Here is a 57,671-nt window from a genome sequence, read left to right on the forward strand (position 1 = left end):
TGCTCGGCCTGAACGTTGACCTGATAGGTGCGACCAAAGCGGTTGAAGTCGTTGGCATACAACGAACCCAGGTAGATCTGCAGGGTGTCGAAGATGTCGCTGACGGCCACGCCGTGGGTCTTGGCTTTTTCGCGGTCGATGGCGGCATCGACCTGTGGCACGTTCACGGTGTAGCTGGTGAACAGCCCGGCCAGTTCCGGCACGCTGCGGCTCTTGGTGATGATGTTCATGGTTTCTTTGTACAGCTCGTCATACCCCAGGTTGCCCCGGTCTTCGATCTGCAGGCGGAAACCACCGATGGTGCCCAGGCCTTGTACCGGCGGCGGCGGGAAGATCGCCATGTAGGCTTCCTGAATCCCGGCGTACTGGCCGTTCAAGGCTCCGGCAATGGCACCAGCCGATTGGCTTGGGTCTTTGCGTTGGTCGAACGGTTTCAGGGTGACGAACACGATGCCGGCGTTAGGGCTGTTGGTGAAGCCGTTGATCGACAGGCCAGGGAAGGCCACCGCGCTTTCCACGCCAGGCTGTTTCAGGGCCAGGTCGGACATGCGCTTGATCACATCTTCAGTGCGGTCCAGGCTCGCCGCGTCCGGCAGTTGGGCGAAGGCCACCAAGTATTGCTTGTCCTGGCCGGGCACGAAACCGGTTGGCGTGTTCGAGAAGCCGAGGAACGTCAGCGCCATCAGGCCGGCGTACAGCAGCAGGGCGATGCCGCTGCTGCGGATCACACGAGCCACAGTGCCGACATAACCATGGCTGGCACGATCAAAGAAACGGTTGAACGGACGGAACAGCCAGCCACCGAAAATACCGTCGAGGACCTTCGAGAAACGGTCCTTGGGCGCATCATGACTTTTGAGCAACACGGCAGCCAACGCTGGCGAAAGGGTCAGCGAGTTGAAGGCCGAGATCACCGTGGAGATCGCAATGGTCAACGCGAACTGCTTGTAGAACTGCCCGGTCAACCCGGAGATGAAGGCCGCCGGGATAAACACGGCACACAGCACCAGCGCGGTGGCGATGATCGGCCCGGTTACTTCACGCATGGCGCGCTTGGTCGCTTCGACCGGTGTCAGCCCGAGGCCGATATTCCGTTCGACGTTTTCCACCACCACGATGGCGTCGTCGACCACGATACCGATGGCCAATACCAATCCGAACAATGACAACGCGTTAAGCGAGAAGCCGAACAGGTGCATCACGGCGAACGTACCGATCAACGACACCGGCACCGCCACCAACGGAATAATCGAGGCACGCCAGGTTTGCAGGAACAGGATCACCACCAGCACAACCAGAATCAGTGCTTCGAACAGTGTGTGCACCACCGCTTCGATGGAACCGCGAACGAAAATCGTCGGGTCATACACGATGCTGAAGTCCATGCCTTCGGGGAAGCTCTTCTTCAGCTCGGCCATTTTGGCGCGCACTTCGTTGGAGATCTCGATAGCGTTGGAGCCTGGACGCTGGAAGATCGGGATCGCCACGGCCGGTTGGTTGTTCAGCAAGGAACGCAAGGCGTACTGGCTGGAGCCGAGTTCGACGCGAGCAATGTCCTTGAGGCGAGTGATTTCACCGTTTTCACCAGAGCGAATAATGATGTTCTCGAACTCTTCCTCGGAGACCAGGCGACCTTGGGTGTTGACCGAGAGCTGGAACGCGGTGGCGTTCGGTGCAGGTGGCGCACCCAGGGCACCGGCGGCAACCTGGCGGTTCTGTTCGCGAATCGCGTTGACCACATCGGTCGCAGTCAGGTTGCGCGAAGCGGTCTTGTTCGGATCGAGCCAGACCCGCAGCGAATAGTCGCCCATACCAAACAGTTGCACGTCACCGACGCCGCCCAGCCGCGCCAGCTCATCCTTGATGTTGAGCAAGGCGTAGTTGGACAGGTAGAGCATGTCGTAGCGCTTGTCCGGCGAGGTCAAGTGCACAACCATGGTCAGGTCGGGCGAAGCCTTGTCCACCGTGATACCGATCCGGGTCACTTCGGCGGGCAGCTTGGGCTCGGAGCGGGTGACACGGTTCTGCACCTGAACCTGTGCGTTGTCCAGGTCGGTGCCCAGCGCAAAGGTGATGGTCAGGGTGATCTTGCCGTCAGCGGTGGACTGCGAGGACATGTACAGCATGTTCTCGACGCCGGTAATGGCTTGCTCCAGCGGAGCGGCCACGGTTTCACCGATGACTTTAGGGTTGGCACCCGGGAAGTTGGCGCGGACCACCACGGTCGGTGGCACGACTTCCGGGTATTCGCTGATCGGTAGCTGGAACAGCGAGATGCTGCCGGCGATCAGGATCAGCAGCGAGAGCACCGCTGCGAAGATCGGCCGTGAAATGAAGAATTGGGAAAAATTCATCGGAGTTGTCGTCCCTTAACCGCGTGGAGTCGCAGCGGCGAGTTTCACAGCCGTACCCGGCGCAACCTTGGCAGGTGCGACTTGGGGTAGGTTGCTGGCTTCAAGCGCTTGGCGTTGTTGAGCGAGGGCCGCGAGGGTTTCCTGGCTGGCCATCGGGATCACTTCAGGCGTCACCGGGGAACCCGGACGCACCCGTTGCAGACCCTTGACGATGATCGTGTCGTCCTTGTTCAGGCCGCTGCGTACAATGCGCAAACCTTCGATCTTCGGACCCAGTTCGACGGCGCGATAAGCCGACTTGTTGTCGGCGTCCATCACCAGTACAAACTTTTTACCCAGGTCGGTACCGACGGCTTCGTCGTTGATCAGTACAGCGGAATAGGTCCCGCTGCCCACCAGTTTCAGGCGAGCGTAGAGGCCGGGGGTGTATTCGCCCTTGCTGTTGTCAAACACGGCGCGACCGCGGATGGTGCCGGTTTTCGGGTTGACCTGGTTGTCGACGAAGTTCATCTGGCCCAGGTGTGGGTTGCCTTCTTCATTGGACAGACCAAGGTAAACCGGAGTGGTTTGACCGCGTTGGCCCTGGCGGGCGAGCTGGGTGTACTTGAGGTACACACGCTCATCGGCGTCGAAGTAGGCGTAAATCTTGTCGGTGGAGACCACGCTGGTCAGCGCGGTGACATCGGCGGTGACCAGGTTGCCGGCGGTGATTTCCGCACGGCTGACGCGGCCACTGATCGGTGCAGTGACGCGGGTAAAGCTGAGGTTCAGTTTGGCCAGGTCCAGTTGCGCCTGGAGGGCGCCGACAGCGGCTCGGGCCTCTTGGGCGGCGCTGCTGCGCGAGTCGGCCAGCTCGGCAGAAATCGCATTGCTGGTGCGCAGGCGCTCACCGCGTTGGGCTTCGTTTTCGCTGCGGGTAGCATTGGCGCGACCTTGGGCAACCAGGGCTTCAAGACGGCGGACCTCAGCCTGGAAGGGGCGAGGGTCGATCTGGAACAGCAAATCGCCCTTTTTCACAAGGGCGCCTTCGGTGAATGCGACTTCGTCGATCTGGCCTGACACCCGAGGACGAATCTCGACGGTTTCCGGTGCCTCGAGGCGGCCGGTGAAATCGTCCCACTCGTTGACCGGTTGTTCCAGCACCTTGGCCACGCTGACTTTGGCCGCAGGCATGGCGGCAGCGGTGCCCGGGGTCTTGCCGCAGGCGCTCATCACCAGCATGGCCAAAACGGCCAAGGGGAAGCGCAAATGTTTGAATGACTGTTCCATGGATACATCCGCCACTGTATTGAGATGGGCGGATGATGCTCGGCGGGGCTGTATCAAACGAATCGAATGAGGCAAAGGTAACTATCATTCGGAATGATATAAGCGCCGAGTTAGCCCCCTAGCATGGGGCTTTCGTTAGGCGGCTATCAATGTGCCTGATGACAATTCAGTGTTGCGGGGAGTGCAAAGGTCAGGTTGAAAACCGAGTCGCGGTCATCGTGAGCAAGCTCGCTTCTTGCTGTGCCCGAACTGCCTGGGCCGTTACCAGCTTTTGGCCTTTTCGGTGATCGACCTTGCGCTTGGTCAATCTGGCCAATAGTGGGCTTACAGGTCCGTTGTATGACGGGTCTTCATGTGCGGAATTGATGATATGAAGTTGTTTAGACCGTTGCTTCAGCGGCCTGTGGCGTTGCTGTGGGGAGGGCTGGCGCTATCCTCGATCGGCGACGAATTGTTCGCGATCGCTGTCGCCTGGATGGCGGTGCAGATCGCCGGCACCGATGCGAGTTGGCTTAGTGCGTTGCGCGGCGGGGCGGCGCTGGCGGGCGCGTTGCTGGGAGGGATCTGGGCCGAGCGCTGGGACCATCGACGCACGATGATCGGCGCTGACCTTGCGCGGGCCGGGCTCGCGCTGATTCCGATGCTGGCTTGGGCGTTGGGCATCCTGAGCCTGTGGATGCTGGCGGTGCCGGTCATGCTCATGATGATCGTCAACTCTTTGTTCGAACCGGCCTTGCGCGCCAGCCTGCCACGTATTGTCGCGGCGCCGGACCAGTTGCAGGCCGTCAACGCGCTGTTCGACGCAATTATCCGGGTGGCCCGGGTGATCGGGCCGATGCTGGCCGCGGCCATTACCTTGCTGATTCCGCTTGAACATCTGTTTACCCTCAATAGCCTGACGTTCCTGATCTCGGCCTGGGCGGTGATGAAGCTGAGCACGGCATTGCCTCGCCAACCGGTCAAGGTGACGAGCCGGCGTGCCGCCTTCACCGCCGGTTGGCGCAGCCTGATCGGTCGTCGGCAGATGCAGGTGGTGTATGTGTGTGCGGGGTTGGGCAACGTCGCCTGGAGCCTGGGCATTTCCATCGGCATGGCGCTGGCCGTGGTCAAGTACGACATCCAGGGTTTCGGTGTACGGGGCTTTGCCGCCTACGGCCTGATCATGGGCGCCTATGGTTGCGGCAACCTGATCTCTATTTTTGTCGTCGGCAACCTGCATATCCGACGCTTGTACGGTGGTTTTACCTTCGGCTCGGTGGTCAACGGCCTGGGCATTGCGACCATCGGTGCGGCGGTGATGTACCTGCCAGCGGAGTACGTCCTGGTCGGGATGATGTTCGGCGCAGGCCTGGCCGCGCTCGGCGGGCCGCTGATCGACATCTCGTTCATTCTGCTGATTCAAACCACGTTCAGGCAAAGCGAGATTGCCGGGCTGGCAAGGTTACGCTATGCCGCGCTGGGGGCCTCCATTCTCATTGCCGGGGCCTGCGGTGCGGCACTTTATGCCCGGTTCGAAACCGGCATGGTCATCGTCGGCAGCGGGATGTTTGAAGTCATCGTCGGTGCGATTGTGTTGCTCGTCCCCAAGGACAATGAAGCGGTCTACGCGAACACGGGGGAAGAGCCTCTGTTGGATGGCAATGAGGTCACCCGATGAGCGCTTTTCATGAGCATGTGAAAGACCACGCCGAACGTACGCCACACTGAGTCATTAATGCCCGGGCATTGGGCTGCTTGGGCGTTTTACATCGCGTTTTCGCCTTGCCGAGTCAGGGCTCGCAATGCGGCTCGATTGAGGCAATCGGGGCGTACGCAGTAACAGGCTGATTTCCTCTGCACTGACCGCTCTGCTGAAAAAGTGGCCCTGAATTTCATCGCAGCCGTTTTCATGCAAGAAGGTTTGCTGCTCCTGGGTTTCGACACCTTCGGCAATGACCCTGAGGTTCAGTGTGTGCCCCAACGAAATCACCGCAGTGGCGATGGCTTTGTCGTTCTCGTTGTCGGGCAGATCGCGCACGAAAGACTGATCGATCTTGAGTCTCGCAATCGGGAAGCTTTTCAAGGCTGCAAGGCTGGAGTAGCCGGTGCCGAAGTCGTCGATCGAGAGGCTGATCCCCATTGATTGCAGTTCTTTCATTTTGTTGATGGCTTGCTGAAGGTCTTGCATGATCAGGCTTTCGGTCAGCTCCAGCTCAAGGTACATCGGGTCCAGTCCGGTTTCTTTCAAGGCATGCCTCACTCGGTCGATCAGGTCCCTTTCGATGAACTGGCGTGCTGAAATATTCACCGACATGGTGATCGGCGGCCAGCCCGCATCCTGCCAGTCCTTGTTCTGTCTGCACGCGGTATGAATCACCCAGTCGCCGATGGGCACGATCAACCCGGTTTCTTCGGCCTGCGGAATGAATTTGATTGGAGACACCATGCCGAGCTCGGGGTGCTGCCAGCGGATCAGTGCTTCTACGCCGATAATCTGACCTGACTGCAAATCCACCTGTGGCTGGTACAGCAGCAGGAACTCGTCATGGTTGAGTGCATTTCGAAGCCCGTCTTGCATGGCGAGCTTGCCCTGAACCTTGTTATTCATCTCGCTCGTATAGAACTGGTAACTGTTGCGACCCAGCTCCTTGGCCCGGTACATCGCGGCGTCTGCGTTGCTGAGCAACGTGTCGGTATCGCTGCCGTCGGCAGGGTAAGTGGCCAACCCCATGCTGCAGGTGACGTGGAGTGTATGTCCGCTTAGCTGAATCGGCCGCAGGATGGCTTCCTGGATTTTGTGCAGGGCAGGGGTAACGCCGTCGAGGTCTGAGGGCTGGTCGAACAGGATGATCACAAACTCGTCGCCACCCAGTCGCACGACGGTGTCGGTGCGGCGTACACATTCCAGCATGCGCTGGGCGACGGTTTTCAGCAGTTCGTCTCCAGCACTGTGCCCAAGGCTGTCATTCACCAGTTTGAATTTGTCCAGATCGAGAAACGCCACCGTCACCTGGCGGTTGTAGCGCTGAGCATAAAGTATTGCCTGCTTGAGGCGGTCTTCGAGCAGTGTGCGATTCGGCAGCCCGGTCAGTGCGTCATGGTCGCCCATAAAGCGAATGCGCTGCTCGGTAAGTTGGCGTTCTATTGCAATGCCGGCAAGCGGTGTCGCCATGTCGATCAGTCGCGTCTCGGTCGAGCCAGGGCTGCGTACAGTGTTGGAATACAAGGCAAACGTACCCAATACCTTTCGCTCATGGGACAGGATCGGCGTCGACCAGCAGGCGCGAAACCCATAGGGCGCAGCAATTGAACGGTAATCCTCCCATAGCGGATCCAGCTCGATATTCGTGACGATGACCGGTTCTCGTCGATACACAGCGGTGCCGCATGAACCGACGTTCGGACCGATTGCAATCCCGTCAATGAGCTGGTTATAGGCTTTCGGCAAACTGGGCGCAGCCCCGTGCAGCAGGTGCTTGCCGTCCTCATCCAGCACCAGGATGGACACCATCATCCCCTCCAGTTGGGACTCGACCAGGTGAGCCAGGCTGTCGAGGACTTCTGCAAGCTCGGTACTCCTGGCGATCAGCTCCAGGACATGACCTTGTCCGGTACGGATGATGGCTTCTTGCTCCAATCGACTGTTTTGCACGGCGAGTCGCTCTGTGGCGATACTCAATTGAACCGATTTTTTTTCCAGCTGAAGTCGGTCTTTGAGGAATTGATTCACTGCACGAGCCATGTTGGCGATCTCGTCCTTCCCATGCTCCGCCATCATCAAATGTGTTTTGTCAGTGTGTTCCTGACGCAATTGCCGGCTTATTGCATTCAGGCGCACGAGCACATGACGGCCCATGAAGACCCGGGTCACAAACCAGGCGAACACCAGGCTGGCGCCCAACATGATCAACACCCATTGCTGGCTACGGTTTGAGGCCTCCACCAGGCGCTGTACGGCTTCGCGATAGTCTTCGGTGTAAGCACTGGATTGCGCACGGGCCAACGCGACCAGAACCCCGGCCTCATTCTTCAGCTCCTCATTGAACCGCTGTATGACGTTGTGCTGATTGATGAGCTTCAGGCGTAGGGAGAAGAGCTTGGGTATCTCGACATCAGCGTCGGGTAACTTGCCTGTGGTGCGTGACAGGTGCTCATACCGGATCTGCAGGCGTTGCACGGCATCACTGTCAACAGCCTGCGGCAGATCGAAAAGTAACACCGCCAGCTCCAGGCTGGCCCGGGTCTGGGCCGCGGTTAACCGGGCGGTGTGATCCTCCAGGGTTTGCTCGAAGGTGACCTCGGTTTGCAGCAGGCTTTCGCGCAATTGCGCAACGATGTTGGCGGTATTGCGGAACATCTGACTCGACTGATACATGTCGAGTATCGCCACGCCACTGTTCGCGGCAGTCAGCTGCTGCACCAGCTGATCAAGGGCTTCAAGCTGTTCGACAGTCGCTGCATAGCTTGAACGCAGGGTGTCGGGGGAGCGGGTTGTCAGAAGCTGATCGGTCTGGCGTTCGATCAGCAAGGTACGATGCAGCATGTCTTGCCCATTTTGCATGCGGACCAGTCGTTCATCCGTCAGCTGGCGGGTGGCGCTGTTTGATGTGCGCAACGCGTAGACCGCAGTTGCACCACCCGCCAGGATCAGCAGCGCCAGTGTCAGAAACGCCAGTGTGAACTGTGCGCGTAGCGATTGCGGCAACAGCTGGCGTCCGAGCCGGGAAATGACGTCCAATGTCAGGGGTTCCATTGGTGGCGATAGATGTCTCGATAACCATTGTCAGGGTCGTACTGGAATTTCTTCCCGCCGTCGAAGGCGATATTGTCGGCATTGACCAGGTGAATCGGTGCTACGAAGCCGCTCACCGGCTGACCTGCAAACAGCCGGTTCAACTCATCCATCACTTGCCAGCCATGCAGGTTGAGCGGCTCGGCCACGGTGACGGTCTGGTAGGTTTTTGCCTGTATGCGCAAGAAAGCCGAAGCGCTGCCATCACCGGCGGACAACAGACTGATGCTGTCACTGGGTATTGCAGCGTTGGTCAATGAGGCAATCGAGTAGTCGAAATAGATATCGTTGATGGCCAGCGTGTGGGTCCAGCGCTTGCCATAGCGCTGAAGCAGCTCGTTGGTGATCGCCGGCATCTTCTCGCCACTTTCGGAGATCGCGACATCGCGCACTTCCAGCAATGTACATTCCCGGCAGGCCCGAATGACGTTTTCCATGGCGTTGGCTTTCGCCATGGCGATGCTGTATTTGGAGTCGGTCAGGATGACCACGCCGGCGTGTCCGTTTGACTGTGCCACTGCCGCCATGGCCGTGAGGCGAGCCACTTCGAGCGGATCGGTCGTGACGTTCATGGCCACCGGCGTGCCGTCAATCGGCCCGGGGCGTGCCCCTGCGTGCCAGCCGACCACCGGCACATCCCTGTTGGCGAAGAGGATCAGCGCCGCATTGTTCTCAAGGGCATCGGAACCGCACAGAATGAGGCCGTCGGGTTTCGCTGCCAGGGCATCGGAAAAGGCCTTTGCGCGCCCGACCGATGACCCAGCGCCATCGAATATTTTCAGCGTCCAGCCCATCGCCCTGGCTGCCTCGCGAGCGCCCTGCGCGACACCGACAATTCCACCGTTACGCAAATCTTCTGCGACAAGGGCGATGCTCTTGCCCCGCAGGGCTTGCGGGCCGGATTCAGGGCCGCTCCAGCGAACGGCTTCGAGGGTGGCCCTGGAAACGATTTCCTGCGCTTGAATCACCGTAACCGTGGCGTTTTCGACACCCGCTGCAGTTGGCAGGTTCTGGCCGTATCCGGGAGTTGCCGTGAAAAGACAGAAAACCGCAATTGAAGTCATCCAGGGTAACCAAGGCCTGATCAGGCAGGTTCGATCACCGCATGTGATGCCGGGTCTGGAGCCGATGGCGCGATCATAGTCTGGCATGGCGTCCCTTTTTGCCGAGAGTGCAGCGTTCACTATCCGCAAGGATAGTCGGTTCTGCTGTCATCAGGTCTTTTGTGGGTAAAGCCTGTGAACTTTAGTCCTGAACATTCAGGAAAAGGGGCAGGGCGCCTCTCTCTGGCGCCCTTTCAGAACCATAAACTCGGAAACGTCTACACAGTAGACCTGGTCATACGCTCATCTATGGGCTTATGCGGTATTTCGGTCGGAATAGGTTTCTTGCCAGTGCAGAATCTGCTGTTGGATATTCCAATGAATAATGTGCTTGTAGAGTTTCTCGACGAAGGCCACTTCGAACCCGGCGGCGACTGCCCACTCGCGACGGTCTTCGAGCATCGCCGCGACCCGCTCTGGAGCGGGGATAGCCCGCTCATTGGCTTTGAATTGCGCAGCGGCTTTTACATAACCCAGGCGTAGTTTCAAGGACTCAAGGATCTGGCGATCATAAAAATCGATGCCTGCCCGAATATCATTGAGGTTTTCGCAGGCTTCAGGTGTTTTAAGTGGCGACATGGTGCTTGTCTCAAGGTGTGTTGAAAATAGCCAGTTTCAGATGACGTCGAATCGGGGGCACGTTTCCCTGATGGAGTTTGAAGGCCGTCGCTCATTCCCCCCTTGTTTGACATGCGCGCCCCCGAATTGCCAGGCATCCGTCTCAAGCTCGGTAATGACCTCATCGATCAATGCGTCGATCATTACGTTGTCATGATGATGGGGTGTCGTTATCAAGTGCGCTGTATCGCCAGATACCGCCAGGCAATATTTCTTCGCAATCCTCTGCGATGGACAAGGGAACACTACGGTGATGGAGTTCTCGTTGCGCCAGGCATCAATCCCCGCAGCCTGGAATCGATCCACTGCATACTGGGCTTTTTCCAGGCTGTGGTGGACACGCTGGCGCCAGTCAGCGAACGAGTGGCTGCGTAGCGCCGCCCACATCATCAAGGGTGTATGGCCATTGCGCGAGCCGCTGATGGTCTTGTCATGGGCCAGGATGTAGTCCACTTCCACCGAGATGCGCGCAACGTCCTTGCGTTTGGCCACGACGATTCCGCAAGGAATGGGTGAACCGATCATCTTGTGGCCGGAGACGCAAATCGAGTCGATGCCATCGGCGAACGAGAAGGGTTGTGGGTGATCGACGAAAGGCAGGATCATCCCGCTCAGCGCTGCGTCTGCGTGCAGGTAGTAGTCATGACGGGCAATGCCCGCCTGCTGCAGACGCTGTTGAATGGTGGCGATATTGTCGACGGCTCCGCGCAGGGTGGTGCCGATGTTGGCGAAGATGATGGGGTGGCGTTCCTGGTCGGCGGTTATTTTTGCCATCAGGTCGTCGTAGTCGATTTCGCCATTGGCCAATGACTCGACTGCACGACATTTGATCCGTAGCAACTTGACGATCTTCGCAACGGAGTAATGGGTGTCTTTCGAGTAGTACAGGGTGCCATTCGGGAACAGTTCGCGACCCAGGTAGCAGCCAAACATGTTGCCTTCGGTCCCCCCGTTCGTGACGTAGCCCCAGCTGTCTTCGAGCGCGATGTTGAACAGCTCGGAGAAGTACGTCATGACGTCCTTCTCAAAGTCGAATGAGTTCAACAGGTAGTTGCTGTATTCGTTCCAATCCCCGCAGTTGTTGATCGAGAAGCGCAGGAAACGATGCAGCTGGGAGTAATCGAAGTCCGCTGATTCGGGGTACCCGATATTGAAGTACTGATTCGTTACGCAGTGCTGCCAGAAGCGCTCAAGCCTGCTTTGGTCGGCGGTGGATAAAGTCATACCTAACTCCTTTTAGAGGCCGCCCGGTCAGGCGGCTTTTTGCTTGGTGTCTACCAGCGACCACCAACTGGCGAGCGTGGGCGAGGCCGCCAGCTCTTCGAAGCTCACAGCGATGCCGCGCTCTTTGAGCTCCGCAGCGAGCTTCATCACCCGCAAGGAATCGAGGCCGTAGAAAATCAGGTTTTCCTCCGGGTCCAGGTCTTCACAGTCCTCGACAAGTTGCAGTACGCGGGTGTGTAGCCAGGCGCGGGTGGTTTCCGCCGCCAGGAGTTGGCGTAGTTGTTTTTTGTCGATCTTGCCGACGGCCGTCAGGGGCATGGTCTCGATGAGCCGGATGCGATCGGGGAGTTTGTATTCGGCGATGCCGAGTTCCATCAAGTGGCGTCTCAAGGCCGGTGGTTTAAGAAGGGGGTTACGGGTGACGACGAAGGCGCAGCTCTTTTCCCCCAGTCGGTCGTCGGGCATGGCCACCAGACCGGCGTGGGTCACGTCCGGGTGGAGGACAATGAGGTTTTCGATTTCCTCCGAGGCGACTTTTTCGCCACCGCGGTTGATCTGATCCTTGACCCTGCCGACGACCCGCAAATCACCTGTCGGTGTGAGCTCAACGAGGTCGCCGGAATAGTAGTAACCCTCATGGTCAAACGCCTGGGCATTCTGCTCGGGGCTTCGGTAATAGCCGCAGAACGTGTAAGGACCGCGAGTGGCGAGCATGCCAGGCTCGCCGTGCGGGACGGGAATGCCTTGTTCGTCGACTATTTTGATTTCGTCATCCGGGCAGATCGGACGGCCTTGAGTGGTGAAGATCTGTTCATCAGAGTCGTCCAGGCGAGTGTAGTTGATCAGGCCCTCGGCCATGCCGAACACCTGCTGCAACTTGCAGCCGAGCACTTCGGGAACCTGGCGTGCCAGCGAGTCGGCGAAACAGGCGCCGCCGACCTGGAGGAATTCCAGCGATTGCAGTTGCTCTTTGTGCTCCGGCGCGGCTTGCAACCACAAGGCGACTGCACTTGGAACCAGGGCCACGGTATTCACTTCATGGCGCTGAATGATCGAAAAGCACGTCGACGGCTCCGGGCTCGGAGCCATGACGACAGTGCCGCCGGCATACAGGACGCCCAAGGCGCCGGGCGAGCTGAGCAAGAAGTTGTGCGCCGCAGGCAGGGCGCAGAGAAAGCGTGTTTGTGCAGTGAGCTCGCATACTTGCGCACTTGCCCGAGCGTTGTAGTGATAGTCGTTATGGGTGCGCGGGATGAGTTTGGGGGTGCCTGTGCTGCCGCCCGACAATTGGAATAGCGCCACTTCGCCCGGTTCGCTGGGGGAGAAGTCCACGGGGTGCTCACTTGGGGTTTTGATCCAGGCGGCGAGGTTGTTCTCGTGACCCGGGTCGCCCAGCAGCAGGGTGATTTCGGGGCTGGAACCCACTTCCTTGAGGTCTGTGATGTAGCTGTCGTCGCGAAAGACTTCATGCTCGCGAGAGGCGATCAGCAACCTTGGCGTGATTTGCTGGGCGTAGCTTTTGAGTTCGAGTTTTCGATGGCTGTAGAGCGCGTTGAGGGGCGCAATCCCGGCCTTGAGCAGCGCGAACAAGACAATGTAAAACTCTGCAATATTGGGCAATTGCACCAAGGCGGTGTCGCCTTTGCCAAGTCCGCTGGCCGCCAGGCGCGAAGCCAGGTTGGACGACAGCTGCTCCAGCTCGGCATAGCTGAAACGACGATCACCGCAAATGATCGCCGATGCGTGAGGTTGCGACTGGCTGCGTGCCTGGAGAATGTGTGTGAGTGGTTGGTCGATCCAGTAGCCTTTTTCCCGATAGCGCTGTGCTCTGTCGAGGGGCCAGTGATTGAATTCTATAGTCATGATTGTCACTACTGAAAAGTTCGTATTAGTGGGCCAAACCGCATGCGCGCAGCATGGTGCCGAGTTTGGTCTGGACTTCTGTCCATTCGGAGTCGGGGCTCGAGGCTTCGACGATGCCGGCGCCAGCAAACAGGCGAACCCTGTTGCGCTTGACGGTGCCGCAGCGAATGGTCACCACCCACTCGCCATTGCCTTGGGCGTCGCACCAGCCAACCATGCCGGTGAACAGGCCACGCTCGAAGGGTTCGACAAAGCGGATCAGGCGCCGGGCGCGCTCGGTGGGGAAGCCACAGACGGCCGGGGTTGGATGCAGGCGACAGGCAAGCTGCAAGGCCGAGACGGTCGGATCCGCCAAGGTGCCTTCGATACGGGTGGAGAGATGCCAGAGTGCGGGGGTGCTGATGAGGGAAGGGCGCTGGGGCACATTCAGCTGGGTGCACAGCTCCCCCAGTTGAGTGGCGATGTCCTCGGTCACGAGGCGATGCTCGTAGTGATCCTTTTCCGAGGCTGACAGCCAATCTGCGTTGCGCCGATCCGCTTGTGGATCGCTCATGCGTTTGGCCGAGCCTGCCAGCGGGTTGGAAACGAAGTTCAGACCGTCCTTGTGAACGAGCAGTTCGGGGCTGACGCCGATCAGCGTAGCGCCGTCCGGCATAGGTACACGGAAGTGATAGCCGCTTTGATTCTGGGCCCGCAGATTATTCTGCATGGCACCCACATCCACGTCCTGCGCAAACACCAACTCACGTTGCACCGAGAGCACGGCCTTGCGCACGTCACTGTGGCGGAAGTTGACGATCGCGTGCTCTACCGCACGTTTGAAACCTTGCTCGTCCGGTATGTTTTTTTGCTCGATCAGTTCAGGCAGTGCTGCGACGCCTGTCTGTACGGTGGCGCTTCGTGTTCGCCACTCGGCGTGTTCGGGAATATAGAGGCAGGAGGCTTCAGCAGGATCGAAGGGGATGGCGCCGACGATTATCGGGTTGCTCTGACCGGCCTTGCGCGCCCGGTCGAAGGCTTGCAGCACGGTTTTCTGGAACAGGCTATTGGCGTTTTCGCCGCCAATGGCAGGTGTTTCGATTCGCTGAAGCATCCCGGCGACTGTTAGTTCTCGATCGCCGGAGGTAAATGAAAAACTCTCTTTTTCATCAATAGCTTGCACCTCATCCGTGTCATTCGCTCTTAGGGTGCCCGATCTCATTGGGGGAAAGCCTCCGTGGCCTATGGGGAAAAATTAAGTCTTGAAATATAATCATTATCGTTTCTATTATGGGACGCTAATCATTTAGATTTGTCAATCACATGAGTGAGCCATGAGAGAGTTAACTTCAATGCAAGCCGCCTGTTGGATCGGGCGCGCTGCTCATGCGTCTTTAGGGAGAGTTTCGGCTCATCTTTATGCCGAGTTCGATGGTCGTTCCATTGACCTGGAACGGCTGCGCACGGCGCTTGAACGGGTATGCCGGCTGCATCCCATGCTGCGGGTCCGGCTGAATGCGGATGGCCTGCAATCCATTGCTTCGATGGACCAGTCACCGCAGCTGGAAGTCGAAGATCTACGCTCGATGATCGAGTCGGAAGTAGCGCGGCATCTGCTCTGCAAGCGCGAGGAATGGACTCATCAGCAGCTTGATCTTGGTCATTGCCCGGGCGTCCGTTTCTCGGTCAGCCTGCTGGCGGACGATGAGTTCCGCTTGCACGTCGATACGGACATGATCGCCATCGACCCATCGAGTTTTCGCACGTTAATCGAAGACCTCGCACGGTTTTATGACGACCCCGACGGACCGGTTCCACACACGCCTTCTTTCTTCGATTGGTATGACAAGGCGCGTACCGACACCTCGCTCAAAGTCGCCCGGGAACGAGACCGCATTTGGTGGCGTGAGCGCCTGGCTGAAATCGCTCCTGCGCCCACATTGCCGTTTCTCGAGGTTCAGCCTGATCAAGCCCGCAGCCATCGATTAAGCACATGGCTTGGCCCCGATGAGCGTCAGGCGCTGCAGCGTCTGGCCCGTGAGCGAAGAATGACCCTGTCGACCTTGATGATGGGGCTTTTCGCGGTGGTACTCGGGGCGCAGACAGGGGACCGGAAATTCCGCCTCAACGTGCCCTCGTTCTGGCGTCCGCCACTGGTGGATGACGTCGAGCGGGTAGTCGGTGATTTTGCCAATGTGCTGATTCTCGATGTGGATATCGAGTCGGCCCGCAGCCCCGCAGCCCTTTGCACGCAGATGGCGAAAAGAATGCTCGACTTGCTCGAACATAGCGCCTATCCCGGGGTGAATCTGATGCGCGATCTATCTCGTCATCATGGTTCGCCGCAACTGGCACCGGTGGTGTTTACCGCAGCGCTGGACATGCCGGGCGGCGATCTTCTCTCGGAGCGCGTCCGGCGGGTCTTCGGGCCGATGAACTGGGTGATCTCCCAAGGGCCTCAGGTTGCACTCGACGCGCAGATCGCGTGCGCCGACGGCGGCATATTGATCAATTGGGACATTCGCCTTGATGCTCTGCCAGAAGCCTGGGTGTCGAATCTGTTCGATCGCTTCGTGGCGATCGTGCGTGAGGCGTCAGTCTGCTCCGCGGTCCTGGATCTACCGTTCTCTCAGCGCGGGCTGCCGCTGAACGCTCTTCAGCAGGCCTATCTACTTGGGCGCAGCCCGCAGATGCCGCTGGGCGGCGTGGCCATGCAGGAGTTTCGCGAATACCGCGGCTCTTTGGATCCTGCTCTGCTGCGAAGCCGTTTGGCCGGGATGGTCCGGCGCCACGAAAGCCTGAGAACACGGATCGATGCGCAAAAACTCGTGCAGTTTGTCAGTGACGAGGTGCAGATAAACCTGCAGGAAATCGACCTCACGGCTCTGTCGCCAGACGATGCCCTTGGCTATGTTGAGGAGCGTCGTGAGGCTTATGCACATGCGCTGTTCGAACTGGATCGCTCGCCTTGGAATGTTACGGTTTTCCTGCTCCCGGAAGGTCATCTGAGCGTTTTTGTGCGCCTTGATGCATTGATTCTCGATGGGCGATCGATCGCAACCCTCATGGTTGAACTGTTCGACGGTGTGGTCGGCGAGGAACCGTTCACCGAGGTTACGCCCGAGCCAGAAGACCTCGCCCGCCAACGCAAGGCGGATGCCGTTTATTGGAAAGCCAAACTTGCCAGCGTGAGCGGCGCTCCACGTTTGCCGTGGATCACCCCGCTGGACCAGGTGGGCGCTTCTCGCTATGAGCGACAGAGCCTGTTGGTGCCCAAAGCGGCGTTCAGCGCGTTCTGCAAACTGGGCGCGCGGCAACGGCTGTTCAAGAACTCCGCCCTGATGGCGCTGGTACTGGAAGTGCTTTCCCACTGGGTCGATGAGGGGGGCGTGTGTGTTGCGGTGCCTGTTGCTCCGCAAACGAGTGGTGCCTTCGCCAATCGCTCAAGCTTTATCGCGGTCAATTGGAGCACCGATCCAGACGGTTTTGCGCAGCGGGCTACCCAGCTGCAAGTCGATGTGCTGGAGGGTTTGCAGCATCTGGCCTTTTCAGGGGTTGACCTTGCCCGGTTGCTGTTCGAATCCCACGGTCCAGGCCCCGTCCTGCCCGTGGTGATCACCAACGGTTTTTCCTGGCCGGTCTCGCCGGCGGACAGTCCCATGAGCCTGTGTGGCGGACTGACCCAGACACCTCAAGTGGGGATGGATATCCGCTTCTCGGCGAATGCTGAGGGTGCCTTGGTGTTCGACATCGACTATGCGCGCGAAGTGCTGGATCCGGCGGTGGTCAGCGATATCTTGAGTGCCTTCGAAAGGGCGATCGGTCAGATCACGGCAAACGGTGTTTTTGCCATTGATACCCCGGCGATTATCGACAGGTGCCACTACCGGCTGAATAGCCCGGTGACCGAGGCGTGCCACGCAGCGTTTCTCGGGCAGATCGCGAGCAATATCTTTGATCGTAGCAACGCCAGAATCGCCCTCATCAGCGGCGACCGACAAATCAGTTATGCCGAGCTTGGCGACGGCGTATGCCGGGTGATCGCTGCATTGAAAGCGCGCGGACTTTCTCGGCACGATGTGGTTGCCATATGCCTGCCCCGTAGCCCGGAGCACACGATGGTGACGTTGGCCTGTGCACTGACGGGCTTGATCTGGGTCCCCATCGATGCTTCAGCACCTGAGGAGCGACGGCTTTTCCTGCTGGAAAACTGTCGACCTGATCTGGTGGTGATCACCCAGGGCGAGTCTGTCGAGCGTCCTTGCGCGACACCCGATGAGCTGCTGGCAGCGCAAGCCGAGGTTCCACCGATGATGGAGGACCTGTCGTCAAGCGAAGCGCCGGCCTATTACCTCTATACCTCGGGCACCACCGGAAAGCCCAAATGCGTGGTGCTGAGCAATCTAGCCACCGCCAATGTCATTGGCAGCACCCTTGAGCGCTGGGCAGTGACCGAGCGCGATGTGTTCATGTCCGTAACCCCGCTTCACCATGACATGTCGGTTTTCGACGTGTTGGGCTGCCTGACAGCGGGGGCGACGCTGGTACTGCCTGGCCATGGCGAGGAAAAGGATGCGGTGCGCTGGAATCAGTTGATTGCCCGGCATCAGGTGACGTTGTGGTGTTCGGTGCCCGCCATCCTGGAGATGCTTCTTTCTTGCCGCGCCGCTCATGACTTGAAGAGCCTGCGCCTGATTGCACAGGGTGGTGACTACATCAAGCCCGCTGTGATCGCCGAGCTGCGCGCGCTGCTGCCGGATTCCCGGTTGATCTCCCTTGGGGGGCCGACGGAGACAACCATCTGGAGTATCTGGCACGAAATCACTGCCGATGACCAAGCGCTAATCCCATACGGCAGGCCCTTGCCCGGTAACCGTTATTTCACCCTTGATTCACAGGGTGAGCATTGCCCGGCGGGCGTTGTTGGCCGAATTCACACGGCCGGTGTCAATCTCGCATTGGGCTACCTGGAAAACGGTGAGCTGACACAGAGTGAGTTCGTGACCGTCAGGGATGAACATGGCCAGGCCGTTCGTGCGTTCCGCACCGGTGACTGTGGTCGCTACCGTCGCGATGGCACCTTGATCTTCGACAGTCGGGTCAACGGCTATGTGAAAGTTCGCGGTGTACGGGTGTCGCTCCCGGATATCGAGATCGAATTGATCAATCACCCATCGGTCAGGCACGTGCTGGTCGTGGATTATGGCGAGCAGCGTCGAGGTGAGGTCTGCATCGGTGCGCTGTATGTCGGCCAGCAGGGTGCCGCGGAGCTGACGGCAACCGAGTTGCGCAACTATGCCCGCCAACATCTGCCGCACTCCCATGTCCCCACACGGTTCTTGAGCGTGGATGAGTTGCCGCTGTCGCAAAACGGCAAGCCTGATCGCCAGCGTGCCCGCAGCCTGCTCACTGCGCCGGCGAATGAAGTGGCCGAGCCTGTCGCCAGAATCATCTCGACCAAGAGAAACAAGGTGCTGGACCTCTACTTGAGTGTATTGGGCCGCCCGTTGGAAGACGGGGTCGATGACGCGGTGGATTTCATCAGCCTGGGGTTGCGTCCCCAGCATTTGAAGGCCATTTCGGCGCGGTTCCAGGAAGACTTTTCGGTGGTGCTTTCACCCGGGCAATTGCTGCGCTGCCGCAATGCACACGACGTCGAACGGCTGCTCATGGCTGAAGGCTCGTGAGCGCCTCTGAATAATAGTGAAATGAATGGAGAGGGGCACCACAGAGCGTGCTCCCTTCTATCCAAAAAGCAGTCCCTTTGGAGATGGATCGGATGACGGATATACCCACTGTAGATATTGCCGGTGTTGGCATTGGGCCCTTTAATCTCGGGCTGGCTGCATTACTGTCCAGGCACACGGGCGTGACGGGTATTTTCCTTGATCGCAAAGCGGAATTTCGCTGGCATGAAGGACTTCTCTTGCCAGGCACGACGCTTCAGGTTCCCTTCCTGGCGGACCTGGTGACGATGGCTGACCCCACGCATCCACTGAGTTATCTGAACTACCTGCATCAGCACGATCGCCTGTATCAGTTCTATTACTACGAGAACTTTCAGGTGCCGCGGCGCGAGTACGACCATTACTGCCGATGGGCGTCGCAGCAGTTGCCCGCCTGCCACTTCGGCGAAGACATCTGTGATGTGAGCTATGACGCGAGCGTTGACCGATTCCTGATTGAGAGCCAGTCCGTGTCCGGCTTCAAACGCCGTTACTACAGCCGGGACCTGGCGATTGGCGTCGGCACCGTGCCGCTGTTGCCGAAATGGGCCCAGCTCAAGAGCACGGCGCCGGTCATGCATTCGGCAGAGTTCGGCAAAAGGCAGGAGCAGTTGGCGCAGTGCCGACGGGTCACGGTGATTGGCTCCGGGCAGAGTGCGGCGGAGTGCGTGCTGGCATTGTTCAGCGAGTTGACCCCCGAACGGATTGCGGCCGGAGCTTCGATTCGCTGGATCACGCGTTCGCCAGGCTTCCATCCCATGGAGTATTCAAAACTTGGGCAGGAGTGCTTTACGCCATCCTACATGGAGTACTTCCACAGTATTCCACGGGAACGTCGCCGAGATATCGTTGCGGGGCAGGGGTTGCTGTACAAGGGCATCAGTTTTTCGACCATTGCCCAGATCTACGACCTGATCTACGAACGCTCGATTGGTGGAGCTGATACAGGTCTGACGTTGCTTTCCAACTGCGAGGTCGAGACCGTGGAGGATGTCGACGGCACGCTGCGAATTGTCTACCGGCACCGCGAACTGGACCAGATCAGCACCCTTGAGGCCGATGCGATTGTTGCGGCGACGGGATACGGGCATGCCTGGCCGCAGTGGTTTGAAAGGCTCAAAGGCGTTGTGCTTGAAACCGATGAATTCGGCGACTGTATCGTCCAGGAAGACTTTACGGCACGCCGCTGCGACGAAGGCACGGGCCGTGTTTTTGTGCAGAACGCGGAGATCTTCCAGCACGGTGTGGGTTCGCCGGATCTCGGGGTAGCGGCCATTCGCAATGCGACAATTGCCAACCGGTTACTCGGTCGCACGCACTACCGCTTGCCCAAGCGCTCATCGTTCCAGCGCTACGGGATGCATGAAGCGTAGAGCTTGATGTGCAGGGTCTTGTTAACACTTTTGGCGTTACCGAGACCCTGATTGAGGGTTATGCGCGGATATGATTCAGGGCGATGCCGGCTGCATCTGGCGTTGTGAAGCGTGCGAACACGTGATCGATCATTGCGCTGAGGCGTGCCATCTGTTCGGCGCTGTAACGCTCCGAACGGTAGGTGATCACCAGGCGCAGTGAGCGTTTGCCGTCGATCAGGTTTTCCAGGATCTCGAACTGAATACCGAACATCGACTGGTTCTTGTCCGGGTCAATCTGTCGGTAGCGGATCGTTCCTGCGTCTGGCGTGTTCAGGGTGCCGTTCAATGCGTTGTTGGCATGAATCTGGATATAGACGTCGAACAGCAGGCCGTCCGCAGCGGACATGCCCAAGGCTTGTTGAATCGTCTCCATCGGCACATCGGCATAAGCCATGGAGTCATTGATCAGGTGGGTGATGTTTTCGATCAGAGTGCCCACTGTCTGCTGAGGATCGAACTGCACCCGGTGCGCGACCATGGTGGTGAAGTAACCGACCGTTTCGTAAAACCCGGGGTCGGTACGCCCGGAAGCCGATGTGCCGATCACCAGGTCCTGCAAGTCACCGAGTTTGTGCAGGGACAGCGCGATGGCCGTATAGACCACGCCGAACAGCGACGAGTTGTTCTGTCTGGCGAAGGCATACAGGTTATCGGTGAGGTCCTGGTCGGGTTTGATTTCGAACCATTGAGCCTTCGTCGAAGCGGCTTCGGCAGGCGCGCTCGCCTGATGATCAGGGGAGGGCAGTGTCAAACCGCGGGTTGCATCACGCAACAGGCTCGTCCAATAGTCGAGATGCTGCTGATTGACGCCGGTACTTTGTTCTTGCACGGCGAACTCGTGGAATGAGCGGGCAGGCGCTTCCCAGGTCGGCGCTTTGTCGGCGGCACGGGCGAGGTAGGCTTGGGCCAGTTCTTCCATCATGACGTTGAGCGACCATTCATCAATGGCCATGTGATGGATCAGCAAAGACAGGGTTTGGCGCTTGCGCTGCGAGTCGTAAATGAAGCGAACCCTGAGGGGCAGTTCGCGGGCCAGGTCGAACTGATAAGCGGCTTCGCTTTCCAGTGTTGCCCCTCGGCTCTCATGGCTGGGCCAGAACCATTTGTAGTGGGACAGTTGCGCGACCGGCACGATTTGCTGATACGCCTCAGCGTCCTGGAAGTGGAAGGTCGTACGCAGGCTGGCATGGCGGATGAGCAGGTCGCGGAAGGCTTGCTCGAACAGCGCTTCATCCACGTTGTCGAGGAAATCCAAGGCAAAGGGCAGGTTAAAAATCGTCCCGAACCCATAGGCGACATAGGCCCGCCCGAGGGAGGCCTGGGCCAGCGCGAAAGGCGCGCGCTGCACGTCCTGTGGCAGGCCAGGCGCAGACGCTGCCGGGTTGTCATGCGCGATGACGTGGGCCCGTGATGCCAGGGCCTCGGCGGTAGGGGCGCTGAAAAAATCATTGAACTGGACTTCGATGCCGTGGCTGCTCAATAGCTTGCCAATGATGCGGGTGGCCAGCAGGGAGTGGCCGCCGAAATCAAAGAAGTCATCCGTAAGTTGCATGTCGGGCTCAGCCAGGGCACCACGGAATTCGCCAAGGATAATCGTCGCCACTTCACTGCTGTTGGTCACTGGCCGGGCGTTGGGTGTACTGGCTGCTGGCGCTGCATCCTTGCCATCGGCCTGACGGCGTAACCACGGGGTGTCGCTGGTCGAGTGACCGACATAGGCGTTCAGGACCCCGCGATACAGGTCGATCTCCTGGCAGGTCTGGTCGAGGATCTGATGGATCACGAACGCCAGGATAACGTTCTGCCTGGTTTGAATCATCAGCGCCTTGAATGGCGGCTGGCTTTGCGCATCCCACGATGCCGCTTGCCGCGAAAGCAATTGCTCGGTGGCTTCGGCGTCGGAGTGTGAGCGAATGAGTTCGACACAGGATTTCCAGTCACTGGCGTGGACCTTGTCCACTTCGCCGTCGTCGTTGAATTGATAGCGTGCATTCAAATCAGGCAGTGTTTCGATGACGGCCTTGATCGCCAACTCGAGCCTTGAAAGATCGACATCAGCGTCGAGCCGCCAGGCGCAGAGGTGTTTGAGGATGCGTTCGGGGTATTGCTGCTGCAAGAGCCAGATATGTTCCTCGTGACCGTTGACAGATAGCTTCGGTAACGAATCTGGACTGAGTTCCATCATGGAAATTTCCCGCCTTATCAAACTGAACAGTAAGAAGTAGAGGTGGCACCGAGTGCCGACAGACCGATCCTCGGTCTGGTGTAACGCCCAGGCTCCGGGCGTCAAAGGAGTTGCAATGAGGTCGCATTGCAGGGGCTCTATGAACACCGTATGATGTTAAATAATAATCATACCTATTCGCATTAGTCAAAATCTGATCGCGAAGACCATCGTCTCAGGAGAGGTGTTGTGGACAACGGAGCGTTCGCGTCCCAGGAGCAATTTGAAAAGCTGTATGTCGACCATTACCGCTGGTTGTGCAATTTGTTGCGTCGCAAGCTGGGCAATTCGGTGGATGCCGCGGATCTGGCCCATGACGTCTATCTCAATCTCATCAGGAAGGGCCGGGTTCCCTCAACCGAGAACTCACGCCGTCATCTGACTCAAATCGCCAAAGGCATGGTGATAGATCTGTATCGCCGCCGGCATCTTGAGGCCAGCCATCTGGAAGGGCTGATGCAGCAAGCCGAGCCTCAGGTGCCATCAGAAGAGGTTCGTGCGCTGGCATCCGAGGCCCTGTCACAGATCGATGTTGCCTTGCATAACAAGCCACTCAAGGCCCGCGAAGCGTTGCTGATGTGCAAGTTGCATGGCATGGGCCACCGGGATATCGCGGCCGAGTTGAAGGTGTCGGTGTCCTCCGTCGAGAAATACATCGCTGCGGGCCTTCGGGCCTGTCACCCATTTGCATCGGGGGCTGGCCTGTGACCGGTCGTTCGGTTCACGACGGCGAACGGATTAATCCGCATTTCGATTGAGGATTTTGCGTCGCCGTTCGGAATAAAGGTACGCAACGCGCAAAACGCTCGAACACAAAGGAAGTCAGGCATGCCTTCAGGCTGTCACCAGTGGTAATTCAGGAGAGCTCATGAGTGATAAAGACAAACCCGCCGCCGGCTCGGTATCCCGGATACTGAAACCCGTACGCGGCCGGCTGATTGTCGCCGCGGTACTGGCCGCCATCGGGACCATGCTGACGATGGTGCCACTGGCCGGCATCGCCCATATCGCACAGCTCTCGATGGGGCAGGCCGAGGTCGCTACCGGCTGGGTCCAGATGCAGAGTCAGGTCTGGCAGGTTGTCAGCGTCAGCCTGGCGTGCCTGTTCCTCGGCATGACGTTGATTTCGGTGGGCGAGATGGTTGCGCACCTGGCCGACAATCACATCACCGGCCATTTGCGTCTGGCGATTACTCGTCGACTGGCCAAGGTGCCACTGGGTTGGTTTACCAGTCGGGCTTCGGGTGAAGTCAAACAGGCAATGCAGGATGACATCGGTACGCTGCACAGCCTGACTGCGCACTTCTTTACCACGCTGGGCCGTACCGTTGGTGCGATTCTCATCGCCATCCTGTACCTGTTTGCCATGGACTGGCGCATGGCGATTGTCTCCCTGCTGCCATTCCCGCTGTTTTTCCTGTTTTTCTCCAGGGCAACCAAGGCCAGTGGGGCGAACATGCAATCGTTCGGTGCCGGTATGGCACGTATCAACAACGCAGTAGTCGAGTTCGTCAACGGCATTCCCGTGGTCAAGGCCTTCGGTGTCGAGGGCAAGGCCCATGGCAGTTACCGTGAGGCGGTGGATGCCTTCGCCGAAGCGTTCACCGACTTCACCCGGCCGCTGGTCAGTGCGATGGCCAACGCCCATGCAATGGTCACCCCGGTTGCGGTACTCGGTGTGGTGCTGGCCTTTGGCACTTTGTTGGTGAGCCTGGGCTGGATCACACCGGTAGAAGTCTTGCCTTTCGCCTTGGTGGCGCCGGGCATTTGCGCGCCACTGCTGCTGTTGAGCTACATCACCCACGACCTGAACAATGCTACCGCCGCTGCCCAGCGTGTGCATGGGCTACTGGAAACGCCGGTGCTGGAAACCCTGGTGGGCGAATCCCAGCAGTTGCCTGAAAATGCCGAAATTCGCGTCGAGCAACTCGGCTATAGCTACGACGGCCAGAGCCCGGTGCTCAAGAACATTGGCTTTACCCTCAAGCCCGGCACCGTGACCGCGATTGTCGGTGCTTCCGGCTCCGGCAAGTCGACATTGGCACGCCTGCTGCTGCGCTTCTTCGATCCGACTGAAGGGCGCATTACGCTGGGCGGCGTCGACATCAGGCAGATCGAGAGCGCGCAGTTGTACCGGCGCATCGGTTTTGTGTTGCAGGAAGTACGTCTTATCCATGCCAGCCTGCGCGACAACATTGCCTTGGGCAGGCCGTCGGCCAGCCAGCAGGAAATCGAAGACGCAGCACGCACCGCGAATATTCACGAGCGCATCCTCGCCTTGCCGCGCGGTTATGACTCGGTGATCGGAGAGGATGTGCAGCTCTCCGGCGGCGAGTTGCAGCGCGTAAGTATCGCCCGCGCCGTGTTGCTGGACCCGCCGGTGCTGGTGCTTGATGAAGCCACGGCGGCAGCCGATGCCGAGAACGAGGTGAAGCTCCAGCAAGCGCTATCGCGATTCGCCCGGGGCCGCACCTTGATGGTGATCGCTCACCGGCTCGATACGGTGATGCACGCCGACCGGATCATTCTGATCGACAACGGTACGATTTGTGAGCAGGGACGTCACCACGAACTGCTCGCCCGCAAAGGCCGCTACGCCCGACTGTGGGCACTGGGCGGCTACGAACAGGCCAAGGAACAGGCGGTGCCGTCATGCTGAAAACCTTTATTCAACTGTTGGGTGAAGACGCCCCGGTACTGCGGCGCTATCTCTATATGACGCTGGTCTACGGCCTGCTCTGCGGGCTGACGATTGTCACCCTGGTGCCGATACTCACCAGCTTGCTGGGCAGTGAAACGCGCGCAGCGGGCCAATGGTTGATCGCGCTGGTGATCGGCATGGTGATTTGCTGGGCGCTACGACGCACAGTAGAGAAAGCCGGAATCCGTGTCGGCATCGCGGTTCTCCAGCGGGGCCGCCATCGGCTCGGTGACCACGTGGCGCGTTTGCCGGTGGGTTGGTTCACCGCGCAAAATACCGCGCGGCTAAGCCATGTCGCGTCCCAGGGCATGATGGAAATGGCGCAGCTTCCCGCCCACGTTTTCACGCCACTGATTACCGGCGTGATCACGCCGGTAGTGATCCTGATTGCACTGTTCGCCTTGCACTGGCAGATGGGCCTGATCGCACTGGTGACGCTGCCGATCCTCTTGGGTGTCTTTGTATTGACCGCTCGCTTGGGGCAGCGTGCCGACCAGGACTTCCAGTACAACGCTGCCCACACCAGCCAGCGCATGGTCGAGTTCGCCCAGGCGCAATCGGTGCTGCGGGCGTTCAATGGCGAGGACGGTGGTACTCAGTTTCTAGAACAGGCCATCGGGCGCCAGCAGGACTCCGCGAGACGGTTGATTCACGTCTCGGCAATGTCGGTGGTGTTCAATGCGTGGGCTGTACAGGCGAGCTTCGCCGCCTTGCTGGTGGCCGCCACGCTATGGCTGGGTGAGCTGTTGGGCGCAAGCCTGGAGGCGGGATCGGTCATCGCGGTCATTGTTTCACTGCTGCTGGTTAGCCGCTTTATCGATCCGTTGCTGGAAGTGGCCGGCTACAGCGAGGTGTTGCGTGGCGCGCGTGGCCAGTTGGGCGCCGTGCGTGAGATTTTTGCGGTCAAGCCGCTGCCTGAACCGCAAACGCCACAGGCACCCGTCGATGGGTCCGTCGAACTGCGCAACGTGAGCTTTCGTTATGCCGAGGATCAGGCTGATGTATTACATGAGGTCAGCCTGCGTATCGAACCGGGCAGCATGACCGCTCTGGTCGGCGCTTCCGGCTCGGGCAAGACCACGCTGGTGAGGCTGATCGCGCGTTTCTTCGACGTGACTCAAGGCTCTGTGATCGTCGGTGGTGTGGATGTGCGCCAGATGTCCGGCGAGCAACTGGCCGGCCAGATCAGCCAGATCTTCCAGGATGCTTACCTGTTCCAGGGCAGCATCGCCGACAACATTCGCATTGGCAAACCCGATGCCAGTGATGCCCAGGTGATGGAAACGGCACGACAAGCCGGTGTCGTGGAGATCATCGAACGACTGCCTCAAGGCCTGGATACACCCGTGGGCGAGGGCGGCGCCCGCCTGTCCGGCGGCGAACGCCAGCGGATTTCCATCGCCCGTGCGCTGATCAAGGATGCACCGATTCTGTTGGTCGATGAGGCCACTGCTGCGCTCGATGCCGAAAACCAGGCCGCTATTGCCGAGGCACTGGCACGCTTGCGTGGTACGCGTACGCTGATCGTCATCGCGCACCAGCTCTCGACGGTGGCCATGGCCGACCAGATCCTGGTGCTCGATAATGGCCAGATCAGCGAGCGAGGTTCCCACGCGCAATTGAGTGCCAAGCCAGGGCTCTACGCGCACTTTCTCGCTCAGCGCCGGGCCGCAAAGGGCTGGCGCATTGCCGGGGTGCTTGGCAGTGAGGACGATTCTTGAGTCGTGCAGCCTTGCTGAGCCTGTTTGTTGTGCTCTGTTGCCTTTCGCTGATGGTGGGAGTCAAGCAGGTCTCCTGGACAGCACTTTTCACATTTTCCGAAGATGCCTGGCTGACACTGACCGCCAGCCGCCTTCCGCGTCTCGCGGCCCTGATACTTACCGGGGTAGGGCTGGCCGTCTGCGGCGTGATCCTGCAGCAGATTGTGCGTAACCGGTTCGTCGAGCCCGCCACGTCCGGCGGGCTGGATGCGGCAAAGCTGGGCATTCTGATTTCACTGACGGTAGCCCCCGCCGCAGGGACTGTCGGCAGGATGCTGTTTGCCCTGGTGTTCTGTTTTGCCGCGAGCCTGATTTATGTCGCGATCATCCGCCGTATCAAGTTCAAGAACACGGTGATGATTCCGGTCATAGGGCTGATGTATGGCAGCGTGTTGAGCGCCGTCGCCGAGTTCTACGCCTACCGTCACAACATCTTGCAGAGCATGCAGGGCTGGATGCTCGGTGACTTCTCGAAAATCGTGCAGGGCAATTACGAGATCATCTATCTGATCCTGCCGATTGTCGTGCTCACCTACCTGTATGCGCACCGGTTTACCGTCCTGGGGATGGGTGAGGGCATGGCCAGCAGTCTGGGCTTGAACTACGCGGCCAATGCGGCGCTAGGTCTGATGCTCGTGGCGGTCACCGTTTCCGCCACGGTCATCACGGTGGGGGCGATCCCCTTTGTCGGACTGGTGATTCCCAACCTGGTGGCGCTGCACTACGGCGAAAACCTGGAGCGAACATTGCCCATCGTCGCCTTGTGCGGCGCGTCGTTGCTATTGGCCTGCGACATCCTCGGCCGCCTGCTGATCTACCCCTTCGAAGTGCCCATAGGCCTCACCGCCGGCAGTGTGGGCGGGCTGATATTTCTCGTGCTGCTGATCAGGAAGTACACATGAGGCGCGTGGCTACCCGTTATGGTCTCTGGCTGCTGGTTCTGGTGCTGGCGATCGGGTTCCTGTTGTTGGGAGCCGGCCTGGACTTCGACTACGTCATTCCCAAGCGACTGACCCGTTTGGCGGCGATGTGCATTGCCGGGGTGTGCATTGCCTATTCGTCGGTGATTTTCCAGACCATCGCCGGCAACCGAATACTGACGCCGGCGATCATGGGGTATGAGGCGATCTACCTGCTGTTCCAGGCACTGCTGATCCTGCTGCTGGGCAACCAGAGCCTGGTGTTGCTGGGGCGTGACGGTAACGTCCTGTTGTCGGTCCTGCTGATGCTCGGCTATTCATGGCTTATTCATCGGTGGCTGTTCCGTGACGGGAGCAACAACGTGTACCTGCTGCTCCTGTTGGGACTGGTACTGAGCATGGTGATGGGGACGTTTACCCAATTCATCCAGCTGAAGATCAGCCCCGGAGAATTCTCGATTTTCCAAGGGTTCAACTACGCCTCCTTCAACAAGGCGCAACCTGGGCAAGTGATCTATTCGGGCGTGCTGGTCGCGGCGGTGTGCTGCATCGCCCAACGAACCCTGCCGGTGCTCGATGTGCTTTCCCTGGGACGTGACCAGGCTATTTCCCTGGGGGTCGATTACCCGCGCAGCGTGCGACTTCAACTGGCACTTATCGCCATTTTGGTGGCGATCTCGACGAGCCTCGTCGGGCCGACGGCATTCATGGGCGTGTTCGTTGCGAACATCTCCTATGCGCTTGCCCGAACCGCTCGGCACCGGGTCACGTTGCCCATGAGTTGCGCCATCGCCATTGGCATTTTCATTGTCGCCCAATACCTGGTCGAGCAGATATTCAACTACAACACCTCCGTCAGCATTCTCATCAACCTGGTGTGTGGTGTGTATTTCCTTGCGCTGATGATTCGAACCCGAGGCACCCCATGATCGCCCTCAATCACGTTTACAAGGCCTATGGCACCCGGCACGTCCTGAGTGACGTCAGCGTCCGGTTTCCACCGGGGCAGGTCACGTCGCTGATCGGCCCAAACGGCGCGGGCAAGACCACGCTGCTGATGTTGATTGCTCGCCTGCTGGCGCCGACCCGGGGCGACGTGCTGATTGGCGGGCGGAGCATTCTGGATGTGCCCGTTCGCGACTATGCCAAGCGCGTGGCCACCTTGCGCCAGTCCCCGGATTTCAACCTGCGCCTGACCGTCGAGGAACTGGTCGCCTTCGGGCGCTTCCCCTACAGCCGTGGAGCGCTTACCGCCCAGGATCGCGAGGCAATCGATGAAGCCATCGAGTTCTTGTCTTTGCAGTCCCTGCGCCTCTCCTACATTGACGAGCTCAGCGGCGGACAACGGCAGATGGCCTTCCTGGCGATGACCATTGCCCAGCAAACGGATTACCTGTTGCTGGACGAGCCGCTCAACAACCTCGACATGAAGCATGGCGTACAGATCATGCGTGCCCTGCGTCGTTTGTGTGATGAGCAAGGCCGCACAGTGATCCTGGTGGTCCATGACATCAACTTCGCGGCCAACTATTCCGATCATATCGTTGCCATGAAAGGCGGGGGAATTCACTGCCACGGCCCGGTCGCGGAGGTGGTGACCGAGGCGCACCTGCGGGAACTGTTTGATCTGGATTTCGAAATCCTGCAGAGCGAACAAGGGTTTGTCTGCAACTACTTCAACCCATCACCTTCAAGGGAACTGATATGAGCACGGATCACGCGAACAAATTCTGTGGAGTGCTACTGGCAATGGCCGTAGCGGCCGGGCTGCAGGGCTGTGACAAACCGGCGGCAGAGGCCGCGCCGCCAGTGAGTGCGCAGGCGCACTACGAGCCGATCAAGATCGAGCATCCTCTGGGCACAACCGTGGTGAGCAAACTGCCCGAGCGCGTAGTGGCTTTCGATATGAGCGAGCTCGATACACTCGATCAGTTGGGCGCGCCGGTGGTGGGTATCGCCAAGGACTACGTCACCAGCTTTCTCGCCAAATACCGTGACGACTCGAATGTCATGGATGTCGGATCGACTATTCAGCCCAATCTCGAGCGGTTGCATGCGCTCAAGCCGGACCTGATTCTGATCTCTCCGCTCCAGGCGCAAAGCTATAAGGATCTCAGCCAGATCGCCCCGACCGTCTACGACGACGTGGACCTGACCAACAAACAAGGCAATTTCATCGGCACAGCCAAGGAGCATTTGACCCTCCTGGGCCACATCCTCGGCAAAGAAGAACTGGCCCGCCAGAAAGTCGCGGAAATGGACGCCAAGGTGGAACAGACCCGCCGTGTCACCGAAGGGCGTCCAGAGAAAGCCTTGATCGTGCTGCATAACAACGGCGCCTTCACCTCCTACGGCGTGAAGTCGCGCTACGGCTTTGTCTTCGACACCCTGGGCGTGAAACCGGCCAGCACTGACATCGAAGCCGGTTTGCATGGGCAGCCGATTTCCAATGAGTTTATCCAACAGGCCGATCCCGACATTCTTTATGTAATCGACCGAACCGCGGTGATGGAGCATCGTCCGGCACTGGACATCAAGAGCCTGGATAACCCGCTGTTGCGCAAGACCAAGGCCTGGAACAACGGCCGTGTCATCTTTGTCGATGCTCAGACCTGGTATCTGTGTACCGCTAGCGTGACCTGTCTCAATCGAATGGCTGACGAGGTGGTTCAGGGCTACAAGGGCTGATTCACGACGTATCTGGCGCACAAAGGGCTGGTCCTCTTCAGGCACCGGCCCTTTTTTGTGGTTTTCGAATGTTGCTTCGGTCATTGGGAGATCAGCACTGAGCCAGCCCCTTGGTGTGTTCTCGGTGCGGTATATGCAAATTATTATCATTTGGATTGAGGAATTGGCGTTCTGGTACGGAAACCTAATGAATGAACTTCAATTCTTCGCATCGAAAGGAATCCAGCATGTCGGAACACGGCCGCCCACACAGCGCCAATCCTGATTCATCGCAGGCTACGCAACGCGCTTTTTCGTTTACCTTGAATCGAACTTTCTCTGCCGTACACATGGCTCTGTTACTAGGGCTGACCGGGGGATCGATGGCTGTGGCTGCCGCGCCTGAGCCGTCAACACAGTCTCCGACGGGCACTGGCGAAGGTAGTCTTGTGCTGTCTGAAACGACGGTGGAGGGCACTATGGGTGCAACTGCCGACCTGCCGCCCGCCTATGCGGGAGGCCAGGTTGCCACTGGCAGTCGAGTCGGGCTGCTGGGCACCAAGGATTTTATGGAGACGCCCTTCAGCGCCATCAGCTACACCGATGAATTCGTGCGCAACCACCAGGCGAAGGACATCGGTTCGGTCATCGGCGCAACCGATCCATCGGTGAACGTTCCCTCCAAACGGGCCATCCTCGAAACCTTCTTCATTCGTGGCTTCAATACCAGCGCCAACGACATCACCTACAACGGCCTGATCGGCATGGCGCCGAACCTGCGCGGCGCGACCGAGCTGGCCGAACGCATCGAAGTGCTCAAGGGCCCGTCTGCGCTGCTGAACGGCATGCCGCCGGATGGCAGCGTCGCAGGCAGCATCAACATGGTGCCCAAGCGCGCTGGCGACGAACCCCTGACACGCCTGACGACCTCTTTTGAATCCAATGGTTTATACGGTGCGCATGCCGATGTGGGTCGGCGCTTTGGCGAGCAGAATCAGTTTGGTATCCGCTACAACGGGGCGTACCGCGACGGCGATACCGCTGTGGACGATCAGAAACAAAACATGCAGCTCAATGCGCTGGGCCTGGACTGGCGCGCCGAACGCATTCGCCTGTCGTTGGACGCCTACAAGCACCGTGAACATCTGGAGGGCGCGAACTATTTCGGGATTTTCTCGGTCAACCCCAAGGTCACCAACGTACCCCGCGCGAAGAAAGGTGATTACGCGCTGGCACCTGACTGGGCATACACCACCAACGACACCGAAACCTTTTTGCTCAGAGGCGAGGTCGATTTGAATGACTCGCTCACCGCCTTTGCGGCCTATGGGCAGAGGGACGGCGGCCGCAACGCCCTGATGACGCGCGACACGCTGGTCAACAACGCCGGTGATATCAATGTTCTGGCTTATCGCTCGGATGGGCAGGGCACCCAGAAATCGGGCGAGGTTGGCCTGAAGGGCAACTTCGACACCGGTCCCGTAGGCCACCAATGGTCGCTGGCGGCCACTCAGTACAAGTCGGAGATGAGCTTCAAGGATCTCCAGATCCCCAATTACGTGACCACCAACTACTACAACCTTGACTTTGGTCCAACGCCGCCCTTGGGCAAATTCGGTGCTGTTACCTCTCGGACCGAAGACAAGCTGGGCAGTCTGGCTTTTCTCGATACCCTTTCGTTCCTTGATGATCGCATCCAATGGACGGTGGGTGTGCGACGTCAGTCGGTGGAGAGCACTAACCTGACTCCGGCGCGGGTCAAGACCTCTCACTACGACGAGAGCCGTGTTTCACCGGCTACCGCGTTGCTGGTCAAGGTCACTGACGATGTATCGGTCTACGCGAACTACATCGAAGGTCTGTCCAAGGGGGGGACGGCTCCGACGACGGCAGCCAACCCGGGTGAAATCCTTAGCCCGATCCAGACAAAGCAGTATGAGGTGGGCGCCAAGCTTGACCTGGGTACGTTCGCCACTACGTTGGCCGTGTTCCAGATCGAAAAACCCAGCACCTTTACCGACCCGGTCACCCGTATTTTTGGCGTCAATGGTGAGCAGCGTAACCGCGGCGTGGAATGGAGCTTCTTCGGTGAGGCCCAACCAGATCTGCGTTTGATGGGCGGTGTCTCCTACACGCAGGCGGTGTTGACGAAGGCGCAGGTAGCGGCGAACGAAGGCAATCAGGTGACCGGTGTTCCGAAAATCATCGGCAAACTTGGGGTCGAGTACGATCTGGAGAGGGTCCCTGGGCTAACCCTGACCGCAGGCACGAACTACGTAGGCAGCCGCTACGTTACGGACGACCATCGGATGGAGTTGCCGTCCTACACCGTTTTCGATGTGGGCGGTCGGTACACCACCAAGGTCATGTCCAAACCTGTGACCTTACGGGCTAACGTAGAGAACCTCGCCAACCGGGCCTACTGGCTCGGCTCCTACAGTGGCGGCGACGGCAGTGGCCTGTCCGGCGGCCTGGGCGCTCCACGTACCCTTCAGCTTTCAGCATCGGTTGATTTCTGATAGTCGGCCAGCCGAGGCCTGAGAAGTATCTGTGGCGAGGGAGCTTGCTCCCGCTGGGGCGCGAAGCGGCCCTGAATTGGGCCTGCTACGCAGTCCAGCGGGAGCAAGCTGGGCCGCCAAAGTGGAAAAAGGCGACTACGCAGATCTGAAGGGCTTCAACCCGGCATCTTTAGCCGAATTGGTTTGAGCCTTATAGGGGAGTGGAGAGTGTGATGCCACAAGGTTTTAGTCTGAAGGAATCAGAGGTCTAGCCTCGGATGCTGCGAGGTGGAGATCGTAATCTGCTGTTGAGTGCGCCATGACTGTTTCAATTGAGCGAACATGTCAAGGCCACTCAACATCCGCACAAACAGGACTGCGTTGCAGTGTGGCCCGGGCATTTACACGCAGGCTACACAGTGTCGCCAGGTAATGTAGCGTTAGATTCTTCATGGTCGATTTGTGACTATATATCTTGTCGGTCACAAGTTGTCAGTCCTCGATAGGATGAGTAAGCTGTTCCCATGAATCAGCCATCAATATCTTCAGCTTCGCCCAGCCCCCGTGGCCCAGCCGATCACGACATTCGAGACCAGATTGTCGCGGCGGCCAACGAACACTTCAGTCAATACGGCTACGGCAAAACCACGGTTTCCGACCTGGCTAGGGCCATCGGGTTTTCCAAGGCCTACATCTACAAATTTTTTGATTCCAAGCAGGCGATCGGTGAAGCCATCTGCGCAAATTGTCTGGCAGAAATCGTCGCGGCTGTGGAGCAAGCGATCAATATAGAAGACCTGTCGCCGACGGAGCGCTTTCGACGATTGGTCAAAACTGTGATCGCCACAGGTGTGAATCTGTTCTTTAACGACCGAAAACTCTATGACATTGCAGCATTCGCGGCGTCGGAAAGCTGGCCCAGTACGCAGGCTTATGACGCACAGATCAAACGCTTCGTGTTGCAAATCGTGCGGGAGGGGCGAGAGATCGGCGAATTTGAACGCAAGACTCCCCTGGACGAAACAGTAGAAGCGATACATCTGGCTTTGCGGCCTTTCGTCAATCCTTTACTCCTGCAGTACAACCTCGATTATGTCGAGGAGGCGCCCACGCTCACCTCCAACCTCATTTTGCGTAGCCTCATGCCTTGACCTTCGGCTAACGGTTTACGTCATGCCTGTGTAAGCGACACATCACCAAAACGGCTTTTCACTTTGCCCTTCTTCCAGTCGTCGAAGGGCATTTCATTTATTCGCATTGTGACCGTTGACTGAATTGGTCACATGAATAAATATGGTGAGCCATTGCTTCTACTGCTTCATCTCAGTGATCCCCATAGAGTTCAAACAATGAAAAAATAGTGCTCAAGAGCCCATTTGGCCTCGCTGTCGTGCTCGCATCTTCAAATGTGTTTGCAAGCGGTTTCGCTCTCAATGAACAAAGCGTCAGCGGGATGGGGGCCGGGTTTGCCGGGCGCTCCTCATCCGCTGAAGATGCGAGCACGGTCTTCGGTAATCCGGCGGGCATGTCTCGATTGAAAAGAGAGCAGGTCAGCGTGGGCGCGGCGACTCTATTCGCGAAGACCGACATAAGCCAAACCCGCAGTACATTCGGAGGCCAGGAAGACGCGACATGGTGCCAACCACCACAGTGCCTATGGGTTACTACGTCAAACCCATCGATGAGCATTGGGCGTTCGGTGTAGGCTTTTATGTACCTTTCGGTCTGATGACTGACTACGGCAGCGATTTTGCCGGGCGTTACTACGCCAACAAAAGTGAGGTCACGACGCTTACGTTCCAGCCCACTATCAGCTATGCCTTTAACGACAAAGTTTCGATCGGGTTCGGTCCGACTATCAACCGCATCACCGGTGAGCTGTCCGGGATGGTGCCCAATCCACTGAGCCCAGGTCGCAATGACGGAAAACTCAAAAGCACGGGCGATGACACGGCCCTCGGTTTCAACGCCGGTATCCTGGTGCAGGCTACAGACCAAACTCGCTTGGGCATGACTTACCATTCCAAGGTCAGTTACCACTTGGACGCCAAGACCAAGGTCACCGACGGCATCTTTAGCGTGTTGGGGGTCAGCGGTCGGAGTTATGACGCTTCGCTGGATGTGGATACCCCAGAGTCAGTGGATTTCTCGGTGACTCATCAGCTCAATAATGACTGGACTCTATATTTGGGGAGTACCTGGACACGCTGGAGTCGCTTTAAAGAATTAACCATCGAGAACACGGGTTTACCCCCTTTGTTGAGCGGCTCACTGGGCACTATTACCGAAGAACAGAACTGGCATGATACGTGGGCTCACGCTATCGGCACGGCGTACAAATTGAACAGCCAATGGGTACTTCGCGCAGGCTTCTCGGTCGACCAGTCGCCCACCAACAACACCAACCGAGGACCACGTATTCCCACGGGCGACCGGAAGGTTATCAGCTTCGGTGCTGGCTGGACTCCGGCGGACAATGTCACGATCGATGTTGCTTATTCCTACCTATGGGAGGAGAGCGTGCAGATCAACGACGCCTCCGCGAACAGAGGTGCATACAGTGCCAAATTCAAGAACAGTGCGAACGGGCTCGGTACGTCCGTTAGTTACCGCTTCTAATTGAGTGCTGTTACACGATAAATGTCCTGTCGGGAGCATGCGTTGCCTCCCGACCTTTAAGAACATATCTCGGGCCTTTCCCCTGAGGTAAAAGGCCCCTTTGTCGCCCCCTCAGACTCCCATCACCTGCGCCATAAGGCTCTGATGAAACCGACGAGGCGTGGCCCAAGTCAAGACAGTAATGGCCTTGTTGCCAAAACCCGGCACCACACTCATGCGTCCGGCTTGCAGTGCACGGATTCCTGCACGCACGACGGGTTGAGGCTGCATCATCACCATTTTTAAGGCCGGTGTGATCCGTTGCTTGGCGCTTTCTGCAAATCCGGTATCCGACATTCCTGGGCAGAGTGCGGTAACGACGACGCCGTCTTTTTTCAGTTCGCGATGAAGCGCATCAGAGAAGCGAAGAACATAGGCTTTCGCGGCAGAGTAAACGGCGAAATTCTTCACGCCCTGGAAGGACAGCAAGCTGGCGACCATCAGGATGTGCCCACGTTTGCGGGCTCGCATGTCGGCCGCGAAAAGGCGTGTCAGCCCTGTCAGGCTGGCGATATCCAAATCAATCATGGTCAGAGACTCATCCAGAGATTGATCCAGGAAAGGCCCCTGCAATCCATGACCCGCATTGTTGATGAGCACATCGATCACTATATTGCGTTCGCTGAGTCGCTCATGCAGTTCGATGATCGCAGGGATCGAGGACAGGTCTACTTGTTCGACGATCACATCAACGCCGAAGCGTTCGCGCAACTGCGCCGATAGTGCTTCGAGCTTGCTCAGTCTTCTTGCTACCAGAACGAGCGATTTTCCCTGTGCTGCATATTGCCGGGCAAACTCCTCGCCAAATCCGCTTGATGCTCCGGTGATGAGCACCCAGGAATTCTCGTTCGACTTCATTTCGCTGTACTCCGGTTGGTTTCTATTGAGCAATTGGCTACTGACCGCGTCAGTCGGTGAACGAACCCGCGCTCGGATTGGGTAGTAGCTGAAAGAGGAGGGGTAGGTGCGTGCATCAAGTGCTACGTCACCTGGTTAAATCATCGTGTCGCAACAGGCTGGGCTTCAGGAGGCTGCCAGCCACCACCGAGCGCCTTGAATGCCGCGACCGCCGCCCGTGCCGATTCCGTTCGTGCTTGTGCCCGGGCATCGGAAGCCTGCAGCATCGTCTCGTCGGCGTGCAGGACGTCGATCAGGCTGGCCGTGCCTTTCTCATAGGCAATGAACGACGATTGGCGAGCCTGTGTCAGAGACGCCTCTCCCCCGGTGAGGGTGGTTGCTTGAGCTTCCCGATTCACCAGTGAGGAGAGCGCGTTCTCCACATCCTCGGTGGCGCGCAGCACAGACTGACGGTAAGCGGCCAGGGTTTCGGCTTCCTGTCCCTTGGCTTGGTCGATTTGGGCGTTTATGCGACCAAAATCGAAGAGCCTCCAGCGCAATCCCAATACGCCCGCCGACTGGCTGGCGCCGCCAGTAAAAAGGTTGCCTGCGGATACAGCCGTGGCACTGCCCAGCAATGCGTTAAGGGAGAATTTCGGGTAGTACTCGGCAATCGCCTCCCCGATGCGTGCGTTTGAGGCCGCAAGACGGCGCTCAGCCACAATGAGGTCTGGCCTGCGGCGCAGCAAATCGGCCGGCGTTCCCATCGCCTTTAATTGCGGCGCTACAGGAATGCTCCCCGCACTTGCCAGTTGTGTGCGGTGAGTGCCTGGCGGCGTGCCGAGCATGACATCCAGCGCATTCATGGCAGCATCCAGACCGGTCTGCAGGACCGGCACTGTCGCTTGGACCTGCGATAGCGCTCCCTCGGCCTGGCGAACCTGATAGTTGGCGGCGAGCCCCTTGCTGTAGAGCATTTGGACTTTCTCTAGTAGCTCCTGCTGTGTTTTGACTTGTCGGTTCGCAATGTCCAGCCGGGTCTGCAGTCCGCGGATAGTGATGTAGATATCAGCGGTCTGCGCGGCGATGGCCAATCGTGTGGCAGCGACGCCCGCCTGGGACGCCTGGTACTCGGCCAGAGCAGCCTCGCGTCCGCGGCGCAATCCGCCAAAGACATCTACCTCCCAGCTGGCATCGAGGTTGGCCTCGTAGGAACTTCCGTACCGATCATAGCCAGGCGTTGAGTTCAACACCTGGCCGAGCGGCGTCTCGATTGACTGGTAGGAGCGCGCGGCCTGTCCGCTGATGTTCCCCGAGGGCAGTAAAGCGGCATTTGCGACGCCCAGTCCGGCCCGTGCCTGCGTGACTCGCGCCGACGCCTGCGCCAGATCCAGGTTCTGCTCAAGTGCCTTGGAGACGAAGTCGGCTAACAGTGGATCACCAAAGCCTTCCCACCAGGCGACAAGACCGGCCGGCGTCGCCCCTGGCCTCTGTTCGACAGAAGACTGCCCCAGGTAATGGTCCGAAAGTGGGGCGTCCGGACGGTGATAGTCCGGACCGACCGCGCAACCTGTCATCAAGCTGGCACTCACCAAGAGAGCAACGGGACGGAGGGTAGGCATTGAGGTTCCTTCAATTGAGGATGTTTGTGACCATATTACGTTATGGTCACTTTCTGTCAATCGACACTCTTTGGGCTAAGCTCCAGGTTGGCCAACAGATTACGGCGATACTAGTGCTGAGATTAAGGGGCTCGGTATTTCATAATATGTGACCATTGACAGATATGGTCACCAGACTGAGAATATGACGCCTGTCCTATTTTTTAAGTAAGGGAACCTATGCGCCGGCTTCGACCTGTCCCCATTGCCGCTTGCTTGTTGCCTCTCGTCCTGACGGCGTGTGGCGACTCATCCACCGTTGAAGATCCACGCACGCAGGCCCCTTTGGTGAGGTCTTCTGCGGTTCAGGCTTCGTCCGACGTCTCACGTTCTTTCACGGGTGTCGTGGCTGCCCGCGTCCAGGGCGATCTGGGTTTTCGGGTATCAGGCAAGGTGCTTGAACGTCTGGTTGACACTGGTCAGACCGTTAAACGTGGGCAGCCACTCATGCGCCTTGACCCAATCGACCTGGGGTTGCAGGCGCGAGCACAGCAAGAGTCAGTCATAGCCGCTCGGGCCCGAGCCAAGCAGACTGCAGATGACGAGGCGCGATATCGCGACCTGGTCGCCGCAGGTGCTATTTCTGCATCGGCCTATGACCAGATCAAAGCCGCAGCGGATACCGCAAAAGCGCAGCTCAGCGCTGCTGAAGCGCAGGCTGACGTTGCCCGCAATGCTTCTGGTTATGCGGTGCTGTTTGCGGATTCCGACGGCGTAGTGGTGGAGACGCTCGCCGAGCCCGGACAAGTTGTCAGCCCGGGACAGCCCGTGGTTCGACTGGCGCGGGCAGGGCAACGCGAAGCCATCGTGCATCTGCCCGAGACGCTACGCCCCACAGCAGGATCCACTGCGCAGGCGACGCTTTATGGCAATACCACGGGTGCAGTTACAGCGAAGCTGAGGCTGCTTTCTGACTCGGCCGACCGTATGACGCGCACCTTCGAGGCGCGGTATGTGCTTGAGGGCGCACTGGCCAATGCACCGCTAGGTTCGACCGTCACACTTCGGATCGCTGAAAGCACCACGCAAGGGCAGGGGCTGCAAGTACCGATCGCTGCCGTTTATGACCCAGGCCAAGGCACTGGCGTGTGGGTCATCGCCGGTACACCGGCGAAAGTGACTTGGCGATCTGTTCAGGTCCTGGGCTTGAGCGACGACGCAGCGCGAGTCGCAGGCGATCTCAAGGTCGGCGAGCAGATTGTAGCGTTAGGCGCGCATCTGCTGCGCGATGGTGAGGAGGTGAGACTGGCTCAACCGGGTGACGTCAAGGTTGCCGGGAGTCATCCATGAGCGAGGGGCGCTTCAATCTTTCCGCGATCGCCGTTCGTGAGCGCTCCATCACGGTGTTTCTGATCTTCCTGATCGCCGTTGCGGGCATCCTGTCCTTCTTCCAACTGGGGCGTGCGGAAGATCCTCCGTTTACGGTCAAGCAATTGACGGTCATTACCGCGTGGCCGGGCGCCACGGCGCAGGAGATGCAGGATCAGGTAGCAGAGCCACTTGAAAAACGCCTGCAAGAACTGAAATGGTACGACCGCACGGAAACTTACACCCGTCCAGGCCTCGCTTTCACGATGGTGTCACTGCGCGATAGCACGCCGCCCTCGCAAGTGCAGGAGGAGTTCTATCAGGCGCGTAAAAAGCTCGACGATGAGGCCCGGAAGCTGCCGGCGGGTGTCATCGGGCCAATGGTCAACGACGAGTTTTCGGACGTGACATTTGCACTGTTCGCCCTGAAAGCCAAAGGCGAACCGCAGCGACTGTTGGTGCGTGATGCAGAGTCGTTGCGCCAACAACTGTTGCATGTGCCGGGCGTGAAGAAGGTCAACATTATTGGTGAGCAACCCGAGCGCATCTTTGTTTCCTTTTCCCATGATCGGCTGGCCACCTTGGGCGTATCGCCTCAGGACATCTTTGCCGCGCTGAACAATCAGAACGTGCTCACGCCTGCCGGTTCGATCGAAAGCAACGGGCCACAAGTCTTCCTCCGGCTGGATGGCGCCTTCGATAAGGTGCAAAAGATTCGTGACACACCCATTGCGGTTCAGGGGCGGACGCTGAAGCTCTCGGACGTGGCGACGATCGAACGTGGTTATGAAGATCCGGCAACCTTTCTCGTGCGTAATAACGGTGAAGAGGCCTTGTTGCTGGGGATCGTGATGCGTGAGGGCTGGAACGGTCTTGACCTCGGCAAGGCGCTGGACGCGGAGACGGTCAAGATAAATGAAGGCATGCCTTTGGGCATGACGCTCTCCAAGGTCACCGATCAATCTGTAAATATCAGTTCGGCCGTCGGCGAGTTCATGGTCAAGTTTTTCGTCGCGCTGCTTGTGGTGATGCTCGTCTGCTTTCTCAGCATGGGCTGGCGTGTAGGCGTTGTGGTCGCTGCGGCTGTGCCGTTGACGTTGGCTGTGGTGTTTGTGGTGATGGCGGCCACTGGAAAGAACTTTGACCGTATCACCCTTGGCTCGTTGATTCTGGCGCTCGGACTGTTGGTGGACGACGCCATCATTGCTATCGAAATGATGGTGGTGAAAATGGAGGAGGGCTACGACCGCATCAAAGCTTCCGCGTATGCCTGGAGTCATACAGCCGCACCGATGCTTTCCGGTACGCTGGTGACGGCTATCGGCTTTATGCCCAACGGCTTCGCGCAGTCGACAGCCGGCGAGTACACCAGCAACATGTTCTGGATCGTGGGCATCGCCCTGATTGCCTCCTGGGTGGTTGCGGTGGCCTTTACCCCGTACCTGGGTGTGAAGATGTTGCCGAACATCAAGAAGGTGGAGGGTGGTCATGCGGCCATCTACAACACCCGAAATTACAACCACTTCCGCCAGGTGTTGACGCGTGTCATCGCTCGCAAATGGCTGGTAGCCGGTACTGTTATCGCAATGTTTGGCGTGGCGATTCTCGGCATGAGCCTGGTCAAGAAACAGTTCTTCCCTACCTCGGACCGTCCAGAGGTATTGATTGAAGTGCAAATGCCTTATGGAACCTCCATTGAACAGACCAGCGCCACTACCGCCAAGATAGAGGCTTGGCTGCAAAAGCAGGATGAGGCAAAAATCGTCACCGCTTATATCGGGCAAGGAGCGCCGCGTTTCTATCTGGCGATGGCGCCGGAACTCCCCGATCCGTCTTTTGCGAAGATTGTGGTGCTGACGGACAGCCAGGAGGAGCGCGAGGCCCTCAAGTTCCGTCTCCGCGAGGCCGCTGCCGAGGGACTTGCCCCAGAAGCGCGTGTCAGGGTGACTCAGCTTGTGTTTGGTCCGTATTCGCCGTTCCCTGTTGCCTATCGGGTGATGGGGTCTGATCCGTCGAAATTGCGCGAGATCGCGGGCCAGGTACAGGACGTGATGCAATCGAGCTCGATGATGAGAACCGTCAACACTGACTGGGGGCCACTGACGCCGACGCTGCATTTGGCTCTGGATCAGGATCGCTTGGAGGCGGTGGGGTTGACGTCAAACTCAGTCGCGCAGCAACTGCAGTTCCTGTTGGCCGGAGTACCGATCACCGCAGTTCGTGAGGACATTCGTTCGGTGCAGGTGGTTGGTCGCGCAGCGGGTGATATCCGGCTCGATCCCGCCAAGATAGAAGGTTTTACTCTGGTAGGCACGGCAGGTCAGCGGATCCCGCTGTCTCAGGTGGGAGAGGTCGATGTTCGTATGGAGGATCCGATCCTCCGACGTCGTGATCGCACGCCGACCATTACCGTGCGCGGTGACATTGCCGAAGGCCTGCAGCCACCGGACGTCTCGAGCGTGATCATGAAAGAGCTGCAGCCGGTCATCGACAAGCTGCCTGACGGGTACCGGATCGAGCAGGCGGGTGCAATCGAGGAGTCGGGCAAAGCCGGTAAAGCGATGTTGCCGTTGTTCCCGATCATGATTGCCATGACGCTACTGGTCATTATTGTGCAGGTACGTTCGATCTCGGCGATGATCATGGTGTTCCTCACCTCGCCACTGGGGTTGATTGGTGTGGTGCCGACACTGCTTATCTTCCAGCAGCCGTTTGGTATCAACGCTCTGGTAGGTCTAATCGCCCTTTCAGGCATTTTGATGCGCAATACGCTGATTCTGATTGGCCAAATCCATCACAACGCGCAAGAAGGGCTGGATCCGTTTCACGCGGTGGTCGAAGCTACGGTCCAACGTGCCCGCCCGGTACTGCTGACAGCGCTGGCGGCAATCCTGGCGTTCATTCCCCTGACACACTCCGTCTTCTGGGGGACGCTGGCCTACACGTTGATCGGAGGCACGTTCATCGGAACCATCATGACGCTGGTGTTCCTGCCAGCGATGTACTCCATCTGGTTCAAGATCCGTCCTGACAATAAGGGTCAACTGAACAGCGAAACTGACGTAGCACGCGAGCCTGGAGGAGAAGACGCCACCCGTCCTCTCGCCGTTCTTTAGCCGGGGGGGCAGGCGTTACAGTAGGCGGTCAGGTGCCCTCACTGGAGGAGTGATGCCATCGCGGGTTACGACCCGGAGCGCATCATTTCGGCCAAGGACCGCAAGAAAGATGGATCGCTTCATCGAGTTTGCACTTGTGGCCGCGCACGAAGCTCTGGTGCAGGCAGGCTGGCATCCGACTGATGTCGCAGACCAGGAGCGTACCGCCACGATCATTGCATCGGGCGTAGGTGGTTTTGGCGCGATTGCCGACGCTGTACGTACCACCGATGCGCGTGGTCCTCGCCGATTGTCGCCGTTCACTGCACCGTCTTTCCTCGCCAACATGGCGGCCGGGCACGTTTCCATCCGGTACGGTTTCAAAGGGCCGCTCGGCGCGCCCGTAACGGTCTGTGCTGCAGGGGTACAGGCTATCGGCGATGCGGCCAGACTCATCAGAAGTGGTGAGGCGGATATTGCCATATGCGGCGATACCGAAGCAGCGATAGACCGAGTGACCCTGGGTTGTTTTGCTGCGGCTCGTGCGCTATGGCGCCAGAATTCCATTAGGGTTCTAATGGTTTCTGTTAACCCCACATTGGAGCCAGGGGCGTCGTGCGTAGCTGTCAGGGCGCCTAGAAACTCAGGGCGATTCAAGACGCGGGCACCCGCCGTGTCGATGGCACCTGCCTCAGGAATGCTCTATCACCATCACCGCAGTGGTGTCCGCTTCGAGTGCTTCGAACACGTGAGGCACATTAGCCAGGTAGCTGATGTAGTCGCCAGCGTTCAGCAATACAGGTCCAGTCGCCGGGCCGATATGGGCACTGCCACTGCACAGCACCACGTGCTCTACGGTGCCCAGTGGGTGGGGCTGAGATAGCCGGACTTCGCCGGGCTGCACTTTGAGCCGGTAGATATCGCGTTGTACTCCCGCCGGGCAATCGGCAAGCAGTGTCGCTGCATAATTGGCAGTCTCGGCATAGGTCGTCATGCCCTCGTTGGCGCGAATCACCCGCAGGGTCTGCTGGGGTTGCTCGAAGAATCGGGTGACTTGCAAGCCCATTGCCATCGCCAGCGACCACAAGGTTTCGATGCTGGGGTTACCGATTCCCGACTCCAATTGAGACAAGGTCGACTTCGCCACCCCGGCGCGCTTCGCCAGCTCGGTCAAGGAAAGCCCGGCGGCCAGGCGCTCGCGTTTGATTGAAAGGGCCAGCAGATCGATTCGGCTCGGGTTATTTATCGGTAGGGTGTTCGTTATACCGGTCATGTGTTTTGTAAATCATCCTGAAATGGGTTGACGCTCCCAGGCGCCCTGTTCAGTATAGCGGTCATTAGTTCATTATAAAGTTCGATTTGTCGAACCAACCCCCACGAATGGCGGTTTAGGTTACGGCAATGCCGGTAGCAAGGAAGCAGTGAGTGATGAAGTCGCAAACCCGTGGGACGCTCGAAATGATTTCGGCCATGATGATCTCCGGAACGGTGGGCTGGTTCGTCATCATGTCGGGGCAGAGCCCGGAGGCCGTGGTGTTCTGGCGTTGCTTGTTCGGCGCCATGGCGATGCTGGTTGCGTGCCTGGTGCCCGGGGTGCTTAGCCGCTCCCGGATCAACGCCCGGCAGTTCATTCTGGTGTGCCTGGGCGGGGTGGCGCTGATTCTCAACTGGGTGCTGTTGTTCAGTGCCTACAAACATTCCTCTATCGCCATTGCGACGGTGGTCTACCACGTTCAGCCGTTCATGCTGGTCGGTCTGGGTGTGCTGTTCTTCGCCGAGCGCCTCAGCGCCGCCAAGGTCGGCTGGTTGCTGTTGGCCTTCGCCGGTCTGATGCTGATCGTGTCCGCCAAAGGCAGTGGGCAGGCCACCGGTGCCGACTACCTGCTGGGCGTCTGCCTGGCCCTGGCTTCAGCCTTCTTCTACGCTGTGGCGGCAGCGATCACCAAGCGCCTCAAGGATTTACCCGCGCACCTGATCGTGCTGATTCAGATGGTGGTAGGCGTGCTGATCCTGGCACCGTTCGTGGACTTCACCAGGGTCGACACGGTCGAGAGCGCCTGGACTTACCTGATCATTATCGGCGTGGTCCATACCGGGCTCATGTCGACCCTGCTGTACAGCGCCATCCAGAAAATCCCCACGGCGCTGGTCGGGGCACTGTCGTTCATCTATCCGATCGTCGCCATCCTGGTCGACTGGGTTGCCTTCGCCCACCCGCTCGGCGTCCTGCAAGTGACTGGTGCGAGCGCCATCCTGCTGGCGGCTGCGGGCATGAACTTCGGTTGGTCGCTGGGCCGCGTCCCGCCTCAGATAATTGACAATCAGTAAATTTCCAGCGGGCTGGATACCACGCCCGAATGGGTAGAGTCGCGCACCGGCATTCGTGAACGCCGAATGGTCAGTGACGGATTGAGCATGCTCGACCTGGCAATCAAAGCCGGCGCCCGTGCCCTCGCCTTAGCAGGTGGGCGGACGGTGCAGGCTGTGCTGGTCGCGCCCACCTCGCCGGAGCCCATCTGCCCGGCGGTGGCACCGGAAGTGGCGTCGGCACTTGGGCGACGTCGCAGCCTAATGACATCACCTCTGCCTGCAGCGAGCCGCAGTGCCTGCGGCTCTTTTATGGGCCGTTGTGAACGCCCGGTCGCCAGCGATTAAGCGCTGCGCCGGTTTGATTCAAAGACTCTCAGGGTCCCCAAAAAACATCTGAATCCGCGACCTTAGCCAGCGCTCACCCGGATCGTTGTCCTGCGAGCCGCGCCAGGCCATGTGCAGCTCGAAGGTTCGCGTCGGCAGCGGCGGGTCTTCGGCGCGTACGCCACCGGCGGCGGTCAGTGCATCGGCGGTGTAGTCCGGCACGGTGGCGAGAATATCGGTGCCGGCCAACAGCGTCCCCAAACCATTGAACTGCGGAACCGCGAGCACCACATGACGCTTGCGCCCGAGTTTCTCCAGTTCTTCATCGATGAAACCGCTGAGGTCGCCGGCGAAGGACACCAGGGCATGGGGGCGAGCGCAGAAGTCGTCCAGGCTCAAGGCGCCGGGGACCGAGTCGGCGCGCAGCAGTTTCGGCATGCTGCGTCGCAGGACTTTGCGTTTGGCGTTGGCGGGCAGATCGGTGGTGTAGCTGACGCCAATCGAGATTTCGCCCGATGCCAACAGGCTCGGCATCAATAGATAGTTGACGCGTCGCACCACCAGCACGATGCCGGGCGCCTCCGCGCGCAAGCGCTTCAACAGCATCGGCAGCAGGGCGAACTCGACATCATCCGAGAGGCCGATGCGAAACACCGCGGTGCTGGTGGCCGGGTCGAATTCAGCGGCGCGACTGACAGCGGTCGAAATCGAATCCAGCGCCGGAGAGAGCAGGGCGAAGATTTCCACCGCCCGGGCCGAAGGCTCCATGCTGCGACCGGTACGCACAAACAGCGGGTCGTCGAACAGGCTGCGCAGGCGCGATAACGCCGCACTGATGGCCGGCTGGCCGAGAAACAGCTTTTCCGCCGCGCGGGTCACGCTGCGTTCATGCATGAGGGTTTCGAACACGATCAACAGGTTCAGGTCGACACGACGCAGGTCATTACGATTCATCTGGAGTCCTGGCAGAGTCAGCAAACTTGACGAGAGCGGCCATATGAGAACAATGGCCGGCATGAATCTTACGGGGAAAGGCTGTTACTCTGCACCGAGTAATTCATTTTTCCCACAATGCTGGTTCGGTTTTCTACGTTGATTGACGTATTGCCGGGGCTGCGGAATCAATGACAGGCATGTCGACTATTAATAGCCACTGATGGTCTTGGTCAGAAAGCCCAGATAGAGTTCAGGGCATTAGAGGTTACTTTGACGAGGTTTGCGATGTCCCGCACGATCCGTTTTCACAAGTTTGGTCCTGCCGAGGTGCTCAAATGCGAAGAGCATGCGGCAGCTCTGCCAGCGCCGGGCGAAGTGCAGGTGCGTGTCGAAGCGATCGGCATCAGTTGGTATGACATCCTCTGGCGCCAGAACCTGGCGTCTTCCCATGCCCGGTTGCCATCGGGCCTTGGCCATGAAATGGCCGGCGTGGTCACCGCCGTCGGCGAAGGTGTCGATGATCTGGCCGTGGGTGACAAGGTCGCCAGCTTCCCGGCAGAAAGTCCCAATGACTATCCCGTCTACGGCGAGCAGATCGTGCTGCCGCGTTCGGCGCTGACGCGCTATCCGGATGTGCTCAGCCCGATCGAAGCCGCTGTGCACTACACGCCGCTGCTGGTTGCCTACTTTGCCTACGCCGATCTGGCACGGGTCAAGCCTGGCCAGTTTGCACTGGTCACCGATGCGAGCCATTGTGCCGGCCCGTCCTTCGTGCAACTGGGCAAGGCCTTGGGTGTACGGGTCATTGCCGCGACCAAAACGGCCAGCGAACGCGAGTACCTGTTATCCCTGGGTGCCGAGAAGGTGATCGTCACTGAAGAGCAGGATCTGCTCATGCAGATCAACAAGCTCACCGACAACCGCGGTGTCGACGTGGTATTCGACGGCCTCGGTGGTCCGCAGATGTCGATGCTCGGTGACGTGCTGGCGCCTCGTGGCAGCCTGGTGCTGTATGGCCTGCAAGGCGGCAACCAGACTCCGTTCCCGGCCTGTGCAGCGTTCCAGAAAAACATTCAGTTCTTCGTGCACTGCATCGGCAACTTCACCGGCAAACCGGAACTCGGGATCATTCAGGACCAGGTTGCACTGCAACGGGCCTTGCGCGATATCAACCAGTTGACGGCTGACCGTGTACTGCTGCCACTCAAGACCCGGGTCTTCCCGTTTAGCGAGTTTGTCCAGGCGCACCGTTACATGGATGAGTGTCCGTGTCACGAACGAGTGGCGCTTCAAGTAGAACCTGCATGACGCTTGCGCAAGAGTCCGTGTTGACGGGCTCTTGCATTTTTGTTGTACGGGTAAACCTCTCATCCCCCTTTGTCATCTGCCGGTTCAGCAACTGAACTGGTTTTTGCTCCTGATCTGTATCTTCTAATCATCATATAAGCCCTGATAATTGAATGATTAATTTCATCTCAAGGAATGAGTCATGGCTGGGCATGTTTTTTTAATGGGTACTGCTTTGGGTGCTATGTATTCGGACCATTGCTCGCCTGCGCTTCGCGTTGAAGCGCGGCAAGTAAGCGGTTCGCTTGTTAGTTATGGAAGTATTGCCTTGCTCTGGTTTCCTTATTTCTCGTGCTCATTGTCTGTGGGACGTTGTCGGAAAAATCCTAGGCCGCCCATCCGGCCCGTCGGAGCGCTTGGTCTCGGGGGTTGTGGGCGATTGACTCGGTCGTGAATGCTATTTCTATAACAATCGTTTCAAATAGTTACCACAACCAAAGTGTTAGCATTTGAAAGCAGATACTCACGATAAGCCGTAATCAGCCATCACCGATCGCAGATCGTGCAAGCAAATGATTGTTTGTGCGATGCCGACTTTTTGAATATCAGGTAAATGACAATGAGCGCAACTCATGATCAAGCGATGAACTATGTCTATCAGCAAGTTTTGCAGCGGTTGCTGAGTTTCTTTTCTCGCGCGGAACGTACTGCATTGCAGTTGTTGATCCAGCGTCTGGTGGTGGCTGCCGGGGGAATGGACAGAATCGGTACTTACAAGGTGCTGATGATGCACTCGGGAACGCGCGACAGTTGCTACACATTGGCATTCCTGCGTGCCGCGCAGTTGAGTATCGCGGGCAGAGCGCCAGCGACCTTCCAGTTGCGTGTCGCCACGCTACGGCTGGGCGGGACGACGCCGATGATCATGGAGAATATTCATAGCAGCTACGGCGCCCTGTTTGTCTATGACGATCCTCGGGTAGAGGTGGTGATGGTCGATAACCGCGAGGTCTTGCCCTTCAGCCATCTGACGCCGATGTCTGAGGCAGGTCGCGATTTGAATCGCACCAACATGCTGATGCTCGGCCATCTGCGAGGGGCTCACGGGGTGCTTGAAGCGTGTGACGACGGCTATCTGGCGACAGGCGAGTTCTACTTGCAGATGGCCCGATGGGAGGGCGGTGTCGATACGCTGATCAGCGGTGAAACCGTGCGTCAGCAAAAGCGGTTTTTGACCGGCCTGATGCGCGAAGCACAAAAGGCCGGCCTGCCGACAATCACACATCCGGCCTTCAGTTATGAAGGATTGTTCTCAACGCTCGATCAATTGGGCGGCGACTGTTATCGCGAGCTTTATGCGGGCCATGAAACGGTCGAGTGGCGGCCACGCGAGAGCTTTGAGACGCGACGCGGCGCAGACTACATCGATATCCAGGACCTGGTGACCGGCAACATGGAGGAGCGCTGGCCATTACTGACCGATTTTCTCGGGCTGCAACCGGATGAAATTGACGTTCACCTGCGCGAAAACGAATTCGCCAGTCCTTTGCTCTCGGCCCATTTGCGGGGCTTGCAGGCCTGCTTCGTGAACGGCCTGGCCTACGAAAACGGATTCAGCGAGTACATACAACGGGCGTTGTTGAAGATGCGTAAACGACGTCTGCCCGAGCGGCTTTGCGAGCAGGTGCTGGAGGTCTACGGCAATCCACGCGCGATGGCTGAGCTTCGGACCCTGGCGTCGGCCGAGGCTCAGCAAGCACTGGGCCTCAATGAAACACAGCAGCTGTGCCTGCTGTTCGCCCCCTTCGTCGATGCCGGTGCCGGGCTTGAGCACTTTTTGCGCCGCTGCCATCCCGGCATGTTGGTGGCGATGCCCGAACTGCACAAGGCGATGCAGGGCAATGCCGCTCCTGAGCAAGTCATGCAATGGATGATCGACGTCAGCGGTTTGTCGGTCAGCCTGATCTGCAAGCTCTACGGCATGCGCTCGGGGTCCGGGATCGGGCTTGAGGCGGGTGATTCGGGCTTGAGTGCCGAAGGCGCGGGAGAGTTTCAGGTGGACGATGCGCTGAGTGAACGGTCAGCGAGACGTTGAAGGAGTCTGGTTTGACCGATTCAAACACTACCTGCACAGCGATTGGCCAGCGTTCATGAAGGGGCAAAGGGAAACCGATTTTGCCTACCAGGCCGTGTACCGATACCTGACCAGCCTGATTAATGAAATGGCGACTGAAGCACCGATCAAGCTGCCTTCGCTGAGGCAACTGGCGGACCGGTTGAACGTGTCGATTTCAACTATCCAGTACGCCTATTCGCTGCTGGAGAAAGAAGGGCGAGTGTATTCGGTGGCAAAGTCCGGCTACTACGCGTTGCCGGTTTCCTTGAATACGTCGTTCAGCAGCGGCAACGACCTGCTTGAAACGGTCTATGTCAGCGCAAGGCGCCCGGGAATGCTGGTCCTGAGTATCGACGAGCCCGCGCTTTTGCAGTCGCTGGACAGTCCGCTGTTACTGCTGGAGCGGGAATTGGTGCGCCAATATCCGCGCCAGCCGCAGCTTCACTCACAGCCGTGTGGCGAGCTGGAATTACGTACTGCGCTGGCGGCACGCTACACCACTTCACCGGCACGCTGCTGGCATGCCGATGATGTTTACATCGGTGCCGACTGGCGAGGTGTGCTGGAAATACTGATCGCAGTGCTCGAACTCAAGGATGCGACCGTGCTGGTCGAATCGCCCTGCGACTGGGCCATTTTGCGCTTGTTCCAGACCGCTGGCGTGCAGGTGATCGAGTTGCCGATAGACAGCAACGGCTGCCTTGACCTTGAGTTACTCGAGCATTTGCTCCGGACCGAGGCGGTTCGCCTGGTGGTGCTGTCGTCGGGCGTGAGCATGCCGCGCGGCAGCCTGATGCCGTCGGACAACCGGCAATCCACCGCCGAGCTGTTGGAACAACACGGCAGTTGGGTACTGGAAAACGACGTGTACGGCGAACTCGCTCATGAGCCGCATGAACGTCGTTTTCGCGATGTGCTCGATCCTGATCGACTGATCGTGTTTTCCACCTTCGAAAAGCTCATGGGGCCTGAGGCGCCTTACGGTTATCTGCTTTCACGGCATTTGAGCGTGGAGTTGCAGCGGCATTTTTTGCTGCGCGCGTTTCGCCTGTCGCCGATTCGTCAGAAAGCCATCGCACGCTTGTACAGCAGCGGCCGTATCGACCAGCACTTGCTGGTACTGCGCCGGCTGTTGAAAGAGCGTAAAAGCCGAATGACCCAAATGCTGCAGGACCGTCTGAGCGACTCGCTGGAATTTGTCGAGCCGGCGGGCGGGGCGACCATCTGGGCGCGTTCGTTACGGCCGGTCGATGTGCGGCGGGTCTTCCAGCGCATGCTCAAGCAACAGGTGGTGATTGCCCCCGGCGAACTGTTCAGCCTGCATGGGTTGTATTCGCAGAACGTCAGGCTCAGCCACACATTCAGCGGGCAGCATGACCTGGAGGCTGCATTGACGATGCTGGCAGATGCGTTGAGGCTTGAACTCATCGATTGACCGGGCGTCAATATACCCAGCTGATGTCTGGATAGATTTTGTCTGGATAGATATCGTCGCTCTCTGGTCAAACTGCCAGTAAACTGCGTCCCCATTCCTGAACCACTCTTTTTCAGAGGTTTTGCATGACACTCAGTCCTTTTGCGGGCAAACCGGCACCCGTAGAGTTGTTGGTCGACATCCCGCGACTGGTAACGGCCTATTACACCGGCCAGCCCGATGCCTCAGTTTCAACCCAGCGCGTTGCGTTTGGTACTTCAGGCCATCGTGGCAGCTCGTTCGAGCTGAGTTTCAACGAATGGCACGTTTTGGCCATCAGCCAGGCCATCTGTCTGTATCGCGAAGCCCAGGGCATTGACGGCCCTTTGTTTGTCGGCATCGACACCCACGCGCTATCGACGCCAGCCGGCGCCAGTGCGCTGGAAGTCCTCGCCGCCAATGGCGTGACCGTGATGATTGCCGAAGGCGACGAGTACACGCCGACGCCAGCTATTTCCCACGCCATTCTTTGCTACAACCGCGGCCGTACGTCGGGGCTGGCAGACGGCATCGTCATCACGCCGTCCCATAACCCGCCGCAAAGCGGCGGTTACAAGTACAACCCCACCAACGGTGGCCCGGCCGATACCCACATCACCAAGTGGATCGAGGCCAAGGCCAACGAGTTGCTGGCCAACAAGCTTGCAGGTGTCAAACGCATCAGCTACGAGCAGGCACTCAAGGCCAGCACCACCCATCGTCACGACTACCTCAATACCTACGTCGCCGATCTGGTCAACGTGATCGACTTCGACGCCATCCGAGGCGCCAACCTGCGCCTGGGCGTGGATCCGCTGGGCGGAGCAGGGGTGCGCTACTGGTCGGCGATTGCCGAGCATTACCGCCTGAACCTTGAGGTGGTGAACACCCAGGTCGACCCAACGTTCCGTTTCATGTCCGTCGATTGGGATGGCCAGATTCGCATGGACCCATCGTCCAGCTACGCCATGCAAGGCCTGATCGGTCTGAAAGAGCGTTTCGACGTGGCGTTCGCCTGCGACCCGGACCACGACCGTCATGGCATCGTCACCCCGTCCGGCGGCTTGCTGGCGCCGAACAACTACCTGGCCGTGTCCATCGACTATCTGTTCCAGAACCGCCCGCAATGGCGCGCCGATGCGGCGGTGGGTAAAACCGTGGTCAGCAGTGGCTTGATCGACCGCGTTGCCAAGCGCCTGAACCGTCGTCTGTACGAAGTGCCGGTCGGTTTCAAATGGTTTGCCGATGGCCTGTTCGACGGCTCGCTGGGTTTTGGCGGCGAAGAAAGTGCCGGTGCCTCGTTCCTGCGTAAGGATGGCGGCGTCTGGAGCACCGACAAGGACGGCCTGATTCCAGCCTTGCTGGCGGCTGAAATGACCGCTCGCACAGGACGCGATCCAAGCCAGGCTTATCGCGCACTGACCGATGAACTGGGTGAGCCGTTCTCGGTACGTGTCGATGCCAAGGCCAACCCCGAGCAAAAAGCCTTGCTCGGCAAGCTGTCACCAGATCAGGTCAAATCGACACAACTGGCTGGCGAAGCGATCCAGAGCATTCTCAGCAAGGCGCCGGGTAACGACCAGGCGATCGGCGGGCTGAAAGTCATGACCGAAAATGGCTGGTTCGCAGCCCGTCCTTCGGGAACCGAGGACATCTACAAGATCTACGCCGAAAGCTTCATTGGCGACGATCACCTCAAGCAATTGGTGCAAGAGGCACAAACGCTGGTGGATGGCGCAATCAGCGCGAAATAATAGAGAGCCTGTGGCGAGGGAGCTTGCTCCCGCTCGGCCGCGAAGCGGTCGTGTCTAGTCCTGAAATAGGTTTACACCTGTTTCACTTCAACGCCCGATGCACCGCATCGGGCGTTTTGTATTTCAAAGACAAGTGCGGTCGCTCGCCGTTATAGATCGATACCGACTCACTCACCATCTTCTTCGCCTGCGTCAAATCCTGCGGTCGCTGGAGCATAAGCTCTGTCTTTAATATCCCGTTGACCCGCTCTGCCAATGCATTCTGGTAGCAGTCATAGCCGTCCGTCATAGAACACCGGATGCCGTGTTTCGCGTGCAGTTCCTGGTACATTCCCGAGCAATACTGGCTGCCTCTATCCGAGTGGTGGACCAGCGACTGCTCCGTTCGACGGCGTTTCACCGCCCGGCGCAGCGCATGCGCTACCGACTCGGCGTGCAGGCTCTCATGGACGTGATAACCCACGATCTTTCGCGAAAAAGCATCCGTCACGAGGCTTAGATAGGCCACGCCTTCCTGAGTTGGCAAATAGGTGATGTCAGCCACCCAGACTTGTTCCGGGCCGCTTGCAACAACCTGATCAGGACCGGGCTTGAGCAGGTTCGGATGGCGTCGAAAGCGATGATGGCTGTCGGTCGTTTTGTGATAGGCCCGCTTGCGGACCACCAATAAACGCCTTTCGCGCAGAATCGAAAACAGCCGATCTCGACCCACTTGCAGCTCAAGTTGAGGCTGGCAATGCAGCAAGTAATGCAGCTTTCGGGTGCCCAGACGTGGCTGCCGCTGACGCTTTTGCTGAACGAAATCGGCAACTTTCTGATCCAGAACGCGGCGAGCAGCATCGGCGCGATTGCGTTTGTAGTAAGCCTGTCGGCTTATCCCCATGAACTGGCAAGCCCTGCTGATACTCAGGTTTTGGACTCGCTTTTGCGCGAGGACTTGCCGGGACGCTTTTTTATGACAGAGAGGCCGTAGTCATTCTTCAAGACATCCACGACAGCTTCGAAAAACTGCGCTTTCTGATTGGACAGAGCCAGCTGCTCTTCAAGCTCTTTGATGCGTTGCTCTGGCGTTAATGGTCGGTTTTTGTCGGGCATAGACCCCATCCTCGGCGAGCCAATGTATGTGCCTGGGCTCCAATCTTGCCGACCATGCTTGCGCAACCACGTCAGAACGGTCGTTTTGCCTTGAATCCCGTAGCGCTCCTGAGCCTCTTTATAACTCAGCTCGCCTTTTTCGACCTGGTCGACGACCGACAATTTAAAAGTCAGCGTGTAGTCTCGCTGACTCCGCCTTTTTGCCGTTTCCATTACGCCCTCCTGAAAATAGATCAGAAGGTGTAAACCTTATTCAGGACGGGACACACAGCCGAAAAAAGGGGTGACCTAAATGGTCACCCCTTTTTTGCATCTGGCCTTCAGCGCATCAAGCCAGGTCCACCAACACGATTTCACTGTCCTCGATGGCGGTCACCCGCAGCACCTGCTCCTGCGCAACCGCTACACCGTCTCGAGCTTGTGCACGCAAGCCATTGACTTCAATGACTCCAGTGGCAGGCACCAGGTACGCCCGTCGACCGTTGTCCAGTCGATACTCGGCGGTTTCGCCAGCCTTCAGGTTTGCCGCCACCAACCGTGCATCGGCGCGGATCCGCAGGCTTTGGTCGTCGCCGGCCTTGCCGCTGGCCAGGGTCACGAAACCTTCGCGCTGACCTTGGGGAAACGGTTTGGCACCCCAGGACGGCGCCAGTCCGGTTTCATTCGGGATGATCCAGATCTGGAAAATCTTCGTTGCCGTCGATTCCAGGTTGTATTCGCTGTGAGCAATCCCGGTGCCGGCGCTCATGACCTGTACATCACCAGCCTCGGTGCGACCCTTGTTACCCAGGTTGTCTTCATGGCTGATCGCACCTTCGCGAACGTAGGTGATGATTTCCATGTCCCGATGCGGGTGTTTCGGGAATCCGGTGCCCGGCGCAATCACATCGTCGTTCCATACTCGCAGGTTGCCCCAGTTCATGCGCTTGGGGTCATGGTACTCGGCGAACGAAAAGTGATGATGGGCATCCAACCAGCCATGGTGGGCGCCGCCCAGGGAATTGAAGGGTCTGAGTTCAAGCATGATCGTCTCCTGAAAAGGTTCGTCATGGGGCGGAACGCTTGAGCCGCAAAACGAGAACCGGTGGTTGATGGCAAGCATCATCTATCAGTTAACAATCGATAAAAAGCGTAAAAAATGCCTTAATCCAATCAGCTTATTAGATGTTATTTAAGGGCTATATTCTACGTTCCAGCATTCACTTCATCGCTTAAACCAATGATGGATAAGCATTTGACTAGAACTCGCCGGCAAATGAAGACACCATAGCCTGCAACAGCCTCACACCCTGGAGTCAGCGTGCCGCGTCACAATCCCGATCTTCCTTCCGAGCTTTTGCCCCTGGCCGAGATGCCGTTGCTCAAACGCCTGGCCGCGCGTTTTTTTGGCCACGGCCTCAATCGCCTGCGCGCGCAGCACCGGGCGTCCTGGCTGCATGGCCAGGCTGACGGCTTTCGCAGCGGTCATAGCGCGGGCGTCGACTACGGCTACAAGGAAGGCAAGCTGGACGGAATAGAAGAAGGCCGTCAGGTGCTGCTGATTCGCGACAGCCGATCCACCGAGCACCCGGCGCCGCGCATTGATGAAAACCTGTTTGACGACTGGCGGCTGCCCCTGAGTGCCGAGATCAAGAAGCGCATGAAGGCCGATGTCTCCCGTTTACTGCCGGAGTCGGCGCAGCCGAGCGCCGCCCAGTGGAAGATGATCTTCAGCGACACCCCCTCGACCTCGGTGATTGCCGGGGCGGGTGCCGGTAAGTCGACAACCCTGGCGCTGCGCATTTTACTGCTGACCCATTACCTGGGGTTTGAACTCGATTCGTTGACTGTGGTGACCTTCACCCGGGAATCGCGCAAGGACTTCATCAACAAGTTGATCGGGCTGTTTGCCGTGTGGGGCCGAGCGCTCTCCCAGAAAGACGCCCGCGACCTGGTGCGAACCTTCCACTCACGCATTCTGCCGATGGTCCGTAGCCTGCCGGGATTCGAGCGGCTGCAGGCTTTCGAAAACCTTAATGGCCGTTCGCTGTTCGATGACGCCGAGGTCGACAGCAACCCGTTCGATCTGCGGATCAACGACACTCAGCGCCAACAGCTCAATGCCTGTTTTCACCGGCTGTTTACTCAAAGCGAGCGCTTTCGCGAACTGATTACGCCGCTGTCCCGTCACGCCTTGCAGCTCAAGGAGCTGGAACGCGATCACCCGGATGTGCAAAAGCGCATGGCGGTGACCGAGTTGGCGGCCAAGCGCGATGAAGAACTCTGCGATGTCGTCGAAGATCTATGGATTCGCGCAGGCGCCTGGCCGATCAAGGGCATTGAGCCGAGCCGCCAGGCATTCGAGATCAACGGTTCGACCTTCCACTGTCACGGTTACATCCCAACCCTTGACGCTTGGGTCGTGCTGGGCTTCGACCCTCGTGAAAACCCGCAAGTCAGCCGTCCCAACGCCAAACTGACGGTTCGCGCCGAATGGGCAGTCAAACGCACCCTGTTTCAAGCTTTCTGTCGTAAGCCTTTGATTTGGTTAGATAGCTACGAATCTTCAAAGCGCGTATTAGCCACACTGGCAGGGGATGCCAGCGCCGGACCGGGGTTCGATTACAAGGTCAAGGGCGAACTCGGCTCCGCGCCGCTGCTCGACTGTTTTGTCGCGGCGGCCAGCTTTATCGAGAACCTCGGGCTGGATGTTCCGGCTGCCGTGGGCCAGATGAGTTTCGCCAAGGACGATCCTGACCGTTTGTTCTTTGAAGCGCTCAGCCTGTACTGGCGAGCCCTGGAGGATCACCTGCTGGATCAGTCGCCGCCGGTGATGACCTACAACCGGATGTTCGCCTTGTTCAGTGAGCATTCGCCAGAAAACCTCAAGCTGCTGAGCGATGAGTTGCTGCGACCGATGTCGCATTTGATGATCGATGAATTTCAGGACGTTTCCCCGCAAATCGTCTCCTGGATTCGCGCAACCCTGATGGAAATCCGCAGCCGTGGTCCGGCCATGCACATCGGGCGCGGGGCGCAACGCTCGTCGCTGCTGTGTGTCGGCGACGACTGGCAGTCGATCTATGGCTGGCGCGGCAGTTCGCCGAAGTACTTCATGGAGTTCAACAAGGAGTTTGCGTCACCTGCTACCACGCGGGTAATGCTCAGCGAAAACTACCGCAGCCATCAGCACATCATCGACGCTGCCGAGCATATCGTGCGCGCCGCACCGGCGATTCCCGGCAAAAAAGCCAAGGCCAGTGGCGAACCGGGGGAACTGCTGCCGGTCAACGTCCATGATCGGGATGATTCGGCCATGGCCAAGCGTCTGACAGAACACTATCGAAACGGTGATTCAATCTTGATGTTGTATCGAAAAAGTAGCGATAAGTCATTGATTGAAGAGCATATTTCTCCTGTAGTTAATGCTGATTCTAGCTTGCCGTTCGAGGCTCGACGGCTCAAGCAGCTGACCTATCACAGTGCCAAGGGGCTTCAGGCAGACGCGGTATTCCTGCTCGGCGATTGCCAGCACCTGACCAGTTCACCGTACAAGAATCAGGTCTATCGCATGGCCGGGTTGGGCAAGGACGGCGACGCGGAGCCTTATGACAGTGCACAGAAAGACGAGATTCTGCGGTTGGCTTACGTTGGCATCACCCGGGCAGTGAAGCACTGCTATTGGTACGTCGATGGCCAGGACAATCAATCGGTCAATATGCCCAAGGCATCCGACAGGATCGCGCAGGGCAAGCCTTTCTTCGCC

The 57,671-nt window shown here is 58.5% G+C and carries 34 protein-coding genes and 3 pseudogenes (2 of these 37 cut by a window edge); 22 read left to right on the forward strand and 15 right to left on the reverse strand.

The genetic code is table 11. The features are described from left to right. Positions 1-2,354: the 5' portion of an efflux RND transporter permease subunit gene (locus AABM55_RS14445; protein WP_103314534.1), read on the reverse strand. Its footprint begins 826 nt before the window's first position; only the first 2,354 of its 3,180 coding nucleotides appear in the window; it begins with the start codon at positions 2,352-2,354; its stop codon lies beyond the left edge, outside the window. A gap of 15 nt (positions 2,355-2,369) precedes the next feature. Further along, positions 2,370-3,623, reverse strand: a complete 1,254-nt coding sequence (gene mexE / locus AABM55_RS14450) for a multidrug efflux RND transporter periplasmic adaptor subunit MexE (protein WP_054597210.1) — start codon at positions 3,621-3,623, stop codon at positions 2,370-2,372. 370 nt (positions 3,624-3,993) lie between these two features. On the opposite strand from mexE, the gene AABM55_RS14455 reads away from it, so the two are divergent. After that, the gene (locus AABM55_RS14455; RefSeq protein ID WP_347929952.1) at positions 3,994-5,280 is read left to right on the forward strand and encodes an MFS transporter; all 1,287 of its coding nucleotides are present in this window, start codon (positions 3,994-3,996) and stop codon (positions 5,278-5,280) included. Positions 5,281-5,334: 54 nt separating this feature from the next. Here the strand turns inward: AABM55_RS14455 and AABM55_RS14460 are convergent, their stop codons facing one another. The 6 genes from AABM55_RS14460 to AABM55_RS14485 all read right to left on the reverse strand — a co-directional run bounded on the left by AABM55_RS14460 (position 5,335) and on the right by AABM55_RS14485 (position 14,403). Next, the gene (locus AABM55_RS14460; RefSeq protein ID WP_054597212.1) at positions 5,335-8,355 is read right to left on the reverse strand and encodes an EAL domain-containing protein; all 3,021 of its coding nucleotides are present in this window, start codon (positions 8,353-8,355) and stop codon (positions 5,335-5,337) included. Further along, positions 8,343-9,362 (reverse strand): substrate-binding domain-containing protein, encoded by a 1,020-nt coding sequence (locus AABM55_RS14465; protein ID WP_347930032.1) that lies wholly within the window; start codon positions 9,360-9,362, stop codon positions 8,343-8,345. Before AABM55_RS14465 ends, AABM55_RS14460 begins: the two co-directional genes overlap by 13 nt. A gap of 390 nt (positions 9,363-9,752) precedes the next feature. Beyond that, positions 9,753-10,076: an isochorismate lyase gene (locus AABM55_RS14470; RefSeq protein ID WP_054597213.1), complete on the reverse strand. Its 324-nt coding sequence runs from the start codon at positions 10,074-10,076 to the stop codon at positions 9,753-9,755. Positions 10,077-10,112: 36 nt separating this feature from the next. Next, the gene (locus AABM55_RS14475; protein ID WP_103314537.1) at positions 10,113-11,339 is read right to left on the reverse strand and encodes a histidine decarboxylase; all 1,227 of its coding nucleotides are present in this window, start codon (positions 11,337-11,339) and stop codon (positions 10,113-10,115) included. A 27-nt stretch (positions 11,340-11,366) separates the two neighbouring features. Further along, a complete protein-coding gene (locus tag AABM55_RS14480) occupies positions 11,367-13,202 on the reverse strand; it encodes a (2,3-dihydroxybenzoyl)adenylate synthase (protein ID WP_347929953.1) in 1,836 nt (611 codons plus the stop codon). Between the two features lie 25 nt (positions 13,203-13,227). Further along, positions 13,228-14,403, reverse strand: coding sequence for an isochorismate synthase MenF (locus tag AABM55_RS14485; protein ID WP_347929954.1), 1,176 nt, complete (start codon positions 14,401-14,403; stop codon positions 13,228-13,230). Between the two features lie 130 nt (positions 14,404-14,533). Between AABM55_RS14485 and AABM55_RS14490 the strand changes: the two genes are divergently transcribed. Next, positions 14,534-18,868, forward strand: coding sequence for an amino acid adenylation domain-containing protein (locus tag AABM55_RS14490; protein WP_347929955.1), 4,335 nt, complete (start codon positions 14,534-14,536; stop codon positions 18,866-18,868). 83 nt (positions 18,869-18,951) lie between these two features. After that, positions 18,952-20,280, forward strand: coding sequence for a putative histamine N-monooxygenase (gene basC / locus AABM55_RS14495; protein ID WP_347929956.1), 1,329 nt, complete (start codon positions 18,952-18,954; stop codon positions 20,278-20,280). Between the two features lie 58 nt (positions 20,281-20,338). On the opposite strand, the gene AABM55_RS14500 is transcribed toward basC, so the two are convergent. Next, the gene (locus AABM55_RS14500; protein ID WP_347929957.1) at positions 20,339-22,507 is read right to left on the reverse strand and encodes a condensation domain-containing protein; all 2,169 of its coding nucleotides are present in this window, start codon (positions 22,505-22,507) and stop codon (positions 20,339-20,341) included. A 228-nt stretch (positions 22,508-22,735) separates the two neighbouring features. Between AABM55_RS14500 and AABM55_RS14505 the strand changes: the two genes are divergently transcribed. From AABM55_RS14505 to AABM55_RS14550, 10 genes and pseudogenes are all read left to right on the forward strand, one after another. Next, positions 22,736-23,254 (forward strand): sigma-70 family RNA polymerase sigma factor, encoded by a 519-nt coding sequence (locus tag AABM55_RS14505; protein ID WP_054597220.1) that lies wholly within the window; start codon positions 22,736-22,738, stop codon positions 23,252-23,254. A gap of 160 nt (positions 23,255-23,414) precedes the next feature. Continuing rightward, positions 23,415-25,205, forward strand: coding sequence for an ABC transporter ATP-binding protein (locus AABM55_RS14510; protein ID WP_347929958.1), 1,791 nt, complete (start codon positions 23,415-23,417; stop codon positions 25,203-25,205). After that, the gene (locus AABM55_RS14515; RefSeq protein ID WP_347929959.1) at positions 25,199-26,968 is read left to right on the forward strand and encodes an ABC transporter ATP-binding protein; all 1,770 of its coding nucleotides are present in this window, start codon (positions 25,199-25,201) and stop codon (positions 26,966-26,968) included. Before AABM55_RS14510 ends, AABM55_RS14515 begins: the two co-directional genes overlap by 7 nt. Further along, on the forward strand, positions 26,965-27,909 hold the full coding sequence (locus tag AABM55_RS14520) for an ABC transporter permease (RefSeq protein WP_103314546.1): 945 nt from the start codon (positions 26,965-26,967) through the stop codon (positions 27,907-27,909). Before AABM55_RS14515 ends, AABM55_RS14520 begins: the two co-directional genes overlap by 4 nt. Then, positions 27,906-28,856, forward strand: a complete 951-nt coding sequence (locus tag AABM55_RS14525) for an iron chelate uptake ABC transporter family permease subunit (protein ID WP_347929960.1) — start codon at positions 27,906-27,908, stop codon at positions 28,854-28,856. Before AABM55_RS14520 ends, AABM55_RS14525 begins: the two co-directional genes overlap by 4 nt. Further along, positions 28,853-29,635, forward strand: coding sequence for an ATP-binding cassette domain-containing protein (locus AABM55_RS14530; RefSeq protein ID WP_347929961.1), 783 nt, complete (start codon positions 28,853-28,855; stop codon positions 29,633-29,635). Before AABM55_RS14525 ends, AABM55_RS14530 begins: the two co-directional genes overlap by 4 nt. Beyond that, positions 29,632-30,615 carry a siderophore ABC transporter substrate-binding protein gene (locus AABM55_RS14535; protein ID WP_347929962.1) on the forward strand — a complete coding sequence of 328 codons (984 nt, stop codon included), beginning with the start codon at positions 29,632-29,634 and terminating at the stop codon, positions 30,613-30,615. The genes AABM55_RS14530 and AABM55_RS14535 overlap by 4 nt, the downstream gene beginning before the upstream one ends. A 191-nt stretch (positions 30,616-30,806) precedes the next feature. After that, a complete protein-coding gene (locus tag AABM55_RS14540; RefSeq protein WP_347929963.1) occupies positions 30,807-33,113 on the forward strand; it encodes a TonB-dependent siderophore receptor in 2,307 nt (768 codons plus the stop codon). A gap of 503 nt (positions 33,114-33,616) precedes the next feature. Next, complete coding sequence (locus AABM55_RS14545; RefSeq protein WP_054597228.1) at positions 33,617-34,243, forward strand: TetR/AcrR family transcriptional regulator; 627 nt, start codon at positions 33,617-33,619, stop codon at positions 34,241-34,243. 209 nt (positions 34,244-34,452) lie between these two features. Continuing rightward, positions 34,453-35,711: pseudogene (locus tag AABM55_RS14550) on the forward strand (OmpP1/FadL family transporter). A 111-nt stretch (positions 35,712-35,822) separates the two neighbouring features. On the opposite strand, the gene AABM55_RS14555 reads toward AABM55_RS14550, so the two are convergent. After that, complete coding sequence (locus tag AABM55_RS14555) at positions 35,823-36,608, reverse strand: SDR family oxidoreductase (RefSeq protein WP_347929964.1); 786 nt, start codon at positions 36,606-36,608, stop codon at positions 35,823-35,825. A 140-nt stretch (positions 36,609-36,748) separates the two neighbouring features. Then, positions 36,749-38,209 carry an efflux transporter outer membrane subunit gene (locus AABM55_RS14560; RefSeq protein ID WP_347929965.1) on the reverse strand — a complete coding sequence of 487 codons (1,461 nt, stop codon included), beginning with the start codon at positions 38,207-38,209 and terminating at the stop codon, positions 36,749-36,751. Positions 38,210-38,428: 219 nt separating this feature from the next. Here AABM55_RS14560 and AABM55_RS14565 point away from each other — a divergent pair, with 219 nt between their 5' ends. From AABM55_RS14565 to AABM55_RS14575, 3 genes and pseudogenes are all read left to right on the forward strand, one after another. Further along, positions 38,429-39,538 (forward strand): efflux RND transporter periplasmic adaptor subunit, encoded by a 1,110-nt coding sequence (locus AABM55_RS14565; RefSeq protein ID WP_347929966.1) that lies wholly within the window; start codon positions 38,429-38,431, stop codon positions 39,536-39,538. After that, complete coding sequence (locus AABM55_RS14570) at positions 39,535-42,672, forward strand: efflux RND transporter permease subunit (protein ID WP_347929967.1); 3,138 nt, start codon at positions 39,535-39,537, stop codon at positions 42,670-42,672. The genes AABM55_RS14565 and AABM55_RS14570 overlap by 4 nt, the downstream gene beginning before the upstream one ends. Positions 42,673-42,683: 11 nt before the next feature. Continuing rightward, positions 42,684-43,201, forward strand: a pseudogene (locus AABM55_RS14575) (beta-ketoacyl synthase N-terminal-like domain-containing protein); the annotation flags it as partial. 141 nt (positions 43,202-43,342) lie between these two features. On the opposite strand, the gene AABM55_RS14580 reads toward AABM55_RS14575, so the two are convergent. Further along, positions 43,343-43,924, reverse strand: coding sequence for an XRE family transcriptional regulator (locus tag AABM55_RS14580; protein WP_347929968.1), 582 nt, complete (start codon positions 43,922-43,924; stop codon positions 43,343-43,345). Between the two features lie 155 nt (positions 43,925-44,079). Between AABM55_RS14580 and AABM55_RS14585 the strand changes: the two genes are divergently transcribed. Then, positions 44,080-44,979 (forward strand): DMT family transporter, encoded by a 900-nt coding sequence (locus AABM55_RS14585; protein WP_347930033.1) that lies wholly within the window; start codon positions 44,080-44,082, stop codon positions 44,977-44,979. Positions 44,980-45,324: 345 nt separating this feature from the next. On the opposite strand, the gene AABM55_RS14590 is transcribed toward AABM55_RS14585, so the two are convergent. Further along, positions 45,325-46,239: a LysR family transcriptional regulator gene (locus AABM55_RS14590; RefSeq protein ID WP_054597237.1), complete on the reverse strand. Its 915-nt coding sequence runs from the start codon at positions 46,237-46,239 to the stop codon at positions 45,325-45,327. A gap of 267 nt (positions 46,240-46,506) precedes the next feature. On the opposite strand from AABM55_RS14590, the gene AABM55_RS14595 reads away from it, so the two are divergent. From AABM55_RS14595 to pgm, 4 genes are all read left to right on the forward strand, one after another. Next, positions 46,507-47,529, forward strand: coding sequence for a zinc-dependent alcohol dehydrogenase family protein (locus tag AABM55_RS14595; RefSeq protein ID WP_054597238.1), 1,023 nt, complete (start codon positions 46,507-46,509; stop codon positions 47,527-47,529). A gap of 598 nt (positions 47,530-48,127) precedes the next feature. Beyond that, entirely contained in the window at positions 48,128-49,603 is a 1,476-nt protein-coding gene (locus tag AABM55_RS14600) for a hypothetical protein (RefSeq protein ID WP_347929969.1), read from the forward strand. A 55-nt stretch (positions 49,604-49,658) separates the two neighbouring features. Beyond that, positions 49,659-51,059 carry a PLP-dependent aminotransferase family protein gene (locus AABM55_RS14605; protein WP_347930034.1) on the forward strand — a complete coding sequence of 467 codons (1,401 nt, stop codon included), beginning with the start codon at positions 49,659-49,661 and terminating at the stop codon, positions 51,057-51,059. A 125-nt stretch (positions 51,060-51,184) separates the two neighbouring features. Further along, positions 51,185-52,831 carry a phosphoglucomutase (alpha-D-glucose-1,6-bisphosphate-dependent) gene (gene pgm, locus AABM55_RS14610; RefSeq protein WP_347929970.1) on the forward strand — a complete coding sequence of 549 codons (1,647 nt, stop codon included), beginning with the start codon at positions 51,185-51,187 and terminating at the stop codon, positions 52,829-52,831. A gap of 54 nt (positions 52,832-52,885) precedes the next feature. Here the strand turns inward: pgm and AABM55_RS14615 are convergent. Together AABM55_RS14615 and AABM55_RS14620 are read right to left on the reverse strand one after the other, a co-directional pair. Then, positions 52,886-54,139: pseudogene (locus AABM55_RS14615) on the reverse strand (IS3 family transposase). A gap of 115 nt (positions 54,140-54,254) precedes the next feature. Beyond that, positions 54,255-54,950 (reverse strand): pirin family protein, encoded by a 696-nt coding sequence (locus tag AABM55_RS14620; protein ID WP_054597308.1) that lies wholly within the window; start codon positions 54,948-54,950, stop codon positions 54,255-54,257. Between the two features lie 276 nt (positions 54,951-55,226). On the opposite strand from AABM55_RS14620, the gene AABM55_RS14625 reads away from it, so the two are divergent. Continuing rightward, positions 55,227-57,671: the 5' portion of a UvrD-helicase domain-containing protein gene (locus AABM55_RS14625; protein ID WP_347929971.1), read on the forward strand. The gene runs 30 nt beyond the window's last position; 2,445 of the gene's 2,475 nt are visible here — the first part of the coding sequence; it begins with the start codon at positions 55,227-55,229; its stop codon lies off the right edge, out of view.

It is taken from the genome of Pseudomonas helvetica, from assembly GCF_039908645.1.
GTDB lineage: Bacteria > Pseudomonadota > Gammaproteobacteria > Pseudomonadales > Pseudomonadaceae > Aquipseudomonas > Aquipseudomonas helvetica.

Excerpts from the sequence above, each read along its gene's own strand:
- mexE (WP_054597210.1), bottom strand. The coding sequence starts at position 3,623 with ATGGAACAGTCATTCAAACATTTGCGCTTCCCCTTGGCCGTTTTGGCC.
- AABM55_RS14455 (WP_347929952.1), top strand. The coding sequence starts at position 3,994 with ATGAAGTTGTTTAGACCGTTGCTTCAGCGGCCTGTGGCGTTGCTGTGG.
- AABM55_RS14460 (WP_054597212.1), bottom strand. The coding sequence starts at position 8,355 with ATGGAACCCCTGACATTGGACGTCATTTCCCGGCTCGGACGCCAGCTG.
- AABM55_RS14470 (WP_054597213.1), bottom strand. The coding sequence starts at position 10,076 with ATGTCGCCACTTAAAACACCTGAAGCCTGCGAAAACCTCAATGATATT.
- AABM55_RS14475 (WP_103314537.1), bottom strand. The coding sequence starts at position 11,339 with ATGACTTTATCCACCGCCGACCAAAGCAGGCTTGAGCGCTTCTGGCAG.
- AABM55_RS14480 (WP_347929953.1), bottom strand. The coding sequence starts at position 13,202 with ATGACTATAGAATTCAATCACTGGCCCCTCGACAGAGCACAGCGCTAT.
- AABM55_RS14485 (WP_347929954.1), bottom strand. The coding sequence starts at position 14,403 with ATGAGATCGGGCACCCTAAGAGCGAATGACACGGATGAGGTGCAAGCT.
- AABM55_RS14490 (WP_347929955.1), top strand. The coding sequence starts at position 14,534 with ATGCAAGCCGCCTGTTGGATCGGGCGCGCTGCTCATGCGTCTTTAGGG.
- basC (WP_347929956.1), top strand. The coding sequence starts at position 18,952 with ATGGATCGGATGACGGATATACCCACTGTAGATATTGCCGGTGTTGGC.
- AABM55_RS14500 (WP_347929957.1), bottom strand. The coding sequence starts at position 22,507 with ATGATGGAACTCAGTCCAGATTCGTTACCGAAGCTATCTGTCAACGGT.
- AABM55_RS14510 (WP_347929958.1), top strand. The coding sequence starts at position 23,415 with ATGAGTGATAAAGACAAACCCGCCGCCGGCTCGGTATCCCGGATACTG.
- AABM55_RS14515 (WP_347929959.1), top strand. The coding sequence starts at position 25,199 with ATGCTGAAAACCTTTATTCAACTGTTGGGTGAAGACGCCCCGGTACTG.
- AABM55_RS14525 (WP_347929960.1), top strand. The coding sequence starts at position 27,906 with ATGAGGCGCGTGGCTACCCGTTATGGTCTCTGGCTGCTGGTTCTGGTG.
- AABM55_RS14530 (WP_347929961.1), top strand. The coding sequence starts at position 28,853 with ATGATCGCCCTCAATCACGTTTACAAGGCCTATGGCACCCGGCACGTC.
- AABM55_RS14535 (WP_347929962.1), top strand. The coding sequence starts at position 29,632 with ATGAGCACGGATCACGCGAACAAATTCTGTGGAGTGCTACTGGCAATG.
- AABM55_RS14540 (WP_347929963.1), top strand. The coding sequence starts at position 30,807 with ATGAACTTCAATTCTTCGCATCGAAAGGAATCCAGCATGTCGGAACAC.
- AABM55_RS14545 (WP_054597228.1), top strand. The coding sequence starts at position 33,617 with ATGAATCAGCCATCAATATCTTCAGCTTCGCCCAGCCCCCGTGGCCCA.
- AABM55_RS14555 (WP_347929964.1), bottom strand. The coding sequence starts at position 36,608 with ATGAAGTCGAACGAGAATTCCTGGGTGCTCATCACCGGAGCATCAAGC.
- AABM55_RS14560 (WP_347929965.1), bottom strand. The coding sequence starts at position 38,209 with ATGCCTACCCTCCGTCCCGTTGCTCTCTTGGTGAGTGCCAGCTTGATG.
- AABM55_RS14565 (WP_347929966.1), top strand. The coding sequence starts at position 38,429 with ATGCGCCGGCTTCGACCTGTCCCCATTGCCGCTTGCTTGTTGCCTCTC.
- AABM55_RS14570 (WP_347929967.1), top strand. The coding sequence starts at position 39,535 with ATGAGCGAGGGGCGCTTCAATCTTTCCGCGATCGCCGTTCGTGAGCGC.
- AABM55_RS14580 (WP_347929968.1), bottom strand. The coding sequence starts at position 43,924 with ATGACCGGTATAACGAACACCCTACCGATAAATAACCCGAGCCGAATC.
- AABM55_RS14585 (WP_347930033.1), top strand. The coding sequence starts at position 44,080 with ATGAAGTCGCAAACCCGTGGGACGCTCGAAATGATTTCGGCCATGATG.
- AABM55_RS14590 (WP_054597237.1), bottom strand. The coding sequence starts at position 46,239 with ATGAATCGTAATGACCTGCGTCGTGTCGACCTGAACCTGTTGATCGTG.
- AABM55_RS14595 (WP_054597238.1), top strand. The coding sequence starts at position 46,507 with ATGTCCCGCACGATCCGTTTTCACAAGTTTGGTCCTGCCGAGGTGCTC.
- AABM55_RS14600 (WP_347929969.1), top strand. The coding sequence starts at position 48,128 with ATGAGCGCAACTCATGATCAAGCGATGAACTATGTCTATCAGCAAGTT.
- AABM55_RS14605 (WP_347930034.1), top strand. The coding sequence starts at position 49,659 with ATGAAGGGGCAAAGGGAAACCGATTTTGCCTACCAGGCCGTGTACCGA.
- pgm (WP_347929970.1), top strand. The coding sequence starts at position 51,185 with ATGACACTCAGTCCTTTTGCGGGCAAACCGGCACCCGTAGAGTTGTTG.
- AABM55_RS14620 (WP_054597308.1), bottom strand. The coding sequence starts at position 54,950 with ATGCTTGAACTCAGACCCTTCAATTCCCTGGGCGGCGCCCACCATGGC.